The sequence below is a fragment of the Aeromonas sp. 97A genome (assembly GCF_051919185.1).
Taxonomy (GTDB): domain Bacteria; phylum Pseudomonadota; class Gammaproteobacteria; order Enterobacterales; family Aeromonadaceae; genus Aeromonas; species Aeromonas veronii.
In genome coordinates this window covers 3,647,501-3,705,171 of record NZ_JBQBFF010000001.1, presented here as the reverse complement: position 1 = coordinate 3,705,171, position 57,671 = coordinate 3,647,501, and the positions used below count along the sequence as shown (strand labels likewise).

Sequence of the window (57,671 nt, the reverse complement as noted above, 5' to 3'; positions counted from 1 at the left end):
ATGCGCTGGAGCGTGCCGCCGAGCGCCTGCTGGTGGCCAAGGAGCAGCTGGAAGTGTTCGTGGCCGGCGAGCTGGTAGCCGAAGAGTTGCGCCTGGCGCAGGAGTCTCTCTCCGAGATCACCGGCGAATTCAGCTCCGACGATCTGCTGGGTCGTATCTTCTCCAGCTTCTGCATCGGCAAGTAATGTGGTGAAAAATCAGCAATAAAAAGCAGCCAGTGAGAACATAAGACATTGTAAATATTGGACTTTGTTTTTACTGGCTATTCTTGCCTGATCTTGTTTCGTGAGAATTTACCCCGAGAGTACCCCAAAGTAACCTCTTGGGGTACTTTTGGGGGACACTTATGAAGATCAGCATCGAATACCGCGCACCGGACGCCGAAGGCAAGCGCGCTCTGCGCCTAACCTACTACGCCGGCTCCTACCTTGACCCAACCACGGGCATCCGCAAGCACAAACGCAGCAGAGAGACCCTGGATCTCTTCCTGTACGACAAGCCGCGTACCCCAGCACAGCGGCTCCACAACAAAGAAACCCAGCGAGCAGCCGAAGCCATCCGCGCCAAGCGACTCTTCGAGTACGAGACTGGTAAACACCATCTGGATTTCTCGAACGCCTACAAGGCCAGCTTCTTCGAGTACTTCCAAGAGGTTACAGACCAAAAAGCGGCAGGCAGCAAGAGCAACCATTCCATCTGGATATCAGCCCTCAAGCATTTACGCCAGTACCATAAGCTGCCGGAGCTGACTTTCGAGGAAGTAGATCAGCTGTTCCTGGAGGGTTTTCGGCATTACCTGATGCACAAAGCCCGCACCAAAAGCGGCACACCACTGAGCCGCAACACCCAAAGTGCCTATTTCAACAAGTTAAGGGCAGCCCTGAACCAGGCAGAGCAGGAACGGCTGCTACCGGATAATCCGGTACGACGTGTCAAAACTATCCAGGGGGAGAAGAACAAGCGCGTTTACCTGACCGAAGACGAAGTTCGAGCCCTGGCCCACGCCGAGTGCCGGTACGACGTTCTTAAGCGCGCCTTTCTGTTCTCCTGCTGCACAGGCTTGCGCTGGTCCGACATTCACAAGCTGACCTGGGCAGAGCTGGAGCCCTTCTATGGCCATTACCGTATCGTCTTCACCCAGAAAAAGACCAGCGGCCTGCAATACCTAGATTTGAATGACATGGCGATGCAGCTGATGGGGCGCCCAGGCAAGGCAACAGAGCGGATCTTCAAGGGCCTCAAGTACTCGGCTTGGCACAACATGGAGCTCACCAGGTGGGCGTTGCAGGCGGGTATAACCAAGAAGGTCACCTTCCACAGCGCGCGTCATACCTTCGCCGTCATCCAGCTTAACCGCGGCGTTGATATCTATGCCCTCTCCCGCTTGCTGGGGCACAGTGAGCTGAGAACCACAGAGATCTATGCAGACATCCTTGAATCACGGCGCCGAGATGCCATGCTCGATTTTCCCAACGTATTGGAGTGATAGAAGATGGGACGCGCCCTTGATGAGCTCCTAGCCAGTGAGAAGCCTGAAGTAGTCGCAGTAGCCAACCGGCAGGCAGCACTGATACTTAACCAGTAAGTGCAGGAAGCAAATACTAGCTAGGAAGAGCCAACAAAAACGCCGGCGCTACCCAGCGCTGGCGTAGATCATCTTAGATAATCTAGATCGAATTTCAGGATCGGTCTGCAGCCCAAGTAGCACTTGAGTTTGACTAATTAGTCCTGTGACCAATATCGTGAACTTTGTGACCATTATCGTGATGGTTTGTGACCATTATCGTGATAGCGCAGGCCGACCGATGGTAAACCGCCCCTTGGCATGTTCACTGATTGACCAGCCCAGTTCAGCCAGTTCATTCAATGCCTTGCGGACTCGCGATTGCCGCTTGCGGTGAGTGGCCATGCTGGCTTCCTCAGGAAAAACATAAGCAACCAAGGTGTCTAGCTGTACCGTCCGACTCTGGCCAACATCGACCCAGGCACATAACCGCTGATGCAACAGTCTGGTGATACAGCCACTCAGGCGCCGCACCTCTGTCATGTCGATACGAACATGGCGGCCAGAGCCCATAATGGCGGAGGTCAGCAAAGGATTGAGCGCTACAAAGAGCCCGTCGGTCAGGGCATCGCTGGAATAGTTCGCAAGCAGACGAAAACCGCTGCGCTGGCCTGCTACCTGCGCTATTACCGACACCTTCCATAACCGCTCGACACAACGGCGCACCGTATTGGTGTCACGAGGGTTGGCGTAGCCAATCTCCTTGGCCAGTTTGTGCAGGCTGCTTTTGACCACCAAGACTCGTTGCTGATTGGCTGCCCAGCGAGGCTCTAGCAGGGTACGCAAGCTGTTGCCCTCCCCGGTAGCTGCAATGGGCTCAATGATGGCGCTATAGTCCTCAACACCAGCCAGGGCAACCAGTCCCTGAAGCACACGAAGGTCATCGGCCCCCAGCGGCTCTGGCCCGGAAAACTCAATCTGATTGCCCCCACCGAATCGATACACCGCATCCAGCTTGTCTCGGCGGCGCTGACCTGGAGCGATGGCTCTGAACAATCCTGGTGCCAGGCAGTGCATATGGTCATGCCGAGCATGGGTCAATTCAAAGCAAGGCACGTTTACCTCTCTCTCGGCGCGTTTCGTCCAATTTGGCGGGGTACAATACGCCACCTTCCCCCCGCACCAACCAGCGCTCCGGTAGTGGCTGTCCATAATTGCTTTTGCTTACCCCAAACCGCACGTAAAGCTGGCTCTGCTCTGCCGATACACCCAGCTGCTGCGCCTCTTTCTTGGTCATAGTAGCGAGATAGGCCTGCCAGCGGACGTTGTCCACCAGAACAGACGAACCTCGGCTTGCCTGCTGCAGATCGCCAGCTTCTTGGAATGCCGCAGATTTACTGGTGTGGTGTACAAACAGCACAGCGCATCCCAGCCCCATGGCCAGCCGTTCCAGCTGACCCAGCACCTGCGTCATGGCACAGGCCGCATTCTCGTCGGCATCGTGAAAACGTCGTAAAGTGTCGATGACAATCAACCTCACCCCTTCAGCCCAAATAGCAATCGCTTCCCACCAGTGGCTATCCAACACATTTGGACTGGCCCCCTGAAGCGATATCAAACGAAGGTCTCGTTCAACGTTGACACGAAGTTCAGCGTCAAGATGTCCGCCCAAGGAAAACAAGCGCTGGTGCAGTACAGGCCAAGGGTCCTCAGCAGGCAGGTAGAGCACAGCCCCCCTGCCCAGCTTGCCAAGTTCAATCCAATCCGGCCCACCGGATATCTGCATTGCCAGTTGCAATGCCAGCATCGATTTGCCCACTCCTCCCGGTGACACCAAAGCACCAACGCAGCCAACAGGCAGCCCCGGGAGGACAAAATCGAGGGGTTTCGGAGGTTCAATAAAAGCCGACCGGAGATCCTGAGGCCAGTGAGATGCTATGAGATCTCGCTCCATAACAGCCTCACAACCGCCCATGGCTAGCTTGCCGCACACGCTTGGTTACATGCTCAGTGAGTTCGGCGTCCGGTGAAATGCGGTGGGAGAGCAGCCAGTCCAGCAGCTCAACGCGCTTGAAGTAGATCTTTTTGCCTTGTGGCTTGTAAAACGGCAGGCGTTTTTCGCTAGTCAGCCGGTAAACATAACTAACTGACACCCCTAGCAGCTCGGCACACTCCTCGGCACAAAGCACCTCCTTTTGCGCCTGCCCTTGCTGGCGCACCAGCTGTTTCAGCTCATAAAGCTCTTTCAGGATTGCCCCATTGTTGTCACCGTAAAGCGGCGGATTTTGTTCACGCATGCAGATGATCTCCCTGTAACAAACATCAACATGCAAAGCGTACCGAGGACCTAACGAAATCCGGAGCGCTGTAAGTGCCCATTTTGGGCACTTACAGCGATTTTTCGGAGAAAAAAAATTTCACATGTGAAAGCACCTCAAAAACACCATTGCTATTGATGCAAAAAAAGATCGAACTTTGTCTTGACGAAACAAAGTCTCATCAGAGACACTAACCTCCAGCATCATTAGCGATGACGAGATTTTTTGTGAAATTACACCTGTACAAAATCGCCACTATCAGCGCTGGTTATCCGTTTCGCGGCAAGATCCCCGAGTATCCAGAGGGGAATCTGGCTGTGGTGCAGATGAAAGACACCTCGTCAGAGTTCGGTGTCGACTGGATGAGCTGCGTGCGCAGTGAGGCAACTGGCAAAAAAGCGCCGGACTGGCTGCACACGGGAGATATTCTGGTGGCAGCACGGGGCAACCAAAACTATGCCGTGCTGGTTGATACCCGGCATGCCCCACTGCCAGCTGTGGCGGCCCCCCACTTTTATGTGGTACGGCCACAATCTGATGCACTGATCCCGGAGTTCCTCGCCTGGCAGCTCAATCAGCAGCCCTGCCAGCGTTACTTCGAACTGCATGCCGAAGGCACCCTGACCAAGAGTATTCGCCGCCAGGTGTTGGAAGAGGCCTTGATTGGGCTTCCATCACTGACAGAGCAACAAACCATTTTGGCAATGGCTCGCACGCTGCAGGAGGAGCGCCAATTGATGCAGCGCCTCCAGCACAATGGCGAGCAGATGATGCATGCCATCGCGACTCGCCTACTTGAACCATCCGATGCAGATGCCTCTTGAGGCTCGCATACCCGTTATTACGCCAAGGAAACACCCTTTATGACCGAACAGATCAATCAGGACGTTATCAACAACACCGTTTGGGGCGCCTGCGATATCTTCCGTGGCACCATCAGCCCCGATACCTACAAGGATTTCATCCTCACCATGCTGTTCCTGAAGTACATCTCCGATGTCTGGCAGGACCATTACGACAGCTACAAGAAGCAGTACGGCGATGCGCCAGAGCTTATCGAAGAGATGATGAAGAGCGAGCGCTTTGTGCTACCCATCGCCGAAATCAAGGATCAGGATGACAAGGTAGTTCAGTCCTTCAAGGCTAACTTTTACAGCTTGTACGAAAAGCGATTCGAACCAGGTAACGGCGAGCGCATTGATGTCTGCCTGCACGCTATCGAAGAAGCCAACGGCACCAAGCTCAAAGATGGCAACAAGAGTGTGTTCCAGGACATCAGCTTCAACAGCGATCGCCTCGGCGAAGAGAAGCAGAAGAACACCATACTGCGCTACCTGCTGGAGGCATTTGCCAAACCGGAGCTCAACCTGAAACCAAGCCGGGTCGGTAACCTCGACGTGATTGGCAACGCATACGAGTACCTGATCGGCAAATTTGCCGCCAACAGCGGCCAGAAGGCTGGCGAGTACTACACCCCGCCCGAAGTCTCCGATCTGATGGCCGAACTGCTGGATCCGCAGCTCGGCGATACCATATGCGATCCCGCCTGTGGTTCCGGGTCGCTGCTGATGAAATGCGGCCGCAAAGTAGTGCAAAACTACGGCCAGAAACGTTATGCCCTCTACGGGCAGGAGGCCATCGGTTCCACCTGGTCGCTGGCCAAGATGAATATGTTCCTGCACGGGGAAGACAACCACAAGATCGAGTGGGGCGATACCATCCGCAATCCCAAGCTGCTGGATAAAAACGGCGACCTGATGCGCTTCGATATCGTGACCGCCAACCCGCCGTTCTCACTGGACAAATGGGGTCATGACGAGGCAGGGATTGATAAATATGGCCGCTTCAAGCGCGGCATTCCACCCAAGACCAAGGGGGATTACGCCTTTATCCTCCATATGATCGAGACCCTGAAACCCAAGAGCGGTCGCATGGGTGTCGTGGTGCCTCACGGCGTGCTGTTCCGGAGCTCCAGCGAGGGCAAGATCCGCCAAAAGCTGATCGACGAGAACTTGCTCGATGCGGTGATCGGTCTGCCGGAAAAGCTGTTCTTTGGCACCGGCATCCCCGCCGCCATCCTGATCTTTAAAAAAGAGAAGGTGGACGATAACGTGCTGTTTATCGACGCCAGCAACGACTTCAAGCCGGGCAAGAACCAGAACGTGCTGAGCCCCGAGAATATCGCCAAGATCGTCAAGACCTACCGCAACGGCGGCAATGTCGAGAAATACGCCTACCTTGCCTCGCTCAAAGAGATCAAAGAGAACGACTACAACCTCAACATCCCCCGCTATGTGGACACCTTCGAGGAAGAGGAAGAGATCGATCTGCTGGCGGTGCGTGCCGAGCGCGAACAACTGAAAACCCAACTGGCCGAGCTGGAAATCGAGATGGCCAAGTATCTGGAGGAGCTGGGTTATGGTGCCTAATGGGTGGAGCCAAAAAACGCTTGAAGATTTGTCAATAGTAGAGCGAGGTAAATTTTCTGCTCGGCCAAGAAATGATCCAAGATATTTTGGTGGGGAAATGCCATTCGTACAAACTGGTGACGTTACTGGTTCAAAGACATATCTAAATAGTTTTACGCAAACACTGAATCAAGATGGTATCGGAGTTAGTAAGGTTTTTCCTAAAGGAAGTATTCTGATTACTATTGCTGCAAATATTGGTGATACGGCAATAACTTCATTTGATGTTGCATGTCCTGATAGCGTTGTCGCTATTCAGCCGTACTCGACTAAAGCAGACACTTATTGGCTAAAGAACGTCCTCGATACAAAGAAGGAAGATTTAGATTCACAATCCACTCAAAATGCACAAAAAAATATTAACCTACAGGTGTTAAAACCTCTTGTCATTCTGACGCCGCCACTCTCAGAACAAAAGAAAATAGCCAAAATCCTCTCCACTTGGGATAAGGCGATCAACACCACCGAGCAACTGCTGGCCAATAGCCAGCAGCAGAAAAAGGCGCTGATGCAGCAACTGCTCACTGGAAAAAAACGCCTGCTGGATAAGAATGGGGTGAGGTTTAGTGGGGAGTGGAAAGCTCAACGTATTGGTTCTCTTTTAAAAGAGGTTAAGCGGCCAGTTCAATGGGACGATGATAGTGAATATCACCTTTTAAGTGTCAAGCGCCGCTCGGAAGGAGTTGTGCTTCGTGAAATTCTAAAGGGTTCAGATATTTTGACAAAAAAGATGAACACTGCACTTGCCGGTGATTTTTTGATCTCAAAGATGCAAGTTGTTCACGGAGCCACAGGGTTAGTAACAGAAGAGTTTAATAAGTGTCACATATCTGACTCATACATTGCTCTAAGACCAAAGGATGATGAAAAAATAGATATTGCTTTTTTCTCTTGGTTCAGTAAACAAAAAATAATGTATCACAAGGCATTCCTTTGTAGCTATGGTGTTCATATTGAAAAGATGACCTTCAATTTCAATATGTTTGTAAAGGAAAGAGTTGTTATTCCAGTCACGCTTGAGGAACAACAAAAAATTGCCACCATACTCTCCATCGCCGATCAGGAAATATCTGCCCTGCAACAAAAGCTAGCAGCCTTAAAGCAAGAGAAACAGGCGCTGATGCAACAACTGTTGACCGGCAAACGACGGGTCAAGGTGGAGGAGGCCGCATGAAAAAAGTGACCATTCACCCCATGACCGAAGCCGAAGTGGAATGGCTGGAGAAACGGCTGATGGACCATGGCAACGACGACTCGATGCTGAGTCTGTCGGCACTCGACGGCTTTCTGACCGCCGTGCTCTCCGGCCCCGAGCTGGTGCCACCCAGCCAGTGGTGGCCGGTACTCTGGGGTGGCACGCCCCCTGAGTGGTCGTCCGAGCATGAGATGAAACGGGCGCTGGATTTGATCCTCGGCCATATGAATATTCTGGCCCATACCCTCTGTTATCGGCCCAAGCACTTTATCCCGGTGCTGATGGCCAACTATGTCGAAGGGCAGGAGATCTGTAACGCCGAAGATTGGAGCTTTGGCTATCTGCGTGGCATGGCACTGGGAAACTGGCCAGCCTTGCCAGAGGAGCTGGAACGATCCCTTGAGGTGATCCGCCTGCATGGCAGCGATGATCTACTGCCACAGCTTGCCAGCCTTTCACTACCGGAGCATCAACAAAGCGTGGCCGAAGTGGGCCCCGCCGCATTGCGGTTGCACGCCCATTTTCTGGCCCAACGGGGGCCAAGCACAGCGCCGATAGCCGCACCAGCCCTCACACCAGTAACCCTGCCGGTTAGAGTGGCCCCCAAGATCGGGCGCAATGACCCCTGCCCCTGTGGCAGCGGCAAGAAGTTCAAACAGTGCTGTTTGCACTGAGTTGAGATGGCAAGACCCCGAACAGACGCCATCGGTAGCACACAGTTGAAGGAGCGTTCAAAGGCATGATCGAATTTACCCCGGAGCAGTTGCTGGCTCAGTTGCGCGAGCTGGATGAGTGTCCCCGTATCGAGGCCAAGCGGGGCAGCGACATCGGTTCATCCGTCATGCAGTCGATCTGTGCCTTTGCCAATGAGCCTGGCCTTGGTGGTGGCTATCTGCTGCTCGGGGTTAACGAGCCAAATGAAACACACGACACCTTTTCGGTATGCGGTGTCAGCCACAGTGACCAGCTCCTCAACACGCTGCAGACCAACTGCCGTGATCAGTTTGAACAGCCGATCCCGGTACAGGCGCAAGCCCATCAGCTGGAGGGCAAACGTGTGCTGGTTGTCTTTGTCCCCGAACTGGAGCCGGCAGCCAAGCCTTGCACCTTTAAGGGGAAGTTCGACAGCAAGAACAAGCGCAAGAGCGGCGTCTGGCGACGGGGATTGAACGGTGATTACGAATGCTCCCAGCAGGAGCTGGAGCCCTTGCTGCTCGCCAAAAATGGCCTGGGATTCGAGCAGGTTTTGCTGCCTGACGCCCACTGGGATGATCTCGATCCCCACGCCATCGAGCTCTATCGCACGCTGCGCAGCAAGGTTCGCCCTCATGCTGAAGAGTTGCAGGCCAGTGACAGTGAGATGCTCCAATCCCTCAATCTGGTGAAAAAGCGCCAGGGTGAATGGGTACCCAATATCGCCGGCTTGTTGCTCCTTGGCAAACCGCTGGCGCTGCGAAGACTGTTACCCGCCATGCGCGTGGACTACGTGCGCGTCGCCGGCACTCAGTGGGTGGAAGACCCTCAACAGCGCTTCGACACTACGCTGGATCTGCGTGAACCCCTGCTGACGCTGATCCCCAAACTGGAAGCCACCATTCTGGATGACTTGCCAAAGCATTTTCGTCTGGAAGAGGGCAAAACCCAGCGAGACGACCAGCCCTTGCTGCCACAGAAGGTGATTCGCGAAGCGGTGGTCAACGCCGTCATGCACCGTGATTATCAGGTCAATCAGCCCATCATAGTGGTGCGCTTTAGCAACCGTCTCGAGATACGCAACGCCGGCTACTCTCTCAAGCCGGAGGCGATGCTGGGGGAGATGGGCTCTATCCTGCGCAATCCGGTGCTGGCTTCTGTGCTCTACGACGTCAGCTTTGCCGAGACCAAAGGCTCCGGCATCCGCACCATGCGACGTCTGCTGGACCAGGTGGGTCTGACCGCGCCTGTTTTCATGAGTCAGGTCATCCAGAACCAGTTTCTGGCAACCTATCTATTGCATCAACTGATGGGCGAAGAGCAGTTGGCCTGGCTCAAACAGTTCGCTCATTTCACCTTGAACAACGATGAGGCGAAAGCACTGATCCTGGCCAAAGAGACGGGAGCGGTGGATAACGCAGGCCTTCGCGCCATTACCGGCCTTGATACGCTCGCCGCCAGCCAGATACTGGGAAGATTGCATCATCAGTACCAGTTGCTGGTCAAAGGGGGGGCAGGCTCCTCCACTTACTACGAGCTGTCAGCGCCTCACGAACTTCCGCTGTTTGCTGCTGCCAATGATGAGGGCCCCCGCTCAAATGCGGGTGACCCCGTGGCAAATACGGGTGACCTCGACGCAAATACGGGTGACCTCGCGGCAAATAGAGGTGACCTCGGCTCAAATGCGGGTGACCTCCCGTCAGATCTGCTCGCTCGTATAGACCAACTCACCCCCAAAGCACGCAGAAATAACCTGTGGCCAGTGATTCTGTGGCTCTGTGCCATGCGTCCTTACAAGACTGAGCAACTGGCCAAAACGCTGAACCGGCGGGAAAACGCACTAAAAGCGTCCCATTTGAACATTATGCGGGAACAAGAGGGCTTGATTGGCTATGCCTACCCGGAAGTGCCCAATCATCCGGAACAGGCTTACCAAACCACAGAGAAAGGACGCCAATGGCTCACTGCACGGGGAATTGAACTCAATGACTGATCATCACCACGCACCCAAGTTTCAAGAAGAGTTCAGCGCCAAGCTCCCGGCCCTGACCCTGCTGACCCAGTTGGGCTGGACTTTTCTGCCCCCCAAGCAGGCACTGGCGGCCCGCAACAATAAATATGACCAGGTCGTGCTGAGCCAAATTCTGCGCGAGGAGCTGAGCAAACGCGCCTTTGTGTATGCTGGCAAGAGGTATCCACTGTCCGCCAAGTCGGTCGACAATCTGGTGAGTGAGCTGTGTACTCCAGCTCTTAACGAAGGGCTGATGACCGCCAATGAACGGATCTATAACCATTTGCTCTACGGCATGTCGGTCACCGAATTCATCGATGGCAAGAAGGTAAGCCCGACCATTGCCCTGATCGACTGGCATCACCCGCACAATAACAGCCTCACCTTTACCGAAGAGTTTCACGTCACCCGAGCCAGTGGTATAGAGTCTCGTCGCCCCGATATCGTCTGCTTCGTCAATGGCCTGCCATTGGCGGTGATCGAGGCGAAACGCCCGGATAGCAACGCCAAGAAGGGGCCTACCGTCAAGGAGGGGATCTCCCAGACTATTCGCAACCAGCTACACGGTGAGATCCCGCTGTTGTTCGCCTATAGCCAGTTGCTGCTATCCATCAGCGGTATCGAAGGACGCTATGGCACCTGCGGCACACCGGAAAAATTCTGGGCAGCTTGGCGTGAAGAGGACATAAGCGACGCGCAGATGGCCGAGATAAAGAACCGGCCGATTCTCCAAGATACCCTCTCTACACTGTTTGATCATCGCCCAACGGCCACACTGGATTGGTACCAGACCCTATTGGCCGCCGGCGAGTTGGCGGTGACGGACCAGGATCGGCTGCTTATCAGCCTGCTGTCACCTGATCGGCTGCTGGAGATGACCCGTCTGTTTACCCTGTTTGACAAGAAGGCCGGCAAGATAGTGGCCCGCTATCAGCAGGTGTTCGGCATCAAGCGACTGATCGAGCGGATCAGCCACAAGCGCCTTGATGGCGGCCGCCAAGGTGGGGTGATCTGGCACACCACAGGCTCAGGCAAGTCATTCACCATGGTATTCCTGAGCAAAGCGATGATCTTGCATGATGCTCTGAAAGCCTGCCGCATCATTGTCGTGACCGACCGGGTGGATCTGGAAAGCCAGCTCAGCAAGACCTTCTCATCCAGTGGTGAACTGGCTGGCAAGAAGGACAAGGACGCGGCGATGGCCACCTCGGGCAAGCGACTGGCCGAGCAAATTGGCAAGGGTACCGAGCGCATCATTTTCTCGCTGATCCAGAAGTTCAACACTGCCACCAAATTGCCTGAGTGCGTCAACAAAAGCCCGGACCTCATCGTGCTGATTGATGAGGGGCACCGTAGCCAAGGGGGCGAAAACAACATTCGCATGCAACTGGCACTGCCCAATGCCGCCTTTGTGGCCTTTACCGGCACCCCGCTGCTGAAAAACGACAAGACGACCAACAAGTTTGGCCCCATCCTGCACGCTTACACCATGCAGCGAGCCGTTGAGGACAAGGCTGTCACCCCCCTGCTCTATGAAGAACGCATCCCGGATCTCGATGTGAACGACAGGGCGATTGATGCCGGTTTTAACCGCATCGCCACCAACCTGACCGAGGAGCAAAAGGCTGATCTAAAGCGCAAATACACACGCAAGGGTGAGCTCTACAAAGCCGATGACCGGCTCCAGCTTATTGCTCGCGACATAGCCGAACACTTCGACAAAAACATTCCGGAAGGGCTGAAAGGTCAGCTCGCCTGCGACAGCAAGTCTTCCGCCATCAAGTACAAGCAATATCTCGATGAGGTTGGATTGCTCGAATCCGCCATTGTTATCAGCTCCCCCGATAGCCGGGAGGGCAATACCGATGTCGATGAATCTACCCTCCCTCTGGTCGTGCAGTGGTGGAAAGATAACGTGGGTAGCCAGGATGAGCAGCTCTACACCAAGCAGATTATCGAGCGCTTCGCCGACAAGGATGATCCACTCAAGCTCTTGATCGTGGTGGACAAGTTACTGACCGGTTTCGATGAGCCCAAGAACACGGTGCTTTACATCGACAAACCCTTGAAGGAGCACAACCTGATCCAGGCCATCGCCCGGGTCAACCGCCTGCACCCGGACAAAGAGTTTGGCTTGCTCATCGACTACCGCGGCATTCTCTCGGAGCTAGATACCACTATCGCCAAGTATCAGGATCTCGCCTCACGCACTCAGGGCGGCTATGACCTTGACGACATCGCCGGCCTCTACAACCAGATGAGCTCTGAATACAAGCGCCTGCCACAGCTCTACAAGGACCTGTGGAACATCTTTGCCGGGGTAAAGAACAAGCAGGACATAGAGCAACTGCGCCAGGTGCTGGTACCCCGAATGGAAGAGGTAGAGGGAGAGCTGGTAGATGTGCATCTCAAGGTGCGTGAAGACTTCTATGAAGCTCTATCCCGCTTTGCCAGTTGCCTGAAAGTAGCTCTACAGTCGGCCTCGTTCTTCGAGGACACCGCCTTTACCGAAGCGGATCGCCGCCATTACAAAGAGACGCTGCAACAGTTCTCCAGCCTGCGGCAAACCGTGCTACAGGATGCAGGTGAACGAGTCGACTACGACGAGTATGCCCAGCAGGTGAAAAAGCTGCTCGACAAGCATGTGGTTGGTGTCGAGGTCAAAGAGCCCGGTGGTGTGTATGAAGTTGGCAAGATGGGACAGCAAAAACCGCCGGAAGAGTGGAGCAAAGAGAAGACCCGCAACGAGACTGACATCATCAAGACTCGCGTCACGCGCATGATTGAGCAGGATCTCAGGGATGACCCTTATGCTCAGGAGTCTTTCTCAACCTTGTTGCGCCTCGCCATTGAAGAGGCGGAAAAACTGTTTGATCACCCTCTCAAGCAGTACATGCTGTTCCGCGAGTTTGAAGAGCAGGTACAGGAACGCCGCCTGAACGATATGCCTGATGTTTTTGGCACTAACCGCCATGCTCAGGCCTACTTCGGTGTCTTTAAAAAGAACCTTCCACAACTGTTTGACAGCCAGGATGCTCAGGTTGAAGAAAAGTGGGTCAAACTCGCTTTCGAGATCGACCGGTTGGTTGATGCCTCGGTCGCCGAACACTCTATCAACCCGCAAAATATTGAAGCCGATATTCGCAAGAAGCTGCTGCCATTGCTGTTCACCGAGTGCAAGTCCATCGGCTGTGGCATGGATCAAGCCAAGCGCATGGTGGAAATGGTCGTGCAGATTACCCGAGTTGGTCACAGTGGGATGTAACTGCAGATGAGCACCTCCGGCAACATGGCCAATAGGCTCCAGCACTTTTCCTATGGTGGCGAGCTTATCAGGTTCGAACGGCTCACCAGACCCAAGGCCGGCAAACTGCTGATCAAGGTGCATCCTGACTGCCGGGTTGAGGTGATGGCTCCGCCGCAAACGCCAGATGAAGAGGTGCTTGCGGCGGTAAAAAAGCGTGCCCGCTGGATCTACGAGCAGTTGCGTGACTTTCGTCAGCAGTTGGAACATGTCACGCCACGCCGTTATGTCAGTGGCGAGAGTCACCTTTACCTCGGCAAGCAATACCTGCTCAAGGTCATCGTTGCACCAAGCAGTGTGCAAGGGGTCAAACTGCTGCGAGGCAAGCTGGAAGTATCAGTCAGGAAGCCAGGACCCGAGACAGTGAAGGCTCAACTGACCCAGTGGTATAGAACCCGCGCCAGAGAGCTTTTCGCCAAACGTCTCGATGCCATGCTGGAACAAGCCTTGTGGGTTGTGGATCGCCCTCCGTTACGCCTGCTGAATATGCAAACCCAATGGGGAAGCTGTTCGCCCAATGGCCGGATCACACTCAATCCTCATTTGGTAAAAGCCCCTAGAGAGTGCATTGATTACGTCATCCTCCACGAGCTTTGCCACCTAGCCGAACACAACCACAGCGAGCGATTCTGGCGGTTGCTCAGCCAGGTGATGCCGACCTGGGAGAAGACCAAGCTGCTACTCGACGGGATGGCCCATCGACTGCTGACATCCTGAAATATGGGGGGTGGATTCCTATCTATCTGGAATTTTGCCCCTCATATTTCAGCACACCAGAGTCCACCATCTCTTCAAACAAGATGACCAATATTCCAGAGAGAAAACAGCACGAAATTTCCAGATAGATAGGAATTCTTCGATCAGGATTCCACATAACTCGTTCTGAACAGGCATTCCACTATGTGGAAAATTCGCACCACTTTTCCAGATAGATAGTTATGTGGAAAGAAACTGGACGGGAATTGGTTGGGAATGACAGTGTTCATTCCATGGCTCCACATCCTGCGTGATTCCACGCAATCATGTTTGTTACGAGCGAACAAACTTCAATACTTTCAGTTCGTTGTTGATTTTTTCCTGAGCGAAGTCCATGGTGATATGGAGTTTGGTCACACGATCACCTGATTGCATCCTTTATCCGCTACACCTGAGGCCATCACCATGAACAGCATCGTCATCCTGATCCTCCTGTTTTCATTCCTGATAGGGTTTGGCGCCTTTGCTGCGTGGCTGTATATCGAGAAGCGTCGCATGGGTGCCTCGGATAAATGACTCGCTATTTTGCTGAACGGACCTCTTTTGCCACGCACGAAATCAGATGGCGGGAGCAGCCCAACATTTCCTGGATCACCGAGTAGCTGTGTCCGGTGCTCAACAACTGTGCGATGTGCTGACGCTTCTTTTCATCTTTCTGGCGACCGCGATATTTCCCCTCATCCCTGGCCTTGGCAATACCCTGCTGCTGCCTGCGTCTGCGATCTTCATAATCTTTGCGAGCAACTGCTGCGAGCATATCCAACAGCATGCCATTTACAGCCTGCAAAATGGCGCTGGTGAACTCGGAGCGGCAGTCCCCCTGTAACGCCACCCAGGAAGTCGGAAGCTCCGGAGAAACGATTGAGAGCTGTTTCTGAGCCAGCAACTGCTTCAATGTTTGCCAATCCGTCTGATTGAGACGGGCCAGACGATCAATCTGCTCTACCAGCACAATGTCACGATCTGCAGCGTCGCGGATTAGCCGCATAAGCTCAGGCCTGTCCAACGTTGCACCAGACTCATTCTCCACATAGAAACTGGCTATCTGATGGCCATGCTCTGCAGCAAAACCAATCAGCAGCTCTCGTGCCCGCTCAGCATCCTGCTCCACTGTCGATGCACGTAAGTACGCCCGTATGAACATTGAAACCTCCATTGGTCTGTTTAAACTGGTTCTGAACCATTAGTTCAATATAAATGGTTTCAATATTTCTTTCGAGAGGATATCGAGTGGTTTTTATGGGGTATACCTTTTTAGAACCACCACATGACGATCGAAACACAACCTTTCGATAGCCTTTTGATCTGACAGCACAAACTTTAAGTGTGATCCGTCATCACAAAGTCGCTTTTGAGTTGTATTTGGGTATTTAAGCGACGTTGCTCACCATTCCTGATCTGCTGAATGGGATGCCAAAGGAGGAAATCTACAGAAGCTGGGCTTGTTCGGTGAGTCATCTTTTCGACTCACCGAACAAGCCAGCAGCCAAGCGCAGCGCGGCAGGCTATTGAACGTTACGTACAAAATCCCAACCATGTGACACCATACTGACAAGTATTCTGTCTCAAACTACCAAATGACCGTACCAAGGGGACAGCTTGCCCGAGCACCAACTGGGATCTGGCGGTGGCCTTTGCTCCGACTAAACAGAGTGGACTACTGGATACAGCACTGAAGAACTGCTGGCGCTGTAGTGCAATGAGTTCTGGGGGAAACTCTCGGTTATCGATTTAAGTAGAGAAGTAGAGATGAGCGATAACGCTTATATCGGCGCTTTGCGCACCAGCTTGTCGCGCTACCAGGCGGAGCTGTCAGAGATCCGGGCAATTCTGGCGCAGCGTACCCTTTCCAATCTGGAGTACCGCGCCGCCGAGCGAATCCTGCAGGTTTCTATCGAAACGAGTATTGGCGTGGCAAAACACTGGGCCAAAACACTGGCAGGCCATACCCCACAGGATGCCAATCAGGCATTCGAGTTCCTTGTCCTACGTGGTGAGCTATGCCCCGACACTTTGATCTGTTGGAGCAAGCTCATTGGCCTTCGCAATACGCTGGTGCAAGACTATCTGAATATTGACCCCGAGATAATTCTCAGTGTGATTACTCCTGGCTATAGCGACCAACTGTTTACGTTTGCAAAGCAAGGTCTCGACTGGTTGGCTGCCCATATTGATTGAAACTTCGACATCATCTTTCTGTTTGCCTGTTGTAGCACGTTATCAAGCGGCATCAACCCAGCCATTCGATTTGCTCAGTTGCATTGGCCAGGATAGCGTAGGGGCATTACAGCTGGTTACCGAAGGGCACGATGTTCCAGATGTCAGGCGAATCGACTACAAGGCCATTTCCGATGACGAGCTCGAGCAGATCCTGACCAGCTACAAATCAGGAATCCCTTTGGGGATGGTTAACCATAAACCGGGGCAGTCATCATTGCCTGGGTAGTGTTTCTTAAAAAAATAAGAAAAATTACATCATTCCTATGATTTTTATAGCCATTTACAGTCATACAATCAGATCTATCACATCGATTGATCGATTAACCCTCGCTTGCCAATAAAAAGAGCCCCTGATTTCTCAAGGGCTCTTTTTTTATGACTACGGCTGAAGCAGTAGAGGCAGGTTCTCAGCCAGGGTGGTGGTCGGCTCGCTGCACTGCCACCTCGGCAGGCGATCTGGGCTGCATGATAATCAGTGCCATTACCCCGAGGATCACCGCCAGCATCACCGAGCCGAAGCGGATCATGCCATCGCTCAGCGCATCGATGCTGGTCGAGGTAATCGAGTAGAACACCAGCACGACATAGCTTGAATAGAGCAGCTGAATCGAGTTGTAACTGGCCTTTCTCTCGACGGCGTGGATCCCCATAAACAGGGCGCACACCAGAGTGACCCCCAGTTGCCCAATCAGGTTGGTTTGAAACACGCACATGATCAGGGGCGGCACGGCATAGAGCACGCTGGCATAGGTGGTCAGCAACCGCCGGATACCGTAGTTGTGCCCCAGCGCCGGATTGGGATCCTTGATGATCAGCGCGACCACGATGGCAATGATGGTGCTCTGCTCCAGATCCAGGGTGATGCCGACACAGAGAGTAGCCAGCACCAGCACCGCCTTGAACAGAGTGTGCCAATCCTGATGAGGCGTCTTGCCTGCACTGCTGGCTGCTGCAGAGGCATCCGTTAACGGCTCACCACCCGGGAAGATGAAATAGGCCAGATACGCGGTAAACCCTGCCACGAAGATGTTCTTAAGCAACGCCAGCGGTATCTGGTCGACCGAAATCCCCTTCTGTTTGACGAACACCGCAATCATGGCCGTCGCCACGATGAGCAGGATTGCTATCAGGTCCTGCGCGTTTTTTCGGGTGCGATCCATGCACCAGTAGAAGACGCCCAGCAGCGCGAGGTAATAGACATGGGGGTAATCCAGCAACAAGGTTGCCAGCCATGCCTGTATCCAGGAGGTCAGATACAAGACCCCGGCCATCAGAAACACCATGATGAGCGGTGGCGGGTTATGGGTGGTGGTGAGAAATACCGCGCACATGGCCGGGGCCAGCAGCGGTAAATCCGTACCAAAGACAAATTGCCAAAACAGCAGCAGCACCGGAAACAGCGCTACCCGCAGCAAGGCATTGGCTGGACTATGAAACATAGCTTATGTAGCTCCATGCCCATATCCAGATATCTGCCAACCGCTCACCCAGATAGGACTCTCCCGGGTAGAAGGCGACGACAGCACGACCGCCGAAGCGCGGGTTCACGCCGGGCGGAAGGTCATCAAACTGGATATTGACCGGGAAGCGCTGGGCGCTTGGCTGGGAGGTAGGGGAATCCAGCAACCCAGTGCCGGTATTGACCTGCAGGCTGCCATTGCCACTGCTGCCAAAACCGATGGAAGTGATCTTGCCGGTGAAAACCTGGCCCGGATAAGCATCAAACACCAGCTTGACGGCATCATCCCGCTTCAAATAGGCCAGCGAGTTCTCCCGCACCATGGCGGTCAGCCAGAGCTTATCGGTATTGATAAACGTCAGCAGCGGCTGGCCTGCGCTGGCATAGTTGCCTTTGGCCAGCGCCAGATTGGTAATGACACCATTGGCGGGTGCCTTCAGCTCGGTGTGTTCGAGATTGAGGCGGGCCTGGGCTCGCTTGTTGAGCACGGCCTGAATCTCGGGGTTCTCTTCACCGCGCGGGCCAATCTCAAAACGGGCCTTTTCCAGCGCAGAGACGGTTTGCGCCAGATTGGCCTCGGCGGTTTGCAGCTGGGTCAGGCTGTCATCCATGGCTGCACGGCTGATGGTGCCCTTTTTCAGCAGGGCCCGATATCGCTCCACCTGCAATCTGGCGTTGTTAGCAGCAGCGCGGGCGGAAGCCTCATTGGCTTTCGCAACCTTGATGGAGGCAGAATCGGCATGGTATGACTGGGCAGCCTGTTGCAAAGCGAGCTCGGCCGCCTTCTCCTCCAGCTCAAACGGCGCTTTCTCGATGGTGACCAGCAACTGCCCTTTCGACACCTCATCGTTATTGGCGGCATGGATGCTGGCCACCGGGCCGGATACCTGCGGCGCAAGACGGATCACCTCGCCATTGACTCTTCCCATATCGGTCATGGGGGTCACCCGATCGGCCCACAGGCTGTAAATCCAGAGAATAAAAACCGCCAGGAAAATACCATAAGTCAGCGAACGGGCCTGCTTGGTCTTGTCCTGTGCAGCAGGCACGGTAGCGGCCGTTTTCTCGGTTGCCGCGCTCTTCGGATCACTCATGAGGGTTATTCCTTTTCTGAAATAAATGGGGAGGCAGAATCAATCCAGAAGGCTAACTTTCTTAAAGATCAGATTCTGTTTGGTGCGATATTCAATAAACAGGGTGATAACAAAAGCAAATCCACCGACCAGAATGGCGGCCCAGAAGCTGGAGACGGCCATTTCACCCATGTATTTGGTCCAGATCACCGCCAGCGCCACAAACCAGCCGAACAGGGCAGCACACTGGGTAATCGCTATAGGCAGCATGGTGCGCAAAAACGAGGGATTGAAGCTGCTTTGCAGCGCAGGACGAGCCTTGTGCAGATGGTTGACGAACAGCTTGGCGGTGATCAGCGACAGTATGATCCCCAGACCGAAGGTCAGGGATACCGCCTCCCCCCACACCGATGTCTGCTCGTGGGCAATGGCATTGACCGACAAGGGTACAAAATCGACCCCCTTGAAATGCCAGTGTGCAATCAAGCCGTTGATCACACCGTTAATCAAGCCTGCGACAAGAGAGTCCTGAAGCCGGATATCTGGTTTTGACATTAATTAACTTCCTCATCACTGAATATAAAAATGGCTACAAATGCGAAGAACCGGCTAGAACTATCATCTCACAGCCGCTCGAACTGACTGTTGATAATACTCGTTTCTTTCGGATCCTGTTATGTCAGTACACAGCCTACATTAACTCGGATGGCTCAAGTTTCTCCCCTGCTAACCTCCTGCTTACCCGCTATATAGGATAAATCTTAAATACTGCCTATAGCGTGTAAACAACCTTTACCCGCCACAGCAGGTAAAACTTGATGTACCTGCCATAGCGTGTAAATTGGAAGAAGGCACGCTACCAGGTTGTCGAATCATGAAAGTAACCAGCGCCAAGCAGCTGAGCGCCTGTATCAAGGATGCCAGGCTTTCTCAAAAGCTCTCTCAAGGCAAAGTGGCCGAGAAAGTAGGGATTAGGCAAGACACAGTCTCCAGCTTCGAGCTCAATCCTGAGTCCACCAAGCTGGAGACCCTGTTCAAGATCCTCGCGGCACTCGAATTGTCACTGGACATCAAACCCCGCAATGAGTCATCCGAGAGTCCGGCATCGGGCTGGAAGGAGGAGTGGTAATGGCCAATCTGGCTGTCTACATGAACGGCTATCGGGTAGGCACATTCACCAAAACTACCAGCGGCGCCCATCAGTTTCAGTACCATGAGTCATGGCTAGCACAACCGGGCAGCCGTCCCATCTCACTCTCCATGCCATTGCGCCATCAGGCCTACCGGGGCGATGAAGCCTATAACTTCTTTGACAACCTGCTGCCAGATAATACAGAGGTGAGGAATAGGGTTGTAGCACGCTATCAAGCGGTATCAACCCAGCCCTTCGATCTGCTCAGTTGCATTGGCCAGGATAGCGTAGGGGCATTACAGCTGGTTACCGAAGGGCACGATGTTCCAGATGTCAGGCGAATCGACTACAAGGCACTTTCCGATGACGAGCTCGAGCAGATCCTGACCAGCTACAAATCAGGAATCCCTTTGGGGATGGTCAGGGAGCAAGAGGAGTTCCGGATCTCTATCGCCGGGGCGCAAGAAAAGACTGCACTGCTCTATCTCGATGGCCGTTGGTACTTGCCACTCAATGCAACGCCGACAACCCACATAATCAAACTCCCTATCGGCAAGATTGAAAGCCACTCCTACTCGATAGACCTCTCCCAGAGCGTAGAAAACGAATATCTCTGCACTCTGATTGCCAAGGAGTTTGGTCTACCCGTACCTAACTGCTTCATGATGCAGGTTGGCCAGGTCAAAGCACTGGCTGTGGAACGCTTCGACAGACGTTACGCTGCCGATCGCAGTTGGATCATGCGCCTTCCCCAAGAAGATTTCTGTCAGGTATTGAATGTTCCGTCAGCACGGAAATACGAGAGCCATGGAGGACCAGGGATCACTGACATCATGAAAACCTTGCTGGGCTCTGTGACACCAGAACAGGATCGCTACCTGTTCATGAAATCTCAGGTCCTGTTCTGGCTGCTGGCGGCCACCGATGGCCATGCAAAGAACTTCTCGGTCTTTATTGGACCGGAAGGGCGTTTTCGCCTGACCCCTTTTTACGACATCCTATCTGTCTATCCAGTGTTTGGCGGCCGAGGCCTCAACCGAAGGGACGCCAAGCTCGCTATGGGCCTAGCAAGCAGCAAGGGAAAGAAATACGCCATTGAGCAGGTATTCCCGCGTCATTTCTTCCAAACGGCGAAAGCTGTGGGATTTGAGCGTTCTGCTATGGAAGAGATCCTGACAGAACTGGCCAACTCCGTTGATGATGTTATTGAGCGTGTTACCCAGCAATTGCCAGCGGGCTTCCCCGATGCCATCAGCAGCACCATTCTAGAGGGCCTAAAAGCCCGCTCAGCCAGGCTGATAAAGGGCTGGGATTAAATTGGCGGTATGTGGGATGATTGCACGGTTAGCCAAACCACCTATGTGAAGTTTGCACGGTTCGAAGAGTAAAAGCGGCTTTCTAGGCACCGGACGATGCTATAGTCGGTTCAAAATATGTTCAAAACTCACCTAAAAAGCGGCTTTGACTGCGTGTGGTGGCATCGCGTTGATTCATATGGGAAGGCTGCACGATCGAGAATGGACTATGTGGGAACGCTGCACGATGGCAGAAACCCGTGAGCGGCCTCTCAATATGCTGTTTTAGTTACTTTTACCCCAAGTGGCCCCCGAAAAGTCACTAACACATTGAAGATAATAGATTATTTACATTCTGCATCGGCAAGTAAGCCGGTTCGGCAAACAATAAAAAGCCCGGGTTCATCCCGGGCTTTTTATTGTGCGTTTTTTGTCCGCAAACCTAGAGGCGGCGGAGGCACCACATGAAGTAAGCGCCCCCTAACAAGGTGGAGACCAGCCCGACCGGCACCTCCTGCGGGAAGAGGATCTGCTGGCCGACCCAGTCCGCCGATACCATCAGCAGGGAGCCGGAAGCGGCGGCCCCAAGCAGGTGCCAGCGTGCCCGCACCAACCCCATCAGCTTGGCCATATGTGGCGCCAGAAGACCGACGAATGAGAGCGGCCCGACCACCAGGGTGGCACTGGCGGTGAGCACGGCCACCAGCAGCAGGATGGCGAGCTGGGCACGGTTGAGGCGAATGCCAAGCGCGGTCGCTACAGCACTCCCCATCGGCAGCAGATCGAGCCAGCGGCTCACCAACAGGCAGACGGCCAGCATTAACAGCGCCAGCCCCACCAACCCATAGGCTACCGGCAGGGTGACGTAGTAGGTGGAGCCGGACATCCAGGAAAGCAGTTGCTGCACCCGCATGTCGCCGTTGGCCAGCGCGATGGCCTGCAGCGGCTCGAACAGTGCCGTGATGGCAATACCTGAGAGCAGGATCCGCTCCGGCTGGAAGCCGTGCTTGCGATTGACCAGCACCAGCAGCAACAGGCAGCCGAAGGCACCGAGCAGGCCACCGACCAGCATCAGCGGCAGGGGCAATACAGGCAGCAACAGCGCCGTCGCTATCACCCCCATAAAGGTGCCGCCGCTCACCCCCAGCAGCTCCGGGCTCGCCATAGGATTGTTGCTGACCCGCTGCAACAGGGTGCCCGCCAGCGCCAGCAGCACACCAGCCGCCCCCGCCACCAGAGTGCGCGGCAACCGCCACTCCAGCTGGGCCTGCCAGCGGAGCCAGCTTGGCCAGCTCCAGCCCGTCACTCCCTGACCCAACAGCAGGGAGGCGACCACGGCCAGCAGCAGCCCGACCAGCAACAGGCCGATGAGGCGAGCCGGCGCCGGGTGGCGGGCCACCAGCAGGCCGGCGTTTGCCTTCGGCGTACCCGACTTGATACCCAGGCGCGGGATCAGCCAGAGCAGCAGCGGCGCCCCCAGCAGGGCAGTCATGGCGCCGGTGGGGATCAAGACTGGCCAGAAGCGGCTCAGGCTCTGCAGCAGCAAATCGGTCGCCGCCAGCAGCAGGGCGCCGAGGATCGGAGCCCACAACAGCCGCTGGCCGAGCTGGCGGATCCCGAGCAGCCGCACCATGGCTGGCGCCGCCAGCCCGATAAAGCCGATCAGCCCCACCACGCTCACCACGCAAGCGGTAACAAACACCGCCAGCCCAAGTCCGGCAAAACGCAGATGCTGCAGGGAGACCCCCAGACTACGGGCGCTGGCATCATCCAGCTCCAGCACCGCCAGCGGGCGCACCAGTACCGCGGCCAACGCAGCAGCTGCCAGCAGGCGGGGCAACAGATAACTCACCCCGCTCCAGCTGTTCTGCACTAGCGAGCCACAGCCCCACACCAGCAAACCTTTTAGCTCCTCCTGAAAGAACAGCAAGAGTCCCATGCTGATGGCCGCCAGATAGAGGTTGATCACCAGCCCGGCAAAGACGATGACCACCGGATTGAGCTGGCGACGCCAGGCCAGGGCAAACACCAGTGCCATCGCAAGGCTGCCGCCGGCCATGGCGATCCACTCCCGCCCCAGCAGCAACCAGGAGGGGGCAAACAGGGTCACCATCATCAATGCCAGCTGGGCACCGGAGGCCACCCCAAGAGTGGTGGGTGACGCGAGCGGGTTGCGCAGCACCTGCTGCATCAGGGTGCCCGCCAGCCCGAGCGCCGCCCCGGCCAGCAGGGTGACAACCAGGCGAGGCAGCCAGCTGAAATGCACCACCGCTTGGCTGACATCATCCAGATTGGGGGCGAAGAGACTCTGCCACCAGAGCGCACCGGGCAGCTGGCGAGCCAGCTCCCAATACGCGAGCAAGAGGGTCAACCCCAGCAGGATCGAGACCGGCCGCAGCAGCGGCGATGTGAGCAGTCGCTTCATCGGCTAGCCTCCATACGCTCGGCATCTTGCAGCAATGCATCGCTGAGCAGACCGGCGAAACGGCGGGCTGCAAGTACGCCGCCAAAACTCCAGACCGCAGGCAGATGCAGCACGGGCGCCTGCCGTACCAGCGGCAGATGCTGCCACAGCCCAGGCTCCTGCAGCCGTTCGCTCACCCCGACCGGAATGGGATCGACCACCACCAGCCGCGCGGTTGGCAAGGTCATGAACTGCTCGATGCTGACCACCGAGAAACCCCAGTCATTGGTCTGCTCCTGCCAGCCATTACGCAGCCCAAGCCGCGTCATCACCGCATCGAACAGGCTGTGGCGACCAAACACCCGCACATGGCGCTCATCGATAAACTGCACCACCAGCAGGGGCGGCAGATCCGCAGGCAATCCGGCCTGCATGCTGGCGAGATCCCGAGCGAGCCCGGCCAGCAGCCGTTCGCCCTCAGCGGTTTTGCCCACCATACGGGCGAGAGTCAGGGTCACCTCGTGCAACCGCTGCCACAGATCGGTTTGCCCATCATAGAGGGCTATGGTGCTCACCGGCGCGATGTGGGAAAGAGTTGGCGCCAGCGGGGCCGCCAGCGGCGAGATGAGGATGCGATCGGGTTTGAGCTCTGCCAGCAGCTCACGGTTGGGCTGGGTGCGCAGGCCGATATCCACCACCCCGGCGGGTAGCCGTGGCTCGCCGACCCATGCCTGATAGGGGCCTGCATCCCCCACCGCCAGCGGCGTCACCCCGAGCGCCAGCAATGTTTCGGCTATGGTCCAGTCGACAGTGGCGATTCGGGGTAGCGGCGCAGAGGCGATCGGGGATGTGTCGGCCTGCGCCGCTAGTGGCAGCAGCAGGCTAATAAGGCAGGGTGCCATCTTCTTCAATAAACGGTTCAAGAGAGCCCCCCGGTCAGACGATGGCGATGGGATGAGCATGAGCCGGGTGGCGAATGACCTCCATCGGAATGCCATAGATGGCGTGCAGAGTCTCGCTGGTCATGATCCCCTCAGGTTCGCCGTGGGTGAGCAGGCGGCCGGAGTGGAGCGCCACCAGCCGATCGCAGAAGCGGGAGGCCATATTGATGTCGTGAATGACGATGATGACCCCGAGGTTTAGCTGACGGCTCAACTGCTTGACCAGTGTCAGCACCTCCACCTGATGGGCCACATCCAGCGCGGCCAGCGGCTCGTCCAGCAGGATGAAGCGGCTCTCCTGGGCCAGCAGCATCGCCAGCCAGACCCGCCCCCGCTCACCGCCGGAGAGGGTATCCACCAGCCGATCGGCAAAGCGTTCGGTATGGGTAAGGGCGATGGCCCGCTCGACCTGACGGTGATCCTCCGCCCCCATCCGGCCCAGCAGGCCGCGCCAGGGGTAGCGGCCCATCTCCACCAGCTCCCGCCCGAGCAGATTCTCGGCGCTCGGCAGATGCTGGGGCAGATAGGCCACCTGACGGGCAAACTCCCGATTGCCCCAGTCGGGCAGCGGCTTGCCATCGAACAGGATCTCGCCATCGCTGAGGGGTTGCTGGCGTGCCAGCAGCTTGAGCAGGGTCGATTTTCCCGACCCATTGTGGCCGATGAGGCCATAGACCTGTCCCTGCTCGAAACGCAGGTCGGTGGGGTGCAGCAGCGTGCGGTCATTGACCGTGAAGCTGGCTGATTTCATCTCGAACATAAGCAATTCCTGTGCTGGCTTGCCGCCAGTCTCATCGGTGCCAGCATCAAGCCGGCACCTCGCAATCCAGATGGGCGATCGCATCGCGGCTCACTTCGGCGCGGCGCGCCCCGGTCAGCTCAGTGAGCTGGCCCTGGCGCATCTCCAGCAGGCGATCGGCCAGCGGGAAGTAGTGATCATCGTGACTGATGGCAATCACCGTCTTGCCCATCTCCTTGAGGCGCGGCAACAGCAGCTGATAGAAGATGCGGCGGAACTGGGGATCCTGATCCGCGGCCCACTCGTCAAACAGCATCACCTCGCGCTGCTCGGCCAGCGCCAGCAGCAGGGCGACCCGCTTGCGCTGCCCCTGAGAGAGATCGATATCGGCGATAAAGCCATCCTCGATGGTGAGCTTGCTGCCCATCTGCAACCGCTCCAGCCACTCGGCCACCAGCTCATCTTTGGGTTCCGGCCCCAGCAGGTGCTGGAACAGGTGATAGTCGGTGAAGATGGCGGAGAAGAGCGCCAGATAGCCGTTGCGATCGGTGATCGGCTCACCATCCAGCAGGATGCGGCCCGATACCGGCTGGTAAAGGCCGGTCAGCAGCATGGCCAGGGTCGACTTGCCGGAGCCATTACCGCCAATGATGAAGATCTGCTCCCCCTTTTCGATGACCAGATCGATGGGGCCAACGGCAAAACCGCCCTCCCCCTGATAGTGAAAGCTCACCTGCTCCAACTCGATACGCTGCCAGGGGCGGATGGCGGGCGGCAGCGGGAAATCCGCATCCGGCTCGGCCAGATTGAGGGCGGCGATCTTGTCGAACGCCACCTGAGCGGCAAGCAGGGTCGGCAGGGCGCCAATCCCCTGCAACAGCGGGGTGCGCAGGAACAGCAGGGTCAGCGCAAAGGTAGCAGCCACATTGGTGTTGGCCCAGCCAAGGCCGTTGGCCAGAAAGAAGACCAGACCGATGGCCCCCAGCATCATGATATTCGACCAGTTCACCGCGCTCAGGTGATAGGTGTCGGCGCGGATGATCTGCTGGCGGTAGTCACGGGCATTCTGCTCATAGAGCTGGTGGTAAACGAAGTGAGCCCGCTCGCGGTTGAGAGCCAGCTCCTTGCTACCGGCGATGATGGCCTGATAGTTCTGATAGAGCCGATCTTCGGCCTGACGCATGTGGGATAGATGGCGATAAACACGGTTCACCAGCAACCAGCCCACCACCATGGTAACCGTGACCCAGAGCGCGGTCACCCCGAGCAATGCAGGAGAGAGCCAGCCAAGATAGAGGGCAGAGCCCAGCGTGAGCACCAGCCCCTGCACCAGCTCAGGCAGGCGCACGAAGGCAATGGTGATCTGGCCGATATCGCTGGAGAGGGAGGCCAGCAGTGGCCCCTGACCAATCTGGCGGATGCGGGCGACATCGGTATCCAACAGTTGCTTGAGCAGACGGCCGCGCAACCGGTAGACAAAATGGTGACCGAGAGTGGTCAGCGCCAGCTGAGATCCGAGAGTGATCACCAGCAGCAACACAATCAGGCCGACCAGCTGACCGAGGATCGGCAGCGGATCACCTATAGATTCGATAAGAGACTGATTGATAAAGGCAATGACGCCAATCCCGCTGACGGCACTGAGCAGACAGAGCAGGGTAATGGTGATAAAAGGCCAACGATATTGGCGATAAACCAGAGACAAGAGTTCCATAACGGACCGGTATTCCAGAGAGATCAGAACAACTGCGGGTGAAAAGAAGGGCGGGAATCCGGTTCCCGCCCGACTTCGATTACCAGCGGTAGTTGATGCTGCCCACTACGCTGCGCGGCTCGCCGTAGTAGCAGTAGTAGTCACAACTGGCCACGTAGGTTTCACCCAGCAGGTTGTTGACGTTGAGCTGGGCGCGCCAGTTCTTGGCAAAGTCATACCCGATCATCGCATCCCAAACGGTATGGGCCGGCACCTCGGCAGAGCCGTAGATGGGGGTATAGTCCGCATTCACGGCACCAATACCCACGCTGGAACCGATATAACGCACACCGGTACCCAGCTCCAGACCCGAAGCCACCCCTTGCTGCACCTTGTAGTTACCCCAGAAGGAGGCCTGGTGGCGCGGGATCAGGCTGGCACGGCGATCGCCACTGCCGGTGTCGTTGGTTTTGGCATCGGTGTAGGTATAAGCAGCGGTCAGACGCAACGCATCGGTCACCTGCACGCTCCCTTCCAGCTCAATCCCCTGAGAGGTCACTTCACCCGCCTGGGTCTGCTGGCCGGAACCGGTAGAGACCAGCGAGTTGGTCTGGGCCAGATCGAACAGCGCCAGATTGATGTAACCGTCGAGGAAGGCTGGCGCATACTTCACGCCGGTCTCGTAGAGCTTGCCCTTGAGTGGCTTGTAGGAGTTTCGGGTGTTGGGATCGATCCCCGGCAGCACCTCGAACGACTCGGCATAGGCAAAGTAGGGAGAGAGGCCGTTGTCAGCCAGATACATCAGGCTGCCCGAGAGGGAGAGCTCGTGATCGTACTGGCGCTCGTCCTTGCTGGTATTGGTATTGTGGGTCTCCACATAGTCGAAACGGCCACCGGCAGTCAGCAACCAGCGATCGTCCCAGCGGATCTGGTGCTGGGCATAGAGGCCGCTCTGGCCCTTGCTGCTCTTCTGGTGAGTAGCAGTCGACTCATCAAAACCGGGGAAGCCGCTGTAATCCGGGTTCATAGTATTGATGGAGCCCATGGCGTAATTGTCGGCCTCGACCCCTTCATTGACGTGACGCTGCAGATCCACCCCCAGCAGCAAGGTCTGCTCGGTGCTGTCGGTGTTCCAGTAGCCCACCATCTGGTTATCCATAGTGGCACTCTTGGTATTGCCATCGCGGTAAACCAGGCCACGACTGGCGGTTGTGCCTTCATAGGTCGGGAAGATATAGGTCTGGCGCAGCAGCAGATCGTTATAGTTGAAACGGACGTTCTGCTTGAACTCCCAGGTCTGGTTGAGCTGGTGGGCCAGCTCGTAACCGGTGGAGATCTGGGTATTGCGGTTGCGATCGTAATCCGGCTGGCTCAGGTTGGTGGAGGGATCAATCTGGCCACCTGACGTATTCAGGGTGCCATAGACCGGGAAGAAGCCGTTGGTCGGGACCCCTTCGTCGTGCAGGAAACTGGCCAGCAGGGTCAGGCTGGTACGATCCGAAAGATCGAAGGTGACGCTCGGCGCCAGATAAACCCGATCGTTGTAAGTACCGGTAAGCACACCATCACGCTCTTTATAGAGAGCAACCATGCGGTAGCGGCTGTTGTCGGAGAGCGCGTCAGAAACATCCACCCCGACCTGACGATGATCCCGGCTGCCAAGCTGCAGATCCACCTGCCCTTGCGGCGTGGCGGTCGGCCGCTTGCTGATGGCATTGATCACCCCGCCCGGGGGCGCCTCACCGTAAAGGATCGAGGCTGGCCCCTTCAGCACTTCCACACTCTCCAGACCAAACGGTTCCGGCGTCCAGACGTAATAACCGGTGCCAAACAAGCGGTTGCCATCCAGATAAGAGGCGGCATCGAAGCCACGCACCTTGAACCAGTCGGTGTTGTTGTCTGAGCCATAGAGGCCGGTCAATACGCCGGAACGGTAGCGAATCGCTTCATCCAGCTGCAACACGGCGTGCTGATCCAGCTCCTCGCGATTAACCACGGAGACGGCGCGAGGGGTCTCGGCCATCGGCACTTCCACCTTCATGGCCGTACCGGTCACCACCATGGTTTCGCTGGCTTTGGGCAGCTCAGCGGTGGTTTGTTCGGCCATCAGCGGCAGGGAGACGAGCAAACCGGAGAGCGAAAGCACGCCGAAGGCGCCCTTCTTACCGGGTCCTGTAGTGTATTTTTGCGCAATCATATTAAAGTCTCGTTTATCAATGAGTTATGTTGTTTTAATTGTTATTTGTGGTCGTTTGTCACGACATCACCCTGTTCCATGGGCGAATAAAGCAGCGCAATCCTACTACAGGAGCCGTGATCGAATCGATTCAATAATTGCTAATCATTTGCATCTACATTGTTATCTAGCTGCATCGTTGGCAGGATTTCGCGGGAGATGGGAGCCATCAGGAGAGCCATGGGTGGAGAAGAAAATGGAGAGGAATATAAAGAAGCAGAAAAAAGATCGGCAGGATGGATCCGGTGGCATTATCTGACTGGATCCATTATCCCCAAGCTTTATCCATATTTATCCACACCCTTTGGCGGTAGAATCCGGCTTTCCGTTTCTTTGTCTGAAATCAGGATCCATTCCATGGCCAAACTCAATCTCGTCGTCGGCTCCATGCTGGGCGCCGCCGAATATGTCGCAGACCACGTCGCCAACCTGCTGGAACAGGCTGGCCACCAGACCCGGATCCACAACCCGGCCAAGCTGGCAGAGGTGCTGGATGATGCGGGATCCATCCTGCTGGTGGTCACTTCCACCCATGGTGCCGGGGATGTGCCCGACAACCTGCAACCCTTCGCCAAGGATCTTGCCGAGCAGCATCCGGATCTTAATTCATTGAAATATGGCGTGATCGCCCTTGGTGACAGCAGTTATGACACCTTTTGCCAGGGTGGCAAGACGCTGGATCGGCTGCTGGCCGAGTGCGGTGCCAGCCGGATCGGCGAGCGGCTCGACATCGATGTGACCCAACACGAGATCCCCGAAGATGCCGCAGAAGTGTGGATCCGCGACTGGATGACGATGATCGCCTGATCAGCGTGCGGGAGATCCTGAAAAAAAGCTTGATCTCCCCACTTATCCCCAGATCGACTATCCACCATGTTATTAACAGATTGATCCGGGGGAGTTGTTCTACACGGTTACCCACAACCCCCAGGGGCAATGTGCATAACTACGGTGTAAAGCTCTGCAAAACCTATAGTTATCCATGTATTAGATCCAGACCGACAGAGCTCTGTGTATAAAAGTCCTGGTTATCCCCTCGTTCACCGGGCCAGGATCCAAGCTTTTCCACAAGCTAGGATCGTCCTTAAATTAATGATCTTTATGATCAAAAAGTGCTTATCAACAGAAAGGGCGGATCCTAATAAGAGATCCAGTAAAAGATCGATCTAAAGATCCTTAAGATCTAATTAGTGGATCCTCCCTTCATACTGAACGTTAAGTAGACGTTCCCCTCAGGACGCGAAACAGATAGAATGTTCCGCCCTTTAGCCCAGGCAAATAAAGATCTTCAGGCGTGCAGATCAAGGTGATCCCAATGCAATACCATGAACAATTTGATGTGATCGTCGTCGGTGGCGGTCATGCCGGAACCGAAGCAGCAACAGCGGCAGCCCGTATGGGCATGAACACCCTGTTGCTGACCCACAATATCGATACGCTGGGACACATGTCCTGTAATCCGGCGATCGGCGGGATCGGCAAGGGACACCTGGTCAGGGAAGTTGACGCACTCGGCGGGATCATGGCGCGTGCCATTGATCTTGGCGGGATCCAGTTCCGCACCCTCAACTCCTCCAAGGGCCCGGCAGTGCGAGCCACTCGTGCCCAGGCGGATCGCCTGCTCTACAAGGCTGTCGTTCGCCAGATGCTGGAGAACTACCCGAACCTGAAGATCTTCCAGCAGGCCTGTGACGATCTGATCATGGACGGGGATCGTGTTGCCGGTGTGGTCACCCAGAGCGGGATCCGCATCAGTGGCAAGACAGTGGTGCTGACGGTCGGTACCTTCCTGAATGGTTTGATCCACATCGGGATGGAAAACTACAAGGGCGGCCGTGCCGGGGATCCTCCCTCGATCGCATTGGCCCAACGCTTGCGTGAACTGCCGCTGCGTATCGATCGTCTCAAGACGGGCACCCCGCCGCGCATCGATGCCCGCAGCGTCGATTTCTCCGTCATGCAGGAACAGCACGGCGACGATCCGCGTCCGGTCTTCTCGTTTATCGGCAATGCCAGCCAGCATCCCCGTCAGGTGCCTTGCTACGTCACCCACACCAACGAGCGTACCCACGAGGTGATCCGCAATAACCTGGATCGCAGCCCCATGTACGCCGGGGTGATCGAGGGGATCGGCCCGCGCTACTGCCCGTCGATCGAAGACAAGATCACCCGTTTCGCCGACAAGACGGCGCACCAGATCTTCGTCGAGCCGGAAGGCCTGACCACCCACGAACTCTATCCGAACGGGATCTCCACCAGCCTGCCGTTTGACGTGCAGGTGCAGATCGTCCGTTCCGTGCGCGGCTTCGAGAACGCCCACATCACCCGCCCGGGTTATGCCATCGAGTACGATTTCTTCGATCCGCGGGATCTCAAGGCCAACATGGAGAGCAAGTGCATTCCAAACCTGTTCTTCGCTGGCCAAATCAACGGCACGACCGGTTACGAAGAGGCGGCGGCACAAGGCCTGATGGCCGGTCTGAACGCGGCCCTGCGTGCCCAGGACAAGGATCCCTGGAATCCTCGTCGGGATCAGGCCTACATGGGCGTGATGATGGACGATCTCTCCACCCTGGGGACACGCGAGCCTTACCGCATGTTCACCAGCCGCGCCGAATATCGCCTGCTGCTGCGGGAAGACAACGCCGATATCCGTCTGACCGCCATCGGTCGCGAGCTGGGTCTGGTGGATGACGAGCGCTGGAGCAAATTCAACGCCAAGATGGAACAGGTCGAGCTGGAGCGTCAGCGCATGCGTTCAACCTGGATCCACCCGCAACATCCGTCACTGGAGGCAGTCAACGCCCTGGTCAACACCCCGCTGACCCGCGAGCAGAGTCTGGAAGAGCTGCTGCGTCGCCCCGAGGTGACCTATGATGCGCTGATGTCCATCGAAGGTGTCGGCCCTTCCGTGACTGATCCTGCCGCGGCCGAACAGGTTGAGATCCAGATCAAGTACGCCGGTTACATCGAGCGTCAGCACGATGAAGTGGAAAAGCAGCTGCGCAACGAAAACACCCTGCTGCCGCTGGATCTGGACTATCGCGAGGTGAACGGCCTCTCCAACGAGGTGAAAGCCAAGCTGAACGATGCCAAGCCGCAGACCATTGGTCAGGCTTCCCGCATATCCGGCATCACCCCGGCGGCCATCTCCATCCTGCTGGTTCACCTGAAAAAACACGGCCTGCTGCGTAAAACCGCCTGAGGAATCCCATGTTGGAAAGATTGAACGGCCTGCTCAAGCAGGCCGAAATTGTTATCACCGATACCCAAAAGAGCCAACTGGTGCAGTTGGTCGAGTTGCTGCACAAGTGGAACAAGGCTTACAATCTCACCTCGGTGCGAGATCCGGACGCCATGCTGGTCAAGCATATCCTCGATAGCCTGGTGGTAAGCCCCCACTTGCACGGTGAGCGCTTCATCGATGTGGGGACTGGTCCCGGTCTGCCGGGATTGCCGCTGGCGATCATCAATCCGGACAAGCAGTTCGTCCTGCTCGACAGTCTGGGCAAGCGGATCAACTTCATCCGTCAGGTGATCCAGGAGCTGGGTTTGACCAATGTGACGCCGGTCAAATCCCGGGTTGAAGAGTATCAACCCGAGGTGGGATTTGATGGTGTACTGAGTCGGGCATTTGCCTCGCTGGAGGACATGCTGAGCTGGTGTCACCACCTGCCGTCAGAACAGGGCAGCTTCCTGGCTCTCAAGGGACAATATCCCGAGCAGGAGCTGGCCCAGTTGCCTGCCAATATCCGTCTGGTAGCCTGTCATGAGTTGCGGGTACCGGAGCTGGAAGGCGAACGTCATCTGCTGGAATTCAAACATATCCAGCCCGAATAGGGTCGCAGTTTCATTTAGGGGATAGTGTGGGAAAAGTCATCGCCATAGCCAACCAGAAGGGGGGAGTGGGTAAAACCACCACCTGTGTGAACCTGGCCGCCTCCATGGCTGCCACCCGGCGCAAGGTGCTGGTGATCGATCTGGATCCGCAGGGCAATGCCACCATGGGTAGCGGTGTCGACAAGTATGATGTCGAGCGCACCGCCTATGAGCTGCTGATCGAGGATACCCCCATCAGCGAAGTGATCATCCCCGAAACCACCGGGGGCTATCACCTGATTGCCGCCAACGCCGACGTGACCGCGGCCGAAATCCGTCTGATGGAATTTTTCGCCCGCGAAATCCGCCTGCGCAATGCGCTGGCCTCTGTGCGGGACAAATACGACTACGTCTTCATCGACTGCCCGCCCTCTCTCAACATGCTGACCGTGAACGCCATGGCCGCCGCCGACTCCGTGCTGGTACCCATGCAGTGCGAATATTACGCTCTGGAGGGGCTCACCGCCCTGGTCGACACCATCAGCAAGCTGGCCGCAGTGGTCAATCCGGAGCTCAAGATCGAAGGGGTGCTGCGCACCATGTTCGATCACCGCAACCGGCTGGCCAATGATGTGTCCGATCAGCTAAAACAGCACTTTGGCGACAAAGTCTACCGCACCATCATTCCCCGCAACGTTAGACTGGCTGAGGCCCCGAGTTTCGGTGCCCCGGCCATGCACTATGACAAATCATCGGTGGGCGCCAAGGCCTACCTGGCACTGGCTGGCGAGATCCTGCGCCGCCAGGAGCAGGAACGTCAGGCGACCATCGCAGACCGAGAGAGCATATGACTCCGAAAAAACGTGGACTGGGCAAGGGGCTGGATGCCCTGCTCAGTACCAGCACTGCTGCCCGCCAGAAACAGGTGATGAGCGATCAACGTACTGAAGAGGCCATGGCCCCCACCAATCAGGGCGAGCTGCGCAAGCTGCCGGTGGAGTGGTTGCAGTCCGGCAAGTACCAGCCCCGCAAGGATATGTCCCAGGATGCACTGGAAGAGCTTGCCAACTCCATCCGCGCCCAGGGGGTGATCCAGCCCATCGTGGTACGCCCTCTCGGCGAACAATCTTTCGAAATCATCGCCGGTGAACGGCGCTGGCGCGCGTCCCAGCTGGCGCGGCTCGAGGTGGTGCCCTGCATCGTCAAGGATGTACCCGACGAGGCTGCCGTCGCCATCGCGCTGATAGAGAATATTCAGCGGGAAGACCTCAATGCCATCGAAGAGGCGGTCGCTTTACAAAGACTGCTGACCGAATTCGAACTCACCCACCAGCAGGTGGCCGAGGCGGTGGGCAAGTCCCGCACCACTGTGACCAACCTGTTGCGTCTCAACCAGCTCAACGACGACGTGAAGCGTTTCGTCGAGCATGGCGACCTCGACATGGGCCATGCCCGTGCCCTGCTGGCTCTGAGCGGCCAGGCCCAGTCCGAACTGGCCAAGCTGGTTGCCCAGAAAGGACTGACCGTGCGCGATACCGAGAAGCTGGTGCAAAAAGCGCTCGAACCGGCAAAAGCCAGGGGCGAACAGGCCCGTGATCCGCAGATCGGCTACCTGGAGCGCCAACTGGCAGAAAAAATTGGCAATCAGGTGCAACTTCAGCCTGGCAAGCGGGATAGCGGGAAGTTAGTAATAAGTTACGAGAATTTGTCCGATTTGGACCGTATATTGGGCTATTTTGGCGTGTCGGAATCGTGATTTTTACGCTTTTTGTAGTAATAAAACATCCATTCCTTTTGATATGACCATAACCCTGATTTGCCGCGGAAAGCCGCAAAAATTAAGGATTTTTGTCATATTGCAATAGCTGCCCTCAAGGGTATAATTTGACCGGCTTTAAGAGCTGTTAACATGGGGTCTTCGGATCCCGATTTTTTACAGTTCTGTAATGTTCAGGGGTAGGTTGGTGAAGCAGAAAATAGCCTTGGAAGGTTTGACACTGGCCTTGGTTATGCTCGTTTGTCAGCTCATCCTGATCCTGGCGATGAGTGCCGTCTGGTTTTACCTGACTGGTGCCAGCGCTGGTTATTCCGCCCTCTACGGAGGGGGGATGTACTGGGTTCCTCAAGCCTTGTTTACTGTCTGGGTGCTGCGCCGCAAGGTGACAACCGAGAGTGTGGGCCTGGTTTTGCGGGACTTTTATGGTGGGGCAGGGATTAAGCTCATTTCTACAACAGGTCTATTCGCCCTGATGTTTGGTGCGGGAGTCGAGGTCGTTACCGTCTCGTTTTTCGCCACTTATATCCTCGCCCTCGTTGTACAGTGGATGGTTTCATTCACGCTTAACAACCACTATTAGGAAAACTCATGTCTGCAACCGGAGAAGTCCTGACTCCTCAGGGATATATCTCCCACCACCTGACCCACCTTCAAGTCGGGTCCGGGTTCTGGACGGTCAATATCGACTCAATGGTATTTTCCGTCGTGCTAGGCGCCCTGTTTATCCTGCTGTTCCGCAAAGTAGCCGTTAACGCTACCAGCGGGGTGCCGGGTAAGCTGCAGTGCTTTGTGGAGATGCTGGTCGAGTTTGTGAATGGTAACGTCAAAGACATCTTTCACGGTCGCAACAAGGTCATCGCACCTTTGGGGCTGACGGTGTTTGTGTGGATCTTCCTGATGAACTTCATGGATCTGATCCCCGTTGACTTTATCCCTCACGCTGCACAATTGATGGGTATTCCCTATCTGCGTGTGGTTCCCTCTGCTGACGTTAACATCACCATGTCCATGGCTTTGGGCGTGTTCTTCTTGATCCTGTATTACAGCATCAAGGTCAAGGGTATCGGCGGGTTTGTGAAGGAGCTGACGCTTCAGCCTTTCAACCACCCGGCGGCCATCCCGGTTAACCTCATCCTGGAAACTGTTACGCTGATTTCCAAACCTGTTTCTCTGGGTCTTCGACTGTTCGGCAACATGTATGCTGGCGAACTGATCTTTATCCTGATTGCTGGTTTGTTACCCTGGTGGTCACAGTGGATCCTGTCCGTGCCTTGGGCAATTTTCCACATCCTGATCATCACTTTGCAGGCATTCATTTTCATGGTTCTGACCATCGTCTATCTGTCGATGGCGCAGGAAGACCATGGTTAATGCAACTCAAATAATCCTTTTTATACAATCAATTACATCTAAATAACTGGAGATCCTCATGGAAAACTTGAACATGGACCTGCTGTACATCGCTGCTGCAATGATGATGGGTCTGGCTGCTATCGGCGCTTCCATCGGTATCGGTATCCTGGGTGGCAAGTTCCTGGAAGGTGCTGCTCGTCAACCGGATCTGATCCCTGTTCTGCGTACCCAGTTCTTCATCGTAATGGGTCTGGTGGATGCGATCCCGATGATCGCCGTTGGTCTGGGTCTGTACGTGATGTTTGCGGTTGCTGGCTAAGTCGTTACGACTCTCCAGGCATAACCCATTAACTAACTTAAGAGGACATCGGCTGTGAATATCAATGCCACCCTCCTCGGCCAAGCAATTGCTTTTTTCTTCTTCGTAGTGTTTTGCATGAAGTACGTATGGCCGCCGCTGATTGCAGCCATCGAAGCCCGTCAGAAAGCTATTGCTGACGGTCTCTCTTCTGCCGAACGTGCCAAGAAAGATCTGGATTTGGCCAAGGCCAACGCCACCGATCAGCTGAAAGAAGCCAAGCTGCAGGCTGCTGAAATCATTGAGCAGGCTAACAAACGTAAAGCCCAGATCATTGATGAAGCTGCCGCTGGTGCCCAATCCGAGCGGGAAAAAATCCTGGCTCAGGGCCGTGCCGAGATCGAAGCTGAACGTCATCGTGCCAAAGAAGAACTGCGTAAGCAGGTTGCTGCTCTTGCCATTGCTGGTGCAGAGAAGATCCTGGCGCGTCAAATCGACCAGGCTGCCAACAGCGACATCGTCGACAAACTGGTAGCAGAACTGTAACGGGAACGGGGCTATGTCTGAACTGACTACAATCGCTCGCCCCTACGCCAAGGCTGCTTTCGAGTTTGCCGTTGAGCACAAGGCGGTTGACCAGTGGCTGGGTATGCTCGGTTTCGCTGCGCAAGTAGTGGAAAACGAGACCATGCACAACCTGGTAAACGGCTCTGTGGCCGCCGAAGAGCTGGCAACGCTGTTTGTCGGTGTCTGCGGTGAGCAACTCGACGTGCATGGCCAGAACCTGATCCGGGTGATGGCCGAGAATGGTCGCTTGGGTGTGCTGCCGGCGGTCGTTGCTGAATTTGTAGCGTTCAAAGCTGAACTGGATAAAGAGGTTCAGGCTGACGTGATTTCGGCGATCGAACTGACCGACCAGCAGAAAGCCAATATTCAGGCTTCTCTGGAACAACGTCTCGCGCGCAAAGTGAAGCTGAATTGCAGCATCGATGCGTCCTTGATGGCCGGGGTGCTCATCAAGGCCGGTGATCTGGTAATCGACGGCACAGTCCGCGGTAAGCTGGATCGCATGGCTGACGCGCTGCAATCTTGATTGGGGTATTAGAGCATGCAACTGAATTCCACTGAAATCGCCGAGCTGATCAAGCAGCGCATTGCGCAGTTTGATGTAAAGAGCGAAGCGCGTAACGAAGGTACTATCGTCTCTGTGAGCGACGGTATCATTCGTATTCACGGCCTGGCTGATGCCATGCAGGGTGAGATGATCGAGCTGCCGGGCAACCGCTACGCTCTGGCATTGAACCTGGAGCGTGACTCCGTTGGTGCGGTGATTATGGGTTCCTATGACGGTCTGTCAGAAGGAATGAAAGTAAAAGGTACTGGCCGTATTCTGGAAGTGCCGGTAGGTCGTGGTCTGTTGGGCCGGGTGTTGAACACCCTGGGTCAGCCGATCGACGGTAAAGGTCCGATCGACAACGATGGCTTCTCGCCGATCGAAGTGATCGCACCGGGCGTTATCGAGCGTAAGTCTGTTGACCAGCCGGTCCAGACCGGTCTGAAAGCCATCGATGCCATGATCCCTATCGGTCGTGGCCAGCGTGAGCTGATAATCGGTGACCGTCAGGTTGGTAAGACCGCCATCGCGATCGACACCATCATCAACCAGAAAGATTCCGGCATTAAGTGTGTCTACGTTGCGATTGGCCAGAAGGCCTCCACCATCGCCAACGTGGTGCGCAAGCTGGAAGAGCACGGCGCCCTGGCCAACACCATCGTGGTGGTTGCCTCTGCCTCCGAAGCGGCTGCTCTGCAGTACCTGGCTCCGTATGCCGGTTGCTCCATGGGTGAGTACTTCCGTGACCGCGGTGAAGACGCGCTGATCATCTATGATGACCTGTCCAAGCAGGCCGTAGCTTATCGCCAGATCTCCCTGCTGCTGCGCCGTCCGCCAGGACGTGAAGCTTACCCGGGTGACGTTTTCTATCTGCACTCCCGTCTGCTGGAGCGTGCTGCTCGCGTTAACGCCGAGTACGTAGAGAAGTTCACCAAGGGTGAAGTGAAAGGCAAGACCGGCTCTCTGACCGCGCTGCCGATCATCGAAACCCAGGCGGGTGACGTATCTGCGTTCGTTCCGACCAACGTGATCTCCATCACCGATGGTCAGATCTTCCTGACTTCACAGCTGTTCAACTCCGGTATTCGTCCGGCGGTTGACCCGGGTATCTCCGTATCCCGTGTAGGTGGTGCTGCTCAGACCAAGATCGTCAAGAAGCTGTCCGGTGGTATCCGTACCGCGCTGGCCCAGTATCGCGAACTGGCGGCATTCGCCCAGTTCTCTTCCGATCTGGACGAGGCGACTCGCAAGCAGCTGGATCACGGTGTGAAAGTGACCGAGCTGATGAAGCAGAAGCAGTACTCTCCGCTGAGCGTGGCTCACCAGTCTCTGGTGCTGTTCGCCGCCGAGAAAGGCTATCTCTCCGATGTCGAGCTGAACAAAATCGTCGACTTCGAAGCCGCTCTGCTCTCTTACGCCAATACCCAGCATGCCGAGCTGATGGCTGAAATCAATGCCAAAGCCGACTACAACGACGCGATCGTTGGCAAGCTGACTGCGTTGCTGGATAGCTTCAAAGCAACCCAGACCTGGTAAGCGTGTGTGGCTGCGTGAGCTGCCACTTGATGGAGAGTAAGAGATGGCCGGCGCAAAAGAGATACGTAACAAGATCGGGAGTGTGAAAAACACTCAGAAGATCACCGGCGCTATGGAAATGGTGGCAGCAAGCAAAATGCGCCGTGCGCAGGAACGCATGTCTGCCAGCCGTCCGTACGCTGAAACCATGCGCAAGGTGATCGGCCATATCGCTCAGGGGAACTTGGAATACAAGCACCCCTACCTCATCGAACGTGAGGTCAAGCGAGTGGGTTACATCGTCGTCTCCACCGACCGTGGCCTGTGTGGTGGTCTGAACATCAACCTGTTCAAGGCTGCCCTCAATGATATGAAGCAATGGAGCGCGAAAGGTGCCAAGGTTGACCTAGCACTGATCGGTAACAAGGCCTCCAACTTCTTTGAACGGCACGGCGCCAAGGTTAAAGCTCATGTCGCAGGACTGGGCGATAGTCCGAGCGTCAATGACCTGATTGGTTCAGTCAAGGTCATGCTGAAGGCTTACGACAACGGTGAGATTGACAAGCTGTATCTGGTGTACAACAAGTTCGTCAACACCATGGTGCAGCAACCACGGGTCGATCAACTGCTGCCTTTGCCCGTAACTGAAGACAGCAAGCTCGCCAAGAAACACCACTGGGATTACCTCTATGAGCCGGATCCCAAGAAGCTGCTGGATACCCTGCTGGTTCGCTACGTCGAATCTCAGGTTTACCAGGGTGTAGTGGAAAACTTGGCAAGTGAACAGGCAGCCCGAATGGTTGCCATGCAAGCCGCGACTGACAACGCCGGTAACCTGATTAACGATCTGCAACTGGTATACAACAAGGCCCGTCAGGCCAGTATTACCCAGGAGCTGACAGAGATCGTATCCGGTGCTGCTGCGGTGTAAGGCAAGGGTTATCAAAGGTTTAGAGGATTTGACATGAGTAACGGTTTCATCGTCCAAATCATCGGCGCTGTGGTGGACATTGAGTTCCCGCAGAATGCCGTGCCCCAGGTGTACGATGCACTGAAGGTCGTTAGCGAAGGTCAAGGCCAGGGTCTGGTGCTGGAAGTTCAGCAACAGATCGGTGGCGGCGTCGTTCGTTGCATCACCATGGGCTCCTCCGACGGTCTGCGTCGTGGGTTGGAAGTAGTGAATAGCGGTAAATCCATCCAGGTTCCGGTCGGTACTGCGACTCTGGGTCGGATCATGAACGTACTGGGTGAGCCAATCGACGAAAAAGGTCCGATCGGTGAAGAAGAGTGCTGGTCTATCCACCGCGCAGCCCCCAGCTACGAAGATCAGTCCAACAGCAACGATCTGCTGGAGACCGGCATCAAGGTGATCGACCTGGTATGCCCGTTCGCCAAGGGTGGTAAGGTTGGTCTGTTCGGTGGTGCCGGTGTAGGCAAAACCGTAAACATGATGGAGCTGATCCGTAACATCGCGATCGAGCACAGTGGTTACTCTGTGGCGCCGGTGTTGGTGAGCGTACCCGTGAGGGTAACGACTTCTACCACGAGATGATGGAGTCCAACGTACTGGACAAAGTATCTCTGGTTTACGGTCAGATGAACGAGCCGCCCGGAAACCGTCTGCGCGTTGCGCTGACTGGCCTGACCATGGCCGAGAAGTTCCGTGACGAAGGTCGTGACGTACTGTTCTTCGTGGACAACATCTACCGTTACACCCTGGCCGGTACTGAAGTATCCGCACTGCTGGGCCGTATGCCTTCCGCAGTAGGTTACCAGCCGACCCTGGCCGAGGAGATGGGTGTTCTGCAAGAACGTATCACCTCCACCAAGACCGGTTCCATCACCTCCGTACAGGCCGTTTACGTGCCTGCGGATGACTTGACTGACCCGTCTCCGGCGACCACCTTCGCCCACCTGGATGCGACCGTCGTACTGTCCCGTCAAATCGCGGCACTGGGTATCTACCCGGCCGTTGACCCGCTGGACTCTACCTCTCGTCAGCTGGATCCGCTGGTGGTTGGCAAAGAGCACTACGAGACCGCTCGTGGCGTTCAAACCGTACTGCAGCGCTACAAAGAGCTGAAGGACATCATCGCCATCCTGGGTATGGATGAACTGTCAGAAGAAGACAAACTGACCGTAGCCCGTGCCCGTAAGATCGAGCGTTTCCTGTCCCAGCCGTTCTTCGTAGCAGAAGTGTTTACCGGTTCTCCGGGTAAATACGTGCCGCTGAAAGAGACCATCCGTGGTTTCCAGGGCATCCTGAAAGGCGAGTATGACGATCTGCCCGAGCAGGCGTTCTACATGGTTGGCGGTATCGACGAAGTCGTCGAGAAATCCAAGAAACTGTAAGCCTCGACAGGAGGGCCCATGGCAGAGATGATCTCCTTTCACCTGGACGTGGTGAGCGCCGAAGGAAAACTGTTTTCCGGTCGCGTGCAATCCGCTCAGGTATCAGGCTCCGAAGGTGAGTTGGGTCTCCGCCACGGTCATGCTCCGTTGCTGACTGCCATCAAGCCGGGCCTGGTCCGCTTGGTGAAGCAGAACGGAACTGAAGAGGTGCTGTACATCTCCGGCGGTATGCTGGAAGTACAACCTGAATCCGTGACCGTGCTGGCGGACACTGCGATTCGTGCTGACGACTTGGATGAGGCGAAAGCCCAGGAAGCCAAGCGCGCAGCCGAAGAGCGGATCCACAGCTCCCATGGTGATATCGACTACGCCCAGGCCGCCACCGAGCTGGCCAAGGCGATGGCTCAACTGCGAGTCATCGATATCGTCAAAAAGAATTACCGCTAATAACGGTGATGTAAAAAGCGACCTTCGGGTCGCTTTTTTTTTACCCGTTGGATAGACTCCGCCGAGTATTTCTCATGTTCCAAAGGCCAATTTATGTCCCTCAACGTCGTGATCTTGGCGGCGGGTAAAGGTACCCGCATGCGCTCTTCCCTGCCCAAGGTACTCCACCCGGTAGCCAACAAACCCATGGTTTCCCATGTGATCGATACTGCACGTCAGGTCGGTGCCGAGCAGCTGCATCTGGTCTATGGCCACGGTGCCGAACTGCTGAAAGAGCGGATCGTGGCGGCCGACGTGAACTGGGTGCTGCAGGCGCAGCAGCTGGGGACCGGTCACGCCGTCGCCCAGGCCATCCCGTTCTGGAAGGATGAAGACGACGTGCTGGTGCTGTACGGCGATACCCCGCTGATCCAGCCAGAGACCCTGCAACGACTGCTGGCTGCCAAGGCAAGCGATGGCATGGCGCTGCTGACTGTGGTGCTGGACAACCCCACCGGCTATGGCCGCATCGTCCGTGAAAACGGTCAGGTGGTCGGCATCGTCGAACAGAAAGATGCCAACGCCGAGCAACTGACCATCCGCGAAGTGAACACCGGCGTGCTGGTGGCCAATGGCGGTCAGTTGCGCAGCTGGCTCTCCCGTCTGGACAACAAGAATGCCCAGGGGGAATTCTACCTGACCGACGTGATCGCCATGGCGCACGCCGATGGCTGCCCGATCGCAGCGGTCCATCCGGAGCGTGCCGCCGAGGTGGAAGGGGCCAACAACCGGGTGCAGCTGGCTGCCCTTGAGCGCAGCTACCAGCAGATGCAGGCCGAGAAGCTGATGATCGCCGGTGCTACCCTGATCGACCCGGCCCGCTTCGATCTGCGCGGAACCCTCGAGATCGGTGAAGAGGTGGTGATCGATGTCAACGTCATCATCGAAGGCAAGGTAACCCTCGGCAACCACGTCCGTATCGGTGCTGGTGCCGTGCTGAAGGATTGTGTCATTGGTGATCACACCGAAGTGAAGCCCTACTCCATCGTCGAAGGGGCTCAGGTGGCGGATCAGTGCTCGGTCGGCCCGTTTGCCCGTCTGCGCCCGGGTGCCGTGCTGGAGCAGGATGCCCACGTTGGCAACTTCGTCGAGATGAAGAAGGCCCGTCTGGGGGTTGGTTCCAAGTGCGGTCACCTCACTTATCTGGGGGATGCTGAGGTGGGTGCTAAGGTGAACATCGGTGCCGGCACCATCACCTGCAACTACGACGGGGTCAACAAATTCCAGACCATCATCGAGGACGATGTATTCGTCGGTTCCGATACCCAGCTGGTGGCGCCGGTGCGCATCGGCAAGGGTGCGACCCTGGGGGCGGGTTCTACCATCACCAAGGATGTGGCCGAGAATGAGCTGGTGATCACCCGGGTGCCCCAGCGCCACATCAAGAACTGGGCTCGCCCGGTCAAGAAGAAGTGATGCCCGATCAATAAAATAGAACCGGCGCCTGATGGCGCCGGTTTTTTTGGCTTATGACTGATGGCTGGTGTCACTGGTCGATGACTGGGGGGCCGCCCATGTGGTCGCGGGTGCGCTGTAGTCCATCACCTGATACCAGTCGAGCTTGCGGGTCAGCAGCATGATCAGCGCCAGGGTGGCGAACAAGAGCAGGGCTCCGAGTAGCAAGGCGATCTCTTCGGCCTGCAGCAGGCTGTAGAGAATGGCATAGACCAGTCCGAGCAGCGCTGCGAAGCCGATCCCCTGCTTCGGGCCGCCCAGCACATGACTGAGGTAGAAGCCGTTGAGCAGCACGCTGGCCAGCGCGGCTACCAGATAGGCCCAGCCAAAGCCGAGGTGCTCGGTCAGGGCCAGCAGCACCAGATAGAAGATAGCCAGCCCCATGCCTACCAGCGCGTACTGGATCGGGTGAACCCTCAGCCCCTTGAGCAGCTCGAACATGAAGAAGCTGATAAAGGTGAGGCCGATGAAGAGCAGGGCATATTTGGCCGCCCGTTCGTTGAGCTGATAGTGATCCACCGGCTGCACCAGACTGACGCTGAAGGTGGAGAGATGGCTATCGCCCCCGTTCATCATCCGGTTGAAGCGGGTCTCCATGTCGCTGGCGAACCAGCTGGTTTGCCAGTTGGCCTCAAACCCTTGTGGGCTCAGGGTGCGACTGCCCGGCAGAAAGTCACCGATAAAGTTGGGGTGGGGCCAGTTGCCCGCCAGCTGCAGGGTGCTCTCCTTGCCCAGCGGGACTATGTCGAGGGCGTTCATCCCCTGTAGATTGAGCTCCAGATGGAAGGTGCCATCCTGTTGCGGCAGGCTGTCGAGAGGAGCATGGATCCCGGCCTGGGTGCTGCCGAGGCGGGCTCCCGGAGCAAAGGGGGTGCGCTGCTTACCGAGCTGCAACTCGGGCACGCTGTTGATGCCGCGGGCATCGGAGAGCACCAGACTCAGGTAGGGTTTGCCTGCCACCAGCTCATCATCCCCGGCGAGCGGCGTGCTCTCTTGTAGTTGAGCCGCTGTTGGCAAACGGCCGGAGAGGGAGAGCCGGGTCTGATAGACCTGCGCCTGATAGATGCCCAGCTTGCGCGGGGTGACCTCCATGTTGGCCTTGATATCCAACTGCTCCGGCAGCAGGTAGCGGTAGATCTGCTCCTGACGGACGAAGCGCTTGCCCTCCTGCTCGACCGTCACCGAACGGGTATAGGGCTGCACGATAATGGGCCCCATCAGTCGTTGCGGGCCGCTGCTGCTGGCCATGATGCTGTGAATGGCCTGACTGCGGTAAGCCTGACGCTCCCGGTTCAGCTCCATGATGGATTGCACCGGCACCATCAACAGCAGGCTGAGCAACAGCAGCAGAAAGATCTTGTGAGTGAATATCTGTTTGACCATGACACGTCTCCTTGTTGGATGGAGTGAGTCTGTCAGTCCGGCGTGAAGTGGTGATGGGCTTGTGTGAAGTGGCGGTGAACTGTTGAAAAACGGCGCCATCAGGCGCCGCGGGATTGTTCAGGGGCGGGAGCGCACCAGTCGGGCGGCTTGGGCGAAACGATCGGTGTGGCCGTCGATCAGCCCGTGCATAAAGTCGATGTAGTAGACCAGTTCAGGCATCTCCTCAATGGAGCTGGAGGTCCAGTAGGGGGCTGAATTTTCCCCGTTGTCATGGATATCGGAGAAGAAGCGCGGGTCTGTCATCGGCGCCCGGCAATTTTCGTCGAGCAGGGTGAAGAGCTCCTCGATGGTGGGGAGTCGCCACCCCTCGCCAAGGCGGGCTGCTTCATCTTTGGCTTCAAGCAGCGTCAGCAGGGCCGGTGTGCCCACGCACCCTTTCCCCTCCTGCCACTGGCTGCCGAGGCTGCACGCCTGCCATTCGAGCTGGTTTAGCCGATCATGGATGATTTCTCCCTGCCGTGTCAGGCGGTCGGAGAGATCACAGGCAGCCAGCGCCATGCTGGCCGGAAGCCAGATCAGCAATAGAAATAATTTCATGTTTGTCTCGTTTACGAATGACGGTCAGCCCGTCGCTGGTGGGCTGACCGTGGTTATCGGGGTTTATCTGGCGGGAAGCGAGCTCACTGCTTTTTAAGTCGTGCAGGCAGGGCGGCCAGCACCTCTTCTTTCGCTTTGAGGGAGGCGAACTGCTTGCCGGGCTTTTGCACCACGGTATGGACGAAGATCAGCTGTTTGCCCGGTTTGCTGGCCCAGCCGACGAACCAGCCGATCTGCTGATCGCGGTTGAGGCTGCCATCCAGCTTCTTCGGGTAGCCCATGCCGGTTTTGCCGTGGATCTGCCAGCCGTCGATCTCGCTCACCTTGAGGATATTGGCGGTGTACTGCAGGGTCTGCGCCGAGACCGGCAGCTTGCCGCTGAGCATCTTGCCGAGGAAGCGGGCCTGCTCCTCCGGACTGATGGCGAGGCTGGAGCTGAGCCAGGCCTGGGTCAGGCCGTCATGTTTGCCCGGATTACCGGAGAGATCCCGATTGCCGTAGTCGAAGCGGTCGACATATTGCTGGAAGCGCTCCATCCCCAGCCATTCGGTGAGCTGCTGGGAAAACCAGACCACCGAGTAGGTTTCCCAGCGGCGCGGGGTAGTGGTTTCGCGCCAGGCGGGCAGCCAGCCGTCATAGCTCGGTTTGTAAGGCAGTGCCGGATGCTCTTCATCCACCAGATAGCCGCTGTCGTAACCCATCAGCGCCAGCGGGATCTTGAAGGTGGACGCGGGCGGCAGCTGGCTGGAGCAGTCCCCTTCGCTGGAGAGGGTCTGGCCGTTGCCGTCAGCATAGAGAAAGCAGCCGCTGGCGGCGGAGGCAGGCAGGGCTGCGAGCAGACCGGCAGCCAGCAGGCTGGAGAGAAGCAGGCGGGACATAGCATTTCCTTGAGCAAATGGATGAGAGAAAACGGCAGTCTAATGCCGCTTTGTGTGGGGAATGTGAAGTTGCGGGGGGGGGGCTAGGCGAACGGCAGCCAGAGTTCCGCCAGCGCGCCCCCTTCCGGCCGGTTGCTCAGGGTCAGACGACCGCCATGCTGGTGGGCCACCTCATGGGCGAAGCTGAGCCCCAGACCACTGCTCTTGCCCTTGTCGGGGCGCGGCAGGGAGTAGAAGCGCTCGAAGATGCGCGGCAGGGCGTAGTCGGGAATGCCGGGGCCGCAGTCGGTGACCCGAAAACAGTAGCCCTCCTCCTGCTGGCTGCCGCTTAGGGTGACCTGCCCGTTGGCGGGAGAGAAGTCGATGGCGTTATCCAACAGGTTGCCGATGGCCTGCTCCACCAGCAGTGGATCCCACTTCTGTTTCGGCGCGCTGGTCAGCTCGGCCACCAACTCGACCTGACGGCGCTGGGCGATGATCTGGCGGGCATCGAGGGTGCGCTTGCCCAGTTTTGCCGGTTCCACCGACTGGCGATCCAGCCCCTGCCCCGACTCCAGCCGCGCCAGTTGCAGCATTCGCTCGATCAGCTGCTGCATGCGCGCGGTTTCCAGATTGATGTTGCCGATAAACCGTTTGGCAACTTCGGGGGGCGGCGTTTCGGCCAGGATCTCCCCTGCCCCGCGAATGGCGGCCAGCGGGCTTTTCAGCTCGTGGGTCAGGCTGTGGACATAGCCCTCGATATAGCTCTTGCCATCGAGCTGATGGCGCATGGTCTCCAGCGAGCGGCCGAGCCGATCCAGCTCGACGGTGTGCAGTTGCGGCAGCGGCGCTGCCTCCCCCTTGCTGACCGAGTCGGCGTAGTGCACCAGCTTGCCGATGGCGCGGTTTAGCCACCACACCAGCAGGCTGCCGATCAGCAGCGAGATGAGCAGCATCTGGCCGCCAGCCCGCAGCAGCTCCTGTTCCCCGCGCTCGATGGCTGGCATCAGGGTGCGATTGGGTTTGGCGACGGTGAGGGAGCCGATGATCTCGGCCCCTTCCCGCAGCGGCGCCGCCACATACATGGTCGAGCTGGCGGCATCGTCGGGATCGGTGCGGGTGCTGCGGGCGCCATATTGGCCGCGTAGGGTGCGGTAGACATCGTTCCAGCGGGAATAATCCTTGCCCAGATCCGTGCCGTCGGAGTCGTAAATCACCATGCCCTTCTGGTCAGTGACATAGATGCGGTACTCCGCCTGCTGCTTGAGGTGGCCATCGATCATCGCATTGATGGGATTCTGGTTGAGGCGGGCGAAGGCGCTGGCCAACCGCCCGTTCATCATATTGCCCTCTTGCAGATCATCGAGGGCGAGCGGCGCCAGCAGCTGGGTCATGTCTACCAGAGTATCCTCGGTGGCGCTGCGCACCCCGGGTTTTATCTCCTCGACGAAGATCTCCAGCACGAACCAGGCGGCCAGCGCGAAGATCAGCAGCAGGCCGCACAGCAGTTGCAACCCGAGTCTCATGCCAGCTCCAGGCTGTAGCCCAGCCCGCGGTGGGTGAGGATCAGGTTGGCCTCGGGATCATGTTCGCGCAGCTTGGCGCGGATGGTCTTGATGTGGGTATCGACGGTGCGATCCAGACTCTCCTCCGCATCCTGCCACACCAGATCCATCAGCTGCTGGCGGGAGTAGACCCGGCCCGGCGCCTGCATCAAGGTCTTGAGCAGCAGATATTCGTAGCGGGTGAGGGCCAGCGGTTGGCCGCGAAAATGGATGCGGGCCCGTTCCTCATCCAGCACCAGCAGGGCGCTGGGCTGGGGGGCGACGGGCTGGCTGCGGCGCAGGATGACACGCACCCGGGCACACACTTCCCGTGGCGAGAAGGGTTTGGCCACATAGTCGTCGGCACCGATCTCCAGCCCGATCAGCCGGTCTATCTCCTCGCTGCGGGCGGTGAGGAACATCAGGGGAATATCGGTCAGCGCCCTCACCTGCTTGCAGAGTTCGAAGCCGCTGATGTCGGGCAGCCCCACATCGAGGATCAGGAAGTCGGGTCGCGTCTGTTCCAGTCGTGTCAGCAACTGTTGGCCCAGCATGAACCACTCCACCTCAAACCCGTCGGTCTGCAGGGCGTAAATCAGGGTGTCGGCGATGCTGGCCTCATCCTCCACCAGCCAGATGACTCTCTTTTGCATGGCATCCTCGTCGCAAATTGGCACCCCATTCTGGCATCGAACCAAATCGGATCCTATTTGCTGTTTTATTTTTCCGAAAAAGGGGCTAATATTTCGATGTTCTTTCGAATCGAAACTTAAAAATGACCAAACGTAATACTCAACAACGCCGCCACACCATAGTGACCCTGGTACAAGAGCAGGGTGAAGTGAGTGTCGACGCCCTCGCCAAACACTTTTCTACCTCCGAAGTGACCATCCGTAAAGATCTGGCGGTACTGGAGACCGGCGGTCTGCTGCTGCGTCGTTACGGTGGCGCCGTCCCCTTGCCGAGCGAGATGGTGGTCGAGGCCAATCCTGAACAAGTTTCGAACCGAAAGTTAGCCATTGCCCGTGCGGCGGCCGAGCGGCTGCGTGATCACAACCGCGTCATCATCGACAGCGGCAGCACCACCAGCGCCATGATCCCCATGCTGGGCAACAAGCGCGGCCTCATCGTGATGACCAACTCCCTCAATGTGGCCGGTGCCCTGCGCGAGCTGGAAAATGAGCCTACCCTGTTAATGACCGGTGGCACTTGGGACCCTCACTCCGAATCCTTCCAGGGGCAGGTGGCGGAACAGGTGCTGCGCTCCTACGACTTTGACCAGCTCTTTATCGGTGCCGACGGCATCGACCCGGAGCGTGGCACCACCACCTTCAACGAGCTGGTGGGCCTGTCGCGGGTCATGGCCGAGGTGTCGCGGGAGGTCATTGTGATGGTCGAATCAGAGAAGATCGGCCGCAAGATCCCCAATCTCGAACTTCCCTGGTCGAGCATCCATACCCTGGTGACCGACGAGGGGCTGGCCAGCGAGGCCAGAGAACAGATTCAAGCCCAGGGGGTGACGCTTATCTGCGCCCCGGTCACTTGCTGACACGAGCTCTGAACCATCCAACTGACTTTACGATTTGCATCTCAAGGAGAAGTGTATGTGTGGCATCGTCGGGGCTGTTGCCCAACGTGATGTGGCTGAAATTCTGGTAGAGGGCCTGCGCCGTCTGGAGTACCGCGGTTATGACTCAGCCGGTGTGGCCGTGTTCAGCGCCAACCAGCCGTTGCAGCGGGTTCGCCGTCTGGGCAAGGTGGCCGAGCTGGCCAAGGCGCTTGACGAGCAGTCCGTCCACGGCGGCACCGGCATCGCCCATACCCGCTGGGCCACTCACGGCGAGCCCTCCGAACGCAATGCCCACCCCCACGTTTCCGAGCATATCGTGGTGGTGCACAACGGCATCATCGAGAACCACGAAGAACTGCGGGAAGAGTTGAAGGCGCTGGGCTATGTGTTCAGCTCCGACACCGATACCGAGGTGATTGCCCATCTGGTCCATCATGAACTGAAGAGCGCTGGCAGCCTGCTGGCCGCCATGCAGACTGCGGTGAAGCAGCTGCGCGGTGCCTACGGTACCGTGGTGATGGACAGCCGCGACGACAGCCGCGTGGTGGTGGCCCGCTCCGGTTCACCGCTGGTGATCGGCCGCGGTATCGGCGAGAACTTTATCGCCTCCGACCAGATGGCGCTGCTGCCGGTGACCCGCCGTTTCATCTTCCTGGAAGAGGGTGATGTGGCCGAAGTGACCCGTCGCGATGTGCACATCTTCGATACCAACGGCAACGCCGTGGTGCGCGAAGAGCAGGAGTCCGAGCTCTCCCACGATGCCGGTGACAAGGGCGAATACCGTCATTACATGCTCAAGGAGATCCACGAGCAGCCCAAAGCGATCACCAACACCCTGGAAGGGCGTCTGGGTAGCGATCACGTGGTGGTCGAATCGTTCGGCAACGGTGCGCGCGCCATCTTTGACAAGGTCGAGCACGTGCAGATCGTCGCCTGCGGCACCTCCTATCACTCCGGCATGGTGGCTCGCTACTGGTTCGAAGAGATCGCTGGCGTCTCCTGTGATGTGGAGATCGCCTCCGAGTTCCGCTATCGCAAATCGGTAGTGCGCCCCAACAGCCTGCTGGTGACCCTCTCCCAGAGTGGCGAGACCGCCGATACCCTGGCGGCGCTGCGTCTGGCCAAGGAATCCGGCTACATGAGCTCGCTGGCTATCTGCAACGTGCCGGGCTCCTCGCTGGTGCGTGAATCGGATCTGGCCTTTATGACCCGTGCGGGTGCCGAGATCGGCGTAGCCTCCACCAAGGCGTTCACCACCCAGCTGGCTGGCCTGCTGATGCTGGTGGCCTCGGTCGGTCACTGCCGTGGCCACCTGAGCGCGGCCGCCGAAGCCGAACTGGTCAAGGCGCTGCAAGCCCTGCCGCTGCGTATTAAAGAGAGCCTAGCGCTGGCCAAGGATATCGAAATCCTGGCCGAAGAGTTTGCCGACAAGCAGCACAGCCTGTTCCTCGGCCGTGGCAGCCAGTACCCCATCGCCATGGAGGGGGCGCTCAAGCTCAAAGAGATCTCCTACATCCACGCCGAAGCCTACGCCGCTGGTGAACTGAAGCATGGCCCGCTGGCGCTGATCGATGCCGAGATGCCCATCATTGTGGTGGCGCCGAACAACGATCTGCTGGAGAAGCTCAAGTCCAACGTGGAAGAGGTGCGCGCCCGTGGCGGTATCCTCTACGTGTTCGCCGATGCCGATACCGGCTTCAAGAGCGACGAGACCATGCGGGTCATGAACCTCAACCATGTGGAAGAGATGATCGCCCCCATCGTCTATACCGTGCCGCTGCAGCTGCTCTCCTATCACGTTGCCCTGATCAAGGGGACTGACGTCGACCAGCCGCGCAACCTGGCAAAATCGGTGACCGTTGAGTAAGTCACTATCTGAAATGACAAAGAGCCGCAATTGCGGCTCTTTTTGTTGCTGCTGAGGGGTTACGACAGCCGCAGGTTGGTGATGGTGACCTCGTCGAGGGAGGGCACTATGATGCCGCTGGTGATCCCTTTGGCGATGGCCTGACTGCGGTTCTTCGAGTCGGTCTTGTTGGTCACCTGGGTCAGGTGAAAGTTGACCGTCCGCTCACTGATGCCGAGGATGGTGGCGATCTCCCAGGAGGTCTTGCCCTCGCTGGCCCAGAACAGGCACTCCTTCTCCCGATCCGACAGTTCGGTCAGGTATTTCATCATATCAGGTCTGCTTTTGATCAGTTGCAGCGCGGAGTTGAAGATATAGCTGGCGCAGAACGACAGCAGCGGGACATTTTCAAACATCAGGTCGGAGTTGGATTTCTCCTTGGTGATGAATGAGAGGATGCCGTGCTCCCCCTGCGGGGTGTGCAGCGGAAAGGAGACGCCATTGCGTACCCCGAAATCGGCGGCCAGGTTCATCACGTCGCGGCTGGCGCTGGGCAGCCAGGGCGAGTCGCAGTCGAGCTTGTTCCAGAAGATCGGCTGGGTCTGTTTCAGCCCCAGATAGACTACCGGATCCTGGGTCAGATACTGGTTTTCGCTATAGGCGTCAAACCAGGTGGTCGGACAGTTGTTGAACAGTGCCACGTGGGATTTTTGCATGCTGATGGGGAAAATAATCAGCAGCCGAAAGTAATCAAAGCCCATTTGATGACTGAAGCGCTCCAGCAGTTGCTGGATATCGCTGGTTTTTGTTGCCTTGGTGAACTTGTCGATATGTTCCCAGATCGCATCGTTGAGCATTACTTTCTCCTTTTTCGATCTCTATCACACTGATCGAAAAGATTTTTTATCGTTATTTATATTTGTGCGGTGGCTATTGGCGCCACTTATTCCGTGCGTGCTTAAAAATTATCCTGTTTTTGTGCATAAAGGCCAAGAAAATCCTCTCGTTGCCAGTCCGCCCTGTATTTGAGATAATGATAATAGTTATCATTAGTAAGATGTATTTCAATGAACAAATTATGGGGTGTGGCTCTGCTGCCACTGTCAGTCCACTTTGCTGCCATCGGGGATGAGCTGGTTGCTCCCTCCCTCAAGAACAGCATAGCTGCCGGGAAAGCCTCCCAGCAGCGAGTGGAAAAAGCCGCCGATGCCGCCGTTGCCGCACGACTGGAGCTGCAAAATGCCCAGCTGCAACTGCGTGACCTCGAAGCCTACAACCGCTACATGCAATCTCTGGTGGCCGATCAGCAAAATGAGCTGGGTAAATTGAGCCAGCAGCTGGAAGCGGTGCAAGAGACCCGTCAGGGCTTGATCCCGCTGATGTTGCAGATGCAGGCAGATCTGGAACAGCTGGTGCAAAACGACATCCCGCTGCGCAAGGAAGATCGGCTGGCGCGGGTTGAACAGTTGAAAGCGACCCTGGCTCGCGCAGACGTTAGCGAGGCAGAGAAATTCCGTCAGCTGCTGCAGGCCTATCAGATTGAAGCCGAGTACGGCAGCCGGATGGACAGCTATTCCGCCGAGCTGGAGCTGGATGGTGCCCCGCGTCGGGTCGATGTGCTGGCGCTGGGCCGGGTCTCCCTGCTGGCGATGACGGCCGATCGCAGTCAGGCATGGCGCTGGTCTGCCGAGGCTAAGCAGTGGCAAGCCCTCGACAGCCAGTGGCTCTCCCCTATCGCCGAGGCGATGGATGTGGCCGCCGACAAGAAAGTTCCCCAGTTGCTCAATGTCCCCCTCTCTGTCAGCCGCAGTCAGGAGGCCCAATCATGAGAGTCACCATGAAGTGGTTCCCCCTCCTTATTGCCCTCTCCTGCGGTGCCAATGCCGCTGTCGCCGATGAGTGGCAGCAGCAGGAACAGGCTCGTGAACAGCAGGCTCAGCAAGATCTGGCGACCGTTGCCAAGGAGCTCGGCACTGCCCGTGCCAGACTGGCCGAGGCCCAGCGCCTGAGCAAGGAGCTGGCTGGCAAGTTCGCCAGCAACGAGAAGCAGCTGGTCGAGCTTAACGCCCAGTGGGAGCAAGCCTCCGGCGACATGAACGAGATCTTCGCGGTCACCCGTCAGGGCGCCAGCGATGCGGTCAAGCTGCTGAGCGAATCCGCCGTCGAGGGCCAGTACCCGGAGCGTCTCGCCCCGCTGAAAGCCATGGCACAGGATAAACAGGTGCCGGATCGCGCCGCCCTCGCCCTGCTGCCCGCCACGCTGCTACAGGAGATCCGTGAATCTGGCCGGATTGCCCAGTTCAACGGCAAGGTGCTCGATGCCCAAGGGGCTGCCAGCGAGCAGTCGCTGACCCGGGTTGGCAGTTTTGCCCTGCTGGGGAGCGAAGGCTTCCTGCAACCGACCGCCGAAGGCTTGAGCCCGGTACTGGGTCTACCCGGTAGCGTGCTCTCTGCCGTTGCGGCTTATCAGGGTCAGGAAGGGGAAGCGCTGCCGCTGGATCCTTCGCATGGCACTCTGCTGGCGATGCTGGCACAGGCGCCCACCTTCTGGCAGCAGGTACAACAAGGTGGTCAGGTCGGCGCCATTATCGTGCTGTTGGCCGCCATCGGTTTGGGTATCGCTGCGGTACGGCTGTGGAGCCTCTCCCGCGAACTGGGTCGGGTGCGCCGCCAGCTCAAGAGCGGCGAGTATCACGCCGACAACGCCCTCGGCCGGGTGCTGACGGTGGCGGACAAACACCCCGAGCTGAGCATGGAGACCCTCGAGCTGCGTCTTGATGAGGCGATCCTGCAGGAGACTCCTCGCATGGAGCGCGGCATCGGCATGGTCAAGGTGATCGCGGCCATCGCCCCCATGCTGGGTCTGCTCGGTACCGTAACCGGGATGATCGGCACCTTCCAGGCCATCACCCAGTTTGGCACCGGCGATCCCAAGATCATGGCGGGCGGCATCTCCATGGCGCTGGTCACCACGGTACAGGGTCTGGTTGCGGCCATTCCGCTGATCCTGGCCCACAGCCTGCTGCAATCGCGCTTCACCGAGCTCTCCAATGTGCTGGAGCAGCAGGTAGCCGGCATTCTGGCCGAGCGCGCCGAGAGCAATAACGGCGGGATGGAGCGAGCAGCATGATGCTCGACATCTGGCAACAGCTGCAGAGTTTCATGGGCCGTGGCGGCCCGGTGCTCTGGGTCATTCTGGCCCTGCTGGTGCTGATGTGGATTTTGATGATCGAGCGGTTGCTCTACCTCAATCTGGGTTTTGGCCCCCTGCAGCAACAGCTGCTCGGCCGCTGGCAGGCTCGCCGCGAGCGTCACAGCTGGCACGCCCGGGCGATCCGCAGCCGCTGGCTGGCGCAGGCGGAGCTGGAACTGAACCGTCATCTGATCTTCATCCGCACCCTGGTGGTGCTCTGCCCCATGCTGGGGTTGCTGGGCACTGTGACCGGCATGATCGGCGTATTCGATGCGTTGGCTGCGGCCAACCGCTTTAACCCGGAGAGCATGGCGGGCGGGATCTCCCGCGCCACCATCCCCACCATGGCAGGCATGGTGGTGGCGCTCTCCGGCGTGTTGTTACTCAGTCGGCTCGAGAGTCAGGCCAAGCGTGCGCTGGCCAAGACCCGGGACGGCCTGCGAGAAGAGAAGGTAATGCAATGAGACGGCAATCCAAACGCCAGCGTGACGAAGTGCAGATCGACATGACCCCCATGCTGGATATCGTGTTCATCATGCTGATCTTCTTTATTGTCACCACCTCCTTCGTGCGCGAAGCCGGGCTCGAGGTACACAGACCCCAGGCCAGTCAAGCCAAGGCGCAGAAATCTTCCAGCATCATGCTGGCGATCGGGGCTCAGGGTCAGATCTTCCTCGACCGCAAGCAGATCGATGTGGAGCGGGTACAGGCCACCATCGCCCGTCTGCTGGCGGAGCAGCCCGATGCCAGCCTGGTGATCCAGGCCGACGAGCGAGTGCCCCATGGCAAGGTGGTGCGGGTGATGGATGAGGCCAAGGCGGCGGGTATCGCCAATATCGCTGTGGCGGTGGCGCCGAAATGAAATACAAGCTGATGAGCCTGGGGCTGGGGATTGCCCTCAGTCTGGGTATCCTGCTGTTCATGGCCACGCTGGTTGAACCGCCCAGAGGCGAGAAGGTGGCGAGCGAGCAGAAGCCCATCGTCATCAATATGCAGAACGAGGTGACCGAGGTGCAGGTGCGCGAGCGTCCGGTGCCGCAGGAACCCGAACCTCTGCCAGAGCCTCCCGCTGCATTGGCCTCGACACCGCTGCCGATGCCCGCTGCAGCCCCCTTGGCGGCCGTTGAGCCGAGTCTGGATCTGGTCTCCAGCCTCAGTGCGGTGCAGGTCTATGCCCCCGGCGTGGCGACCAGTACCGCACCGGTATTGAGTGGCAACTACCACGGCCAGCAGCAGGGAGCGGGTATCGGCGCCGGTGACATGCTGATGCCGCTGCAACGGATCGAGCCGGTCTACCCCTATCGTGCCCAGCAGTCAGGGATCGAAGGATTCGTCACCCTGCGCTTTAGCGTGAATGCCGAAGGTGGCGTGCAGGATGTGGAAGTGGTCGAGGCCAAGCCCAAGCGTCAGTTCGAGCGGGCGGCCATTCAGGCGATCAACAAGTGGCGCTATCAGCCGAGACCGGGCGCTACCGACAAGCTGGTGCAAGTCATCACGCTCAAATTCAAACTGGAGTCATAACTATGTTGCGGATCTGGATCTGTCTGCTGGCCCTGGTCGGCCAAGCCTGTCTGGCGATGGAGGTCAGCCCTCACTTCTCCCGTCAGCTTGAACCCGTGATGAAGCTCTATCAGTCCGGTCAGTGGCAACAAGCCCAGAGCAAGGCGTCCGGCCTCAAGCCAAATAGCGATGCCGAGCGTGCCTGGCTGGCGCAGTTGCAAGCCTCGCTGGCGGCCAATCTGCAACAGACCGCCCAGGCGAGCCGTTATGTCGAACAGGCTCTTGCCTATAAAGAGTGGCCCGAGCAGCAACAGCTCCAGCTATTGCGGCTGCGCGGCGATATTCAGGCCCAGCAATCCAACTGGTCTGGCGCCATCGCCAGCTACAAGGCGGCACTGGCACTCAAACAAGACGATGGGCTGCGCCTGCGTCTGGCCGGCCTCTATTACCACAACAAACAGTACGGTGACGCTGCCAGCCAGAGCGAACAGTTGTTGAAGAAGGGTTGGCAGAAGCAGGCCGCCATCATTCGTCTCTCCGCCCTCACCGCTCAGCAACGTTATGGCGTGGCGGCCGATCAGGCGGCCGAGTTGATCAGCCACGAACCCAAAGAGAGCAAATGGTGGCAACAGGCGGTATCGCTCAACCTCTCCGCCAAACGTGGCGATCAGGCGTTGGCTCTGTTGCAAACAGCTATTGACAGAAAACTGATGGATGATGCGTCTGCCCGCAATCAGCTGATCCGTCTCTATGCCTGGCAAGGGCTGCCTTATCGTGGAGCCCGTCTGCTGGAAGTGGCCATGGCCAAGGGACAGATGAAGCAAAGTGCTGAAAACCGCCAACTGCTTGCCCAATTGTGGGAAGGTGCCCGGGAGTGGTCACAAGCGGTCGATAGCTGGCAGCGGCTCGCCAACCAGCACGGTCAGCCCAAAGCCGCCATGCGCGCCGCCGAACTGCTGCTGCAACAGGGCAAGACTGATGCTGCAATGACCCAGCTCGCTGCCATCAAGTCGGTGAAGGGCGAGCAAGGCAATCGTGCCAAAGCGTTGCTGGTGCAGGCACACCTTAATAAGGAGCAGTATGCCCAGGCGCTGGAACTGGCCCGAGAGCTGCAGCAGCAGGATAACTGGCAGCAGAAGGCAACCAGCTGGGTCAACTATATCCGGGCACAAAGCGAAGAGTTGAGCAAAAAAGCGGCGTAAAAGAGGTGCCAAGGGGCTGTTTTGGGGCGTTCAGTTCGCTTTTTCAGCAAACGAACGCATTTTTGCAAAAAGCCCTTGTCATCCCGGCGCGGCTCCCTATAATGCGCCCCTACCAGCACGGCGGAACACGCCGAACTGATGAGCCAGCTTCCTAGCGAAGTGGGCGCCGAAAGAAAAGCGAAAACAATCGCTTGACTTTCGAAGTGAGAGGCGTAATATGCGCCTCCTCAACGCGACAAGCGTGACGCTCTTTAACAATTTGAATCAAGCAATCTGTGTGGGCACTCACAGCATCGAACATCAAAAACAATTTTTGATTTTCAATGTCTGGTGAAGTGACCAAGACGATTTCTTAGCAATAAGAAGTCG

General features: G+C 57.2%; 52 protein-coding genes and 1 pseudogene (1 of these 53 cut by a window edge). 35 read left to right on the top strand and 18 right to left on the bottom strand.

Annotated features, from left to right (window positions below; translation table 11 throughout):
* Positions 1-185 carry the 3' end of a tRNA uridine-5-carboxymethylaminomethyl(34) synthesis GTPase MnmE gene (mnmE, locus tag ACTG27_RS16815; RefSeq protein ID WP_106844446.1) on the top strand. Its footprint begins 1,177 nt before the window's first position, so 185 of the gene's 1,362 nt are visible here — the last part of the coding sequence; the start codon falls outside the window, past its left edge; its stop codon occupies positions 183-185.
* Between the two features lie 161 nt (positions 186-346).
* Positions 347-1,486 carry a site-specific integrase gene (locus ACTG27_RS16810; RefSeq protein ID WP_374996080.1) on the top strand — a complete coding sequence of 380 codons (1,140 nt, stop codon included), beginning with the start codon at positions 347-349 and terminating at the stop codon, positions 1,484-1,486.
* A 294-nt stretch (positions 1,487-1,780) separates the two neighbouring features.
* Here ACTG27_RS16810 and repC read toward each other — a convergent pair whose 3' ends face one another.
* From repC to ACTG27_RS16795, 3 genes are read right to left on the bottom strand one after another with little or no spacing between them, the layout of a single operon-like run.
* Positions 1,781-2,560, bottom strand: coding sequence for a replication protein C, IncQ-type (gene repC / locus ACTG27_RS16805; protein ID WP_432464943.1), 780 nt, complete (start codon positions 2,558-2,560; stop codon positions 1,781-1,783).
* 46 nt (positions 2,561-2,606) lie between these two features.
* Positions 2,607-3,458, bottom strand: a complete 852-nt coding sequence (locus ACTG27_RS16800) for a helicase RepA family protein (protein WP_432665852.1) — start codon at positions 3,456-3,458, stop codon at positions 2,607-2,609.
* A gap of 7 nt (positions 3,459-3,465) precedes the next feature.
* Entirely contained in the window at positions 3,466-3,801 is a 336-nt protein-coding gene (locus tag ACTG27_RS16795; RefSeq protein ID WP_374996082.1) for a helix-turn-helix domain-containing protein, read from the bottom strand.
* 248 nt (positions 3,802-4,049) lie between these two features.
* Between ACTG27_RS16795 and ACTG27_RS16790 the strand changes: the two genes are divergently transcribed.
* The 7 genes from ACTG27_RS16790 (at position 4,050) to ACTG27_RS16760 (ending at position 14,210) form a co-directional block, all read left to right on the top strand.
* Positions 4,050-4,646, top strand: coding sequence for a restriction endonuclease subunit S (locus ACTG27_RS16790; protein ID WP_374996083.1), 597 nt, complete (start codon positions 4,050-4,052; stop codon positions 4,644-4,646).
* Between the two features lie 39 nt (positions 4,647-4,685).
* Positions 4,686-6,251, top strand: a complete 1,566-nt coding sequence (locus ACTG27_RS16785) for a type I restriction-modification system subunit M (RefSeq protein WP_374996084.1) — start codon at positions 4,686-4,688, stop codon at positions 6,249-6,251.
* A complete protein-coding gene (locus tag ACTG27_RS16780) occupies positions 6,241-7,464 on the top strand; it encodes a restriction endonuclease subunit S (protein ID WP_374996085.1) in 1,224 nt (407 codons plus the stop codon). The genes ACTG27_RS16785 and ACTG27_RS16780 overlap by 11 nt, the downstream gene beginning before the upstream one ends.
* Positions 7,461-8,159, top strand: a complete 699-nt coding sequence (locus ACTG27_RS16775) for a UPF0149 family protein (protein ID WP_407970126.1) — start codon at positions 7,461-7,463, stop codon at positions 8,157-8,159. The genes ACTG27_RS16780 and ACTG27_RS16775 overlap by 4 nt, the downstream gene beginning before the upstream one ends.
* 65 nt (positions 8,160-8,224) lie before the next feature.
* Positions 8,225-10,171, top strand: coding sequence for an RNA-binding domain-containing protein (locus ACTG27_RS16770; RefSeq protein WP_374996087.1), 1,947 nt, complete (start codon positions 8,225-8,227; stop codon positions 10,169-10,171).
* Positions 10,164-13,454, top strand: a complete 3,291-nt coding sequence (locus ACTG27_RS16765; RefSeq protein ID WP_374996088.1) for a type I restriction endonuclease subunit R — start codon at positions 10,164-10,166, stop codon at positions 13,452-13,454. Before ACTG27_RS16770 ends, ACTG27_RS16765 begins: the two co-directional genes overlap by 8 nt.
* 6 nt (positions 13,455-13,460) lie before the next feature.
* A complete protein-coding gene (locus ACTG27_RS16760; protein WP_234704035.1) occupies positions 13,461-14,210 on the top strand; it encodes a M48 family metallopeptidase in 750 nt (249 codons plus the stop codon).
* Between the two features lie 559 nt (positions 14,211-14,769).
* On the opposite strand, the gene ACTG27_RS16755 is transcribed toward ACTG27_RS16760, so the two are convergent.
* Positions 14,770-15,393 carry a recombinase family protein gene (locus tag ACTG27_RS16755; protein WP_039040633.1) on the bottom strand — a complete coding sequence of 208 codons (624 nt, stop codon included), beginning with the start codon at positions 15,391-15,393 and terminating at the stop codon, positions 14,770-14,772.
* 605 nt (positions 15,394-15,998) lie between these two features.
* Between ACTG27_RS16755 and hepT the strand changes: the two genes are divergently transcribed.
* Positions 15,999-16,427 (top strand): type VII toxin-antitoxin system HepT family RNase toxin, encoded by a 429-nt coding sequence (gene hepT / locus ACTG27_RS16750; protein WP_151286436.1) that lies wholly within the window; start codon positions 15,999-16,001, stop codon positions 16,425-16,427.
* Positions 16,428-16,876: 449 nt separating this feature from the next.
* On the opposite strand, the gene ACTG27_RS16745 is transcribed toward hepT, so the two are convergent.
* From ACTG27_RS16745 to ACTG27_RS16735, 3 genes are read right to left on the bottom strand one after another with little or no spacing between them, the layout of a single operon-like run.
* Complete coding sequence (locus ACTG27_RS16745) at positions 16,877-17,908, bottom strand: DUF2955 domain-containing protein (RefSeq protein WP_167565534.1); 1,032 nt, start codon at positions 17,906-17,908, stop codon at positions 16,877-16,879.
* Positions 17,898-19,022 carry an HlyD family secretion protein gene (locus tag ACTG27_RS16740; protein WP_151286438.1) on the bottom strand — a complete coding sequence of 375 codons (1,125 nt, stop codon included), beginning with the start codon at positions 19,020-19,022 and terminating at the stop codon, positions 17,898-17,900. The genes ACTG27_RS16745 and ACTG27_RS16740 overlap by 11 nt, the downstream gene beginning before the upstream one ends.
* A gap of 39 nt (positions 19,023-19,061) precedes the next feature.
* A complete protein-coding gene (locus tag ACTG27_RS16735; protein ID WP_151286439.1) occupies positions 19,062-19,556 on the bottom strand; it encodes a permease in 495 nt (164 codons plus the stop codon).
* Positions 19,557-19,875: 319 nt separating this feature from the next.
* Between ACTG27_RS16735 and ACTG27_RS16730 the strand changes: the two genes are divergently transcribed.
* Positions 19,876-20,130: a helix-turn-helix domain-containing protein gene (locus ACTG27_RS16730; RefSeq protein ID WP_042878568.1), complete on the top strand. Its 255-nt coding sequence runs from the start codon at positions 19,876-19,878 to the stop codon at positions 20,128-20,130.
* Positions 20,130-21,449 carry a type II toxin-antitoxin system HipA family toxin gene (locus ACTG27_RS16725; protein ID WP_151286440.1) on the top strand — a complete coding sequence of 440 codons (1,320 nt, stop codon included), beginning with the start codon at positions 20,130-20,132 and terminating at the stop codon, positions 21,447-21,449. The genes ACTG27_RS16730 and ACTG27_RS16725 overlap by 1 nt, the downstream gene beginning before the upstream one ends.
* A gap of 421 nt (positions 21,450-21,870) precedes the next feature.
* Here ACTG27_RS16725 and fhuB read toward each other — a convergent pair whose 3' ends face one another.
* The 5 genes from fhuB to ACTG27_RS16700 form a co-directional block, all read right to left on the bottom strand.
* The gene (gene fhuB, locus ACTG27_RS16720; RefSeq protein ID WP_439979995.1) at positions 21,871-23,853 is read right to left on the bottom strand and encodes a Fe(3+)-hydroxamate ABC transporter permease FhuB; all 1,983 of its coding nucleotides are present in this window, start codon (positions 23,851-23,853) and stop codon (positions 21,871-21,873) included.
* On the bottom strand, positions 23,850-24,734 hold the full coding sequence (locus ACTG27_RS16715; protein WP_244776332.1) for an ABC transporter substrate-binding protein: 885 nt from the start codon (positions 24,732-24,734) through the stop codon (positions 23,850-23,852). Before ACTG27_RS16715 ends, fhuB begins: the two co-directional genes overlap by 4 nt.
* Before the next feature lie 34 nt (positions 24,735-24,768).
* Complete coding sequence (locus ACTG27_RS16710) at positions 24,769-25,533, bottom strand: ATP-binding cassette domain-containing protein (RefSeq protein ID WP_124930500.1); 765 nt, start codon at positions 25,531-25,533, stop codon at positions 24,769-24,771.
* Between the two features lie 46 nt (positions 25,534-25,579).
* A complete protein-coding gene (locus tag ACTG27_RS16705) occupies positions 25,580-27,226 on the bottom strand; it encodes a multidrug ABC transporter permease/ATP-binding protein (RefSeq protein ID WP_257725053.1) in 1,647 nt (548 codons plus the stop codon).
* A 79-nt stretch (positions 27,227-27,305) separates the two neighbouring features.
* Entirely contained in the window at positions 27,306-29,402 is a 2,097-nt protein-coding gene (locus ACTG27_RS16700; RefSeq protein ID WP_107683438.1) for a TonB-dependent siderophore receptor, read from the bottom strand.
* Between the two features lie 396 nt (positions 29,403-29,798).
* Here ACTG27_RS16700 and mioC point away from each other — a divergent pair, with 396 nt between their 5' ends.
* From mioC to glmU, 15 genes and pseudogenes are all read left to right on the top strand, one after another.
* Positions 29,799-30,248, top strand: coding sequence for an FMN-binding protein MioC (gene mioC, locus ACTG27_RS16695; protein ID WP_033138545.1), 450 nt, complete (start codon positions 29,799-29,801; stop codon positions 30,246-30,248).
* A gap of 508 nt (positions 30,249-30,756) precedes the next feature.
* Positions 30,757-32,646: a tRNA uridine-5-carboxymethylaminomethyl(34) synthesis enzyme MnmG gene (gene mnmG / locus ACTG27_RS16690; RefSeq protein ID WP_439979992.1), complete on the top strand. Its 1,890-nt coding sequence runs from the start codon at positions 30,757-30,759 to the stop codon at positions 32,644-32,646.
* Positions 32,647-32,654: 8 nt separating this feature from the next.
* On the top strand, positions 32,655-33,281 hold the full coding sequence (rsmG, locus tag ACTG27_RS16685) for a 16S rRNA (guanine(527)-N(7))-methyltransferase RsmG (protein WP_031227633.1): 627 nt from the start codon (positions 32,655-32,657) through the stop codon (positions 33,279-33,281).
* A gap of 26 nt (positions 33,282-33,307) precedes the next feature.
* Positions 33,308-34,111, top strand: coding sequence for a ParA family protein (locus tag ACTG27_RS16680; protein WP_439979991.1), 804 nt, complete (start codon positions 33,308-33,310; stop codon positions 34,109-34,111).
* Positions 34,108-35,016, top strand: a complete 909-nt coding sequence (locus ACTG27_RS16675; RefSeq protein ID WP_439979990.1) for a ParB/RepB/Spo0J family partition protein — start codon at positions 34,108-34,110, stop codon at positions 35,014-35,016. Before ACTG27_RS16680 ends, ACTG27_RS16675 begins: the two co-directional genes overlap by 4 nt.
* Positions 35,017-35,206: 190 nt before the next feature.
* Positions 35,207-35,617 carry an ATP synthase subunit I gene (locus tag ACTG27_RS16670; RefSeq protein ID WP_019445506.1) on the top strand — a complete coding sequence of 137 codons (411 nt, stop codon included), beginning with the start codon at positions 35,207-35,209 and terminating at the stop codon, positions 35,615-35,617.
* Positions 35,618-35,625: 8 nt separating this feature from the next.
* Positions 35,626-36,408 carry a F0F1 ATP synthase subunit A gene (gene atpB, locus ACTG27_RS16665; RefSeq protein ID WP_005339335.1) on the top strand — a complete coding sequence of 261 codons (783 nt, stop codon included), beginning with the start codon at positions 35,626-35,628 and terminating at the stop codon, positions 36,406-36,408.
* Between the two features lie 58 nt (positions 36,409-36,466).
* Entirely contained in the window at positions 36,467-36,709 is a 243-nt protein-coding gene (gene atpE, locus ACTG27_RS16660) for a F0F1 ATP synthase subunit C (protein ID WP_005307205.1), read from the top strand.
* A 54-nt stretch (positions 36,710-36,763) separates the two neighbouring features.
* The gene (gene atpF, locus ACTG27_RS16655) at positions 36,764-37,234 is read left to right on the top strand and encodes a F0F1 ATP synthase subunit B (RefSeq protein WP_005339336.1); all 471 of its coding nucleotides are present in this window, start codon (positions 36,764-36,766) and stop codon (positions 37,232-37,234) included.
* 13 nt (positions 37,235-37,247) lie between these two features.
* Positions 37,248-37,781 carry a F0F1 ATP synthase subunit delta gene (atpH, locus tag ACTG27_RS16650; protein ID WP_005339341.1) on the top strand — a complete coding sequence of 178 codons (534 nt, stop codon included), beginning with the start codon at positions 37,248-37,250 and terminating at the stop codon, positions 37,779-37,781.
* 15 nt (positions 37,782-37,796) lie between these two features.
* The gene (gene atpA / locus ACTG27_RS16645) at positions 37,797-39,338 is read left to right on the top strand and encodes a F0F1 ATP synthase subunit alpha (RefSeq protein WP_005339342.1); all 1,542 of its coding nucleotides are present in this window, start codon (positions 37,797-37,799) and stop codon (positions 39,336-39,338) included.
* 43 nt (positions 39,339-39,381) lie between these two features.
* Positions 39,382-40,248, top strand: a complete 867-nt coding sequence (gene atpG / locus ACTG27_RS16640; protein ID WP_005339343.1) for a F0F1 ATP synthase subunit gamma — start codon at positions 39,382-39,384, stop codon at positions 40,246-40,248.
* 33 nt (positions 40,249-40,281) lie between these two features.
* A pseudogene (atpD, locus tag ACTG27_RS16635) lies at positions 40,282-41,669 on the top strand (F0F1 ATP synthase subunit beta).
* An 18-nt stretch (positions 41,670-41,687) separates the two neighbouring features.
* Positions 41,688-42,116 carry a F0F1 ATP synthase subunit epsilon gene (locus ACTG27_RS16630; protein WP_005339345.1) on the top strand — a complete coding sequence of 143 codons (429 nt, stop codon included), beginning with the start codon at positions 41,688-41,690 and terminating at the stop codon, positions 42,114-42,116.
* A gap of 93 nt (positions 42,117-42,209) precedes the next feature.
* Positions 42,210-43,571 (top strand): bifunctional UDP-N-acetylglucosamine diphosphorylase/glucosamine-1-phosphate N-acetyltransferase GlmU, encoded by a 1,362-nt coding sequence (gene glmU / locus ACTG27_RS16625; RefSeq protein WP_439979988.1) that lies wholly within the window; start codon positions 42,210-42,212, stop codon positions 43,569-43,571.
* Between the two features lie 51 nt (positions 43,572-43,622).
* Here the strand turns inward: glmU and creD are convergent, their stop codons facing one another.
* From creD to blrA, 5 genes are all read right to left on the bottom strand, one after another.
* The gene (creD, locus tag ACTG27_RS16620) at positions 43,623-44,993 is read right to left on the bottom strand and encodes a cell envelope integrity protein CreD (RefSeq protein ID WP_439979986.1); all 1,371 of its coding nucleotides are present in this window, start codon (positions 44,991-44,993) and stop codon (positions 43,623-43,625) included.
* A gap of 117 nt (positions 44,994-45,110) precedes the next feature.
* Complete coding sequence (locus ACTG27_RS16615; RefSeq protein WP_279500359.1) at positions 45,111-45,590, bottom strand: DUF1566 domain-containing protein; 480 nt, start codon at positions 45,588-45,590, stop codon at positions 45,111-45,113.
* An 83-nt stretch (positions 45,591-45,673) separates the two neighbouring features.
* Complete coding sequence (blaOXA, locus tag ACTG27_RS16610) at positions 45,674-46,468, bottom strand: OXA-12 family class D beta-lactamase (RefSeq protein WP_279500357.1); 795 nt, start codon at positions 46,466-46,468, stop codon at positions 45,674-45,676.
* Between the two features lie 83 nt (positions 46,469-46,551).
* On the bottom strand, positions 46,552-47,973 hold the full coding sequence (gene blrB, locus ACTG27_RS16605) for a beta-lactam sensor histidine kinase BlrB (RefSeq protein ID WP_421301906.1): 1,422 nt from the start codon (positions 47,971-47,973) through the stop codon (positions 46,552-46,554).
* Positions 47,970-48,644, bottom strand: coding sequence for a beta-lactam response regulator transcription factor BlrA (gene blrA / locus ACTG27_RS16600; protein ID WP_033138557.1), 675 nt, complete (start codon positions 48,642-48,644; stop codon positions 47,970-47,972). The genes blrB and blrA overlap by 4 nt, the downstream gene beginning before the upstream one ends.
* Positions 48,645-48,766: 122 nt before the next feature.
* Between blrA and ACTG27_RS16595 the strand changes: the two genes are divergently transcribed.
* Entirely contained in the window at positions 48,767-49,540 is a 774-nt protein-coding gene (locus ACTG27_RS16595) for a DeoR/GlpR family DNA-binding transcription regulator (protein WP_005339356.1), read from the top strand.
* Between the two features lie 55 nt (positions 49,541-49,595).
* Positions 49,596-51,428 carry a glutamine--fructose-6-phosphate transaminase (isomerizing) gene (gene glmS / locus ACTG27_RS16590; RefSeq protein ID WP_439979984.1) on the top strand — a complete coding sequence of 611 codons (1,833 nt, stop codon included), beginning with the start codon at positions 49,596-49,598 and terminating at the stop codon, positions 51,426-51,428.
* Positions 51,429-51,487: 59 nt separating this feature from the next.
* On the opposite strand, the gene ACTG27_RS16585 is transcribed toward glmS, so the two are convergent.
* Positions 51,488-52,264: a helix-turn-helix transcriptional regulator gene (locus ACTG27_RS16585; RefSeq protein WP_005357256.1), complete on the bottom strand. Its 777-nt coding sequence runs from the start codon at positions 52,262-52,264 to the stop codon at positions 51,488-51,490.
* 210 nt (positions 52,265-52,474) lie between these two features.
* On the opposite strand from ACTG27_RS16585, the gene ACTG27_RS16580 reads away from it, so the two are divergent.
* The 6 genes from ACTG27_RS16580 to ACTG27_RS16555 are packed head-to-tail and all read left to right on the top strand — an operon-like array spanning position 52,475 to position 57,302.
* Positions 52,475-53,236: a DUF3450 domain-containing protein gene (locus tag ACTG27_RS16580; RefSeq protein ID WP_201298782.1), complete on the top strand. Its 762-nt coding sequence runs from the start codon at positions 52,475-52,477 to the stop codon at positions 53,234-53,236.
* The gene (locus ACTG27_RS16575; RefSeq protein WP_021230424.1) at positions 53,233-54,537 is read left to right on the top strand and encodes a MotA/TolQ/ExbB proton channel family protein; all 1,305 of its coding nucleotides are present in this window, start codon (positions 53,233-53,235) and stop codon (positions 54,535-54,537) included. Before ACTG27_RS16580 ends, ACTG27_RS16575 begins: the two co-directional genes overlap by 4 nt.
* Positions 54,534-55,064: a MotA/TolQ/ExbB proton channel family protein gene (locus ACTG27_RS16570; protein ID WP_042037184.1), complete on the top strand. Its 531-nt coding sequence runs from the start codon at positions 54,534-54,536 to the stop codon at positions 55,062-55,064. The genes ACTG27_RS16575 and ACTG27_RS16570 overlap by 4 nt, the downstream gene beginning before the upstream one ends.
* Positions 55,061-55,462, top strand: a complete 402-nt coding sequence (locus tag ACTG27_RS16565) for an ExbD/TolR family protein (protein WP_005339369.1) — start codon at positions 55,061-55,063, stop codon at positions 55,460-55,462. The genes ACTG27_RS16570 and ACTG27_RS16565 overlap by 4 nt, the downstream gene beginning before the upstream one ends.
* Positions 55,459-56,121, top strand: coding sequence for an energy transducer TonB (locus tag ACTG27_RS16560; RefSeq protein ID WP_005339371.1), 663 nt, complete (start codon positions 55,459-55,461; stop codon positions 56,119-56,121). The genes ACTG27_RS16565 and ACTG27_RS16560 overlap by 4 nt, the downstream gene beginning before the upstream one ends.
* A gap of 2 nt (positions 56,122-56,123) precedes the next feature.
* Positions 56,124-57,302 (top strand): hypothetical protein, encoded by a 1,179-nt coding sequence (locus ACTG27_RS16555; RefSeq protein ID WP_439979983.1) that lies wholly within the window; start codon positions 56,124-56,126, stop codon positions 57,300-57,302.
* Positions 57,303-57,671 lie beyond the last annotated feature (369 nt).

Coding starts and splice junctions, on each gene's coding strand:
- ACTG27_RS16780 (WP_374996085.1), top strand. CDS start 6,241: ATGGTGCCTAATGGGTGGAGCCAAAAAACGCTTGAAGATTTGTCAATA.
- ACTG27_RS16740 (WP_151286438.1), bottom strand. CDS start 19,022: ATGAGTGATCCGAAGAGCGCGGCAACCGAGAAAACGGCCGCTACCGTG.
- ACTG27_RS16785 (WP_374996084.1), top strand. CDS start 4,686: ATGACCGAACAGATCAATCAGGACGTTATCAACAACACCGTTTGGGGC.
- ACTG27_RS16615 (WP_279500359.1), bottom strand. CDS start 45,590: ATGAAATTATTTCTATTGCTGATCTGGCTTCCGGCCAGCATGGCGCTG.
- ACTG27_RS16765 (WP_374996088.1), top strand. CDS start 10,164: ATGACTGATCATCACCACGCACCCAAGTTTCAAGAAGAGTTCAGCGCC.
- ACTG27_RS16565 (WP_005339369.1), top strand. CDS start 55,061: ATGAGACGGCAATCCAAACGCCAGCGTGACGAAGTGCAGATCGACATG.
- blrA (WP_033138557.1), bottom strand. CDS start 48,644: ATGCAAAAGAGAGTCATCTGGCTGGTGGAGGATGAGGCCAGCATCGCC.
- ACTG27_RS16810 (WP_374996080.1), top strand. CDS start 347: ATGAAGATCAGCATCGAATACCGCGCACCGGACGCCGAAGGCAAGCGC.
- ACTG27_RS16575 (WP_021230424.1), top strand. CDS start 53,233: ATGAGAGTCACCATGAAGTGGTTCCCCCTCCTTATTGCCCTCTCCTGC.
- ACTG27_RS16710 (WP_124930500.1), bottom strand. CDS start 25,533: ATGTTCGAGATGAAATCAGCCAGCTTCACGGTCAATGACCGCACGCTG.
- ACTG27_RS16560 (WP_005339371.1), top strand. CDS start 55,459: ATGAAATACAAGCTGATGAGCCTGGGGCTGGGGATTGCCCTCAGTCTG.
- ACTG27_RS16595 (WP_005339356.1), top strand. CDS start 48,767: ATGACCAAACGTAATACTCAACAACGCCGCCACACCATAGTGACCCTG.
- ACTG27_RS16630 (WP_005339345.1), top strand. CDS start 41,688: ATGGCAGAGATGATCTCCTTTCACCTGGACGTGGTGAGCGCCGAAGGA.
- atpA (WP_005339342.1), top strand. CDS start 37,797: ATGCAACTGAATTCCACTGAAATCGCCGAGCTGATCAAGCAGCGCATT.
- fhuB (WP_439979995.1), bottom strand. CDS start 23,853: ATGAAGCGACTGCTCACATCGCCGCTGCTGCGGCCGGTCTCGATCCTG.
- atpB (WP_005339335.1), top strand. CDS start 35,626: ATGTCTGCAACCGGAGAAGTCCTGACTCCTCAGGGATATATCTCCCAC.
- ACTG27_RS16745 (WP_167565534.1), bottom strand. CDS start 17,908: ATGTTTCATAGTCCAGCCAATGCCTTGCTGCGGGTAGCGCTGTTTCCG.
- creD (WP_439979986.1), bottom strand. CDS start 44,993: ATGGTCAAACAGATATTCACTCACAAGATCTTTCTGCTGCTGTTGCTC.
- atpG (WP_005339343.1), top strand. CDS start 39,382: ATGGCCGGCGCAAAAGAGATACGTAACAAGATCGGGAGTGTGAAAAAC.
- ACTG27_RS16700 (WP_107683438.1), bottom strand. CDS start 29,402: ATGATTGCGCAAAAATACACTACAGGACCCGGTAAGAAGGGCGCCTTC.
- ACTG27_RS16670 (WP_019445506.1), top strand. CDS start 35,207: ATGTTCAGGGGTAGGTTGGTGAAGCAGAAAATAGCCTTGGAAGGTTTG.
- ACTG27_RS16715 (WP_244776332.1), bottom strand. CDS start 24,734: ATGGCACCCTGCCTTATTAGCCTGCTGCTGCCACTAGCGGCGCAGGCC.
- atpE (WP_005307205.1), top strand. CDS start 36,467: ATGGAAAACTTGAACATGGACCTGCTGTACATCGCTGCTGCAATGATG.
- ACTG27_RS16725 (WP_151286440.1), top strand. CDS start 20,130: ATGGCCAATCTGGCTGTCTACATGAACGGCTATCGGGTAGGCACATTC.
- ACTG27_RS16570 (WP_042037184.1), top strand. CDS start 54,534: ATGATGCTCGACATCTGGCAACAGCTGCAGAGTTTCATGGGCCGTGGC.
- ACTG27_RS16580 (WP_201298782.1), top strand. CDS start 52,475: ATGAACAAATTATGGGGTGTGGCTCTGCTGCCACTGTCAGTCCACTTT.
- ACTG27_RS16735 (WP_151286439.1), bottom strand. CDS start 19,556: ATGTCAAAACCAGATATCCGGCTTCAGGACTCTCTTGTCGCAGGCTTG.
- ACTG27_RS16760 (WP_234704035.1), top strand. CDS start 13,461: ATGAGCACCTCCGGCAACATGGCCAATAGGCTCCAGCACTTTTCCTAT.
- ACTG27_RS16800 (WP_432665852.1), bottom strand. CDS start 3,458: ATGGAGCGAGATCTCATAGCATCTCACTGGCCTCAGGATCTCCGGTCG.
- atpH (WP_005339341.1), top strand. CDS start 37,248: ATGTCTGAACTGACTACAATCGCTCGCCCCTACGCCAAGGCTGCTTTC.
- ACTG27_RS16555 (WP_439979983.1), top strand. CDS start 56,124: ATGTTGCGGATCTGGATCTGTCTGCTGGCCCTGGTCGGCCAAGCCTGT.
- ACTG27_RS16755 (WP_039040633.1), bottom strand. CDS start 15,393: ATGTTCATACGGGCGTACTTACGTGCATCGACAGTGGAGCAGGATGCT.
- mnmG (WP_439979992.1), top strand. CDS start 30,757: ATGCAATACCATGAACAATTTGATGTGATCGTCGTCGGTGGCGGTCAT.
- mioC (WP_033138545.1), top strand. CDS start 29,799: ATGGCCAAACTCAATCTCGTCGTCGGCTCCATGCTGGGCGCCGCCGAA.
- rsmG (WP_031227633.1), top strand. CDS start 32,655: ATGTTGGAAAGATTGAACGGCCTGCTCAAGCAGGCCGAAATTGTTATC.
- hepT (WP_151286436.1), top strand. CDS start 15,999: ATGAGCGATAACGCTTATATCGGCGCTTTGCGCACCAGCTTGTCGCGC.
- ACTG27_RS16585 (WP_005357256.1), bottom strand. CDS start 52,264: ATGCTCAACGATGCGATCTGGGAACATATCGACAAGTTCACCAAGGCA.
- ACTG27_RS16795 (WP_374996082.1), bottom strand. CDS start 3,801: ATGCGTGAACAAAATCCGCCGCTTTACGGTGACAACAATGGGGCAATC.
- glmS (WP_439979984.1), top strand. CDS start 49,596: ATGTGTGGCATCGTCGGGGCTGTTGCCCAACGTGATGTGGCTGAAATT.
- ACTG27_RS16775 (WP_407970126.1), top strand. CDS start 7,461: ATGAAAAAAGTGACCATTCACCCCATGACCGAAGCCGAAGTGGAATGG.
- ACTG27_RS16730 (WP_042878568.1), top strand. CDS start 19,876: ATGAAAGTAACCAGCGCCAAGCAGCTGAGCGCCTGTATCAAGGATGCC.
- ACTG27_RS16770 (WP_374996087.1), top strand. CDS start 8,225: ATGATCGAATTTACCCCGGAGCAGTTGCTGGCTCAGTTGCGCGAGCTG.
- ACTG27_RS16675 (WP_439979990.1), top strand. CDS start 34,108: ATGACTCCGAAAAAACGTGGACTGGGCAAGGGGCTGGATGCCCTGCTC.
- ACTG27_RS16705 (WP_257725053.1), bottom strand. CDS start 27,226: ATGGAACTCTTGTCTCTGGTTTATCGCCAATATCGTTGGCCTTTTATC.
- glmU (WP_439979988.1), top strand. CDS start 42,210: ATGTCCCTCAACGTCGTGATCTTGGCGGCGGGTAAAGGTACCCGCATG.
- blaOXA (WP_279500357.1), bottom strand. CDS start 46,468: ATGTCCCGCCTGCTTCTCTCCAGCCTGCTGGCTGCCGGTCTGCTCGCA.
- blrB (WP_421301906.1), bottom strand. CDS start 47,973: ATGAGACTCGGGTTGCAACTGCTGTGCGGCCTGCTGCTGATCTTCGCG.